Raw genomic sequence first — 57,671 nt, 5'->3', positions numbered from 1 at the left:
AAGATCTGGCAGGAGTAGTCATGAGTAAAGACGAAGACCGCAACGAGCAAATAGATGAGTTGAATGAAGCTGCGGCCGCGGCCGGGGAAGAAGAGCAGGAGGCACCTCAGGAAGAGGTTTCCGAGCTTGAATCCCTGAATGAACAGCTGCAGGACTCCCAGGAGCAGATGCTGCGCCTGCAGGCAGAGATGCAGAACGTGCGTCGCCGGGCCGAAATCGATGTGGAAAAGGCCCACAAGTTTGCGCTGGAAAAGTTTGTTAAAGAGCTGCTGCCTGTGGCAGACAGTCTCGAAAAAGCGGTTGAAAGCACCCAGGGGCATGGGGACAGCAGTGAGCTGGTAACCTCTATTGGCCAGGGTGTGGAAATGACACTGAGTCTGTTCTTGTCCAGCCTGAAAAAATTCAATGTTGAGCCGGTTAACCCGGTTGGCGAGCCGTTCGATCCCCAGGTGCATGAGGCCATGTCCATGGTTTCGGCACCTGACGCTGAGCCGAACAGCGTCGTTGCTGTGGTGCAGAAAGGCTATCTGCTCAATGAGCGTGTAATTCGCCCCGCCATGGTTATGGTTGCAAAGGCTGAAGATGCGCCAAAAGTTGATGAGCAGGCTTGAAAAGTCAGCGAAAGCGCCAATATAAACGTTAAACAGAGATCGCCGGAGCGGGTGTTTCCGGACAACTAATCAGTACAGCTTTCAGAACAACTGGAGTGATTCAATGAGCAAGATTATTGGTATCGACCTCGGAACAACCAACTCATGTGTTGCCATCATGGATGGCGACAAGGTTCGGGTTATCGAGAACGCAGAGGGTGATCGCACCACCCCGTCCATTATCGGCTATACCGACGATAATGAAACCCTGGTAGGTCAGTCGGCCAAGCGTCAGGCAGTGACCAACCCGGATAACACCATCTATGCCATCAAGCGTCTAATTGGTCGTCGCTTTAAAGACGACGTTGTGCAGAAAGACATCAAGATGGTTCCCTACAAGATTTCCGAAGCCGATAACGGCGATGCGTGGGTAGAGGTTAAAGGCGAAAAGATGGCGCCGCCGCAGGTGTCTGCAGAAATTCTGAACAAGATGAAGAAGACTGCAGAAGACTACCTGGGCGAGACAGTGACCGAAGCGGTCATCACCGTACCGGCGTATTTCAACGACAGCCAGCGTCAGGCTACCAAAGACGCAGGCCGGATTGCTGGTCTGGAAGTGAAGCGTATTATCAACGAGCCGACCGCAGCCGCGCTGGCTTATGGTATGGACAAGAAGAGCGGTGATCGCACTGTAGCCGTTTACGACCTGGGTGGCGGTACTTTCGACCTGTCCATCATCGAAATTGCCGATGTGGACGGCGAGCACCAGTTCGAAGTGTTGGCTACCAACGGCGATACCTTCCTGGGCGGTGAAGACTTCGATATGAAAATCATCGAATTCCTGGCCGACCAGTTCAAGAAAGACAGTGGCATTGATCTGCGGGGTGACTCCCTGGCCATGCAGCGTCTGAAAGAGGCCGGTGAAAAAGCCAAGATTGAGCTTTCCAGCAGCCAGCAGACCGACGTCAACCTGCCGTACATAACTGCAGATGCCAGCGGCCCCAAGCACATGAACGTGAAACTGACGCGCGCCAAGCTGGAATCACTGGTAGAAGATCTGGTTCAGCGCAGCCTGGAGCCCTGTAAGGTGGCTCTGAAAGATGCAGGCATGGGCGCTGGCGAAGTCGACGAGGTTATCCTGGTGGGTGGTCAGACACGCATGCCGCTGGTTCAGGAAAAAGTTAAAGAGTTCTTCGGCAAAGAAGCCCGCAAGGAAGTGAACCCGGATGAGGCTGTGGCCATGGGCGCAGCAATCCAGGCGGCGGTTCTTTCTGGCGACGTGAAAGACGTCTTGCTGCTGGACGTGACTCCGCTGACCCTGGGTATTGAAACCATGGGTGGTGTTGCCACACCGGTGATTGAGAAGAACACGACGATCCCGACCAAGAAGTCGCAGACCTTCTCTACAGCGGAAGACAACCAGACAGCGGTGACCATTCACGTTGTTCAGGGTGAGCGTAAACAGGCTACACAGAACAAGTCCCTGGGCCGCTTTGACCTGGCAGACATTCCGCCGGCGGCGCGTGGTGTACCGCAGATCGAAGTCACGTTTGATATCGACGCCAACGGTATTCTGAACGTGTCTGCGAAAGACAAGGCGACGGGCAAAGAACAGTCCATTGTGATCAAGGCTTCCTCCGGCCTGAATGAAGATGAAATTGAACAGATGGTTCAGGATGCTGAGGCGAACGCCGAGGAAGATCGCAAGTTTGAAGAGCTGGTTCAGGCACGTAACCAGGGCGATGCCATGGTTCACGCCGTACGCAAGACACTGAGCGAGGCCGGAGACAAGGTCAGCGATAGTGAGAAAGAGTCTATCGAAGCCTCGATCAAAGAGCTTGAAGACGCGCTTGCCGGCTCTGATAAGGATGACATTGAAGCTAAGACCCAGAAGCTCACTGAAGTTTCTGGTGAGCTGGCCCAGAAGATGTACGCAGAACAGGAAGGACAGGCGGAGCAGGCAGAAGGGCAGAGCGATGCCCAGTCTGCTGATGATGCAGTAGACGCCGAGTTCGAAGAAGTCAAAGACGACGACAAGAAGTAATTCTGACGTATATCAGGTAGTTGGAAAACGCGGATTGAGTCCGCGTTTTCCGCGTTTAATAAACAGGGTTTTAGAGCATGGCCAAGCGCGATTATTATGACATTCTCGGGATTTCCCGGGATGCGGATGAGAAAGACATCAAGCGAGCTTATCGAAAGCTGGCGATGAAGTATCACCCAGACCGTAACCCGGAAGACAAGGATGCTGAGAACAAGTTCAAGGAGGCCAGCGAAGCCTATGAAGTGTTGGCAGACCAGTCCAAGCGTGCGGCCTACGACCAGTTCGGCCACGCCGGTGTAGACGGACAAGCCGGTGGCGGTTTCGGAGGTGGGGGCGGCAGCTTCTCCGATATATTCGGGGATGTGTTTGGCGACATCTTCGGTGGCGGTGGTGGCCGCAACACCCGTGGATCGGATTTACGGTACACCCTGGATCTGGATCTTGAAGAAGCGGTTAAGGGTAAAACAGTAGAAATTACCATTCCCGGTCATCGGGAGTGTGAGACCTGTGATGGCAGTGGTGCTGCTAAAGGTTCCCGTCCGGAAACCTGCGGAACCTGTCAGGGTATGGGGCAGGTACGTATGCAGCAGGGTTTCTTTGCTGTGCAGCAAGCCTGTCCGACATGCCGTGGGTCTGGCCAGATTATCAAGGACCCCTGCAAGTCTTGTCAGGGGCAGGGCAGAGTCCGGGAAGAGAAAACCTTGTCTGTTAAGGTTCCGCCCGGCGTTGATACCGGCGACCGTATCCGTCTCACCGGCGAAGGTGAGATGGGCGTAGACGGCGGGCCTCCCGGCGATCTCTATGTACAGATGGCGGTCCGGGAGCACTCAATATTTACCCGCGAAGGGCGTCACCTTTATTGCGAAGTGCCGATCAGCATTATCGACGCTGCGCTTGGTGGCGAGCTGGAAGTACCAACTCTGGACGGTCGCGTTAAGCTGAAGATTCCGGCAGAGACCCAGACAGGCAAGCTTTTCCGGTTGCGTAACAAGGGCGTTAACCCGGTGCGCGGTGGCCCGGCAGGTGATCTGCTGTGCCGTGTAATTGTGGAAACACCGGTTAACCTGACCAAGCGCCAGAAAGAGTTGCTGGCAGAGTTCCAGGAAACGCTTGATGATGGCGGTGGCACCAATCATGCGCCAAAGAAAACCTCGTGGTTCGAGGGTGTTAAGAACTTCTTTGACGAAATGAAATTCTGATCAGCTTTGCATAAGGAAAAGGTCATGAGGGTAGCAGTCATCGGCGCCGCCGGGCGCATGGGCAAAGTGCTCATTGAAGCAATAGATGGCACGGAAGGTGTGCAGCTGGGCGCCGCTGTTGTCGAACCAGACAGCAGCCTCGTCGGGGCCGATGCAGGTGAAATGAGCGGCATCGGTAAAACCGGCGTCAGAATGGCGGGTAGCCTGAACGAGGTGAAAGATGACTTCGACGTGCTTATTGATTTCACTTTTCCGGACCTGACGCTTGAAAACGCGGAATTCTGTAAGGCTAACGGCAAGATGCTGATAGTTGGCACAACTGGCATGACCGAGGCTGAGAAGCAGCAGCTTGCCCTGGCGGCAGAATCCACCCCGGTGGTGTTTGCGCCCAACATGAGTGTCGGTGTTAACGTAGTTCTCAACCTTCTGCACAGCGCAGCCGCAACGCTGGGCGATGATTACGATGTTGAAATCATCGAAGCCCATCACCGCCACAAGAAGGATGCACCGTCTGGCACCGCTCTGCGTATGGGAGAGGTGGTTGCCGATGCCCTCGGGCGTGATCTCAAAGAATGCGCAGTCTACGGCCGCGAAGGCTTCACCGGCGAACGCACCCGCAAAGAAATCGGCTTCGAAACCATCCGGGCCGGTGATGTGGTGGGCGATCATACCGTACTCTTCGCCACCGAAGGCGAACGCATCGAAATTACCCACAAGGCGAGTAGCCGGATGACCTTCGCGAAGGGTGCCATGCGGGCTGCTCTATGGCTGAAAGACAAGCCTGCAGGGTTGTATGATATGCAGGATGTTTTGAGCCTGAAGTGAGCCTCTACGGCCAGAAGCTATTGAGCTCAAGCACGGAGGCAGGGGCCTGGTATCTCCGCTCCGGGAATGTCTGTGGCCGGGGATGGTCACAGCCAAGCGCATATGGATGTGCTCGTAGCGGTTCCCGGAGCGGAGATGCCAGGTACCTGCCAGTGTTCCGGACATACTTCACTGCAAGGCGATTTTACATGGACACAAAACCGCAGATTTCATACAATAAGGCGGTTTAACTGCACCAAGCGTAGGCTCTGAAGGGCCCAGGGAGCCGAAAGTGCTTCCGGATAACAAAAGCGGGACGGGGTTATACTCCCTCTCGCTTTTTTACGACCTGAATTTGCGCTTGCGTTCCTGCACGTGACGAACCATACGCCACTCGATGAGGATACAAGCCTTGAGCACACCCGCAATCCTTGCACTCGCAGACGGAAGCCTGTTTTACGGAACCGCTATTGGCGCTGACGGAGAGACCAGCGGCGAAGTGGTGTTCAACACCGCAATGACCGGCTACCAGGAAATACTCACTGATCCGTCCTACGCACGCCAACTCGTAACCCTGACCTACCCGCATATTGGCAACACCGGTATAAATGAAGAAGACGTAGAGTCTGACCGCATCCAGGCCGCCGGGCTGATTATTCGTGATTTACCTCTTGTTGCCAGTAACTGGCGCAGTACCGGTACACTTGATGCATACCTGCGTAACAACAATGTTGTAGGCATAGCCGATATCGATACCCGCCGCCTTACCCGCCATATTCGCGAAAAAGGTGCCCAGGGCAGTGCCATTGTAGCCGGCGCTGGCGCCAGCGCCGAGCGTGCACTGGAATTGGCCGGTGCTTTCCCGGGGCTTCAGGGCATGGATCTGGCCAAAGAAGTCACCTGCGACAAACCCTATAAGTGGACCCAGGGTGAGTGGACGCTCGGTGAAGGCTACGCAGAAACCAGCGAACCGAAGTTCAATGTTGTTGCCTGGGACTATGGCGTCAAGTTCAACATTTTGCGCATGCTTGCCGCCCGCGGTTGCGAGGTTACCGTTGTGCCCGCCCAGACGCCGGCTGCAGAGGTGCTGGCGATGAATCCTGATGGCATATTTCTGTCAAACGGCCCGGGCGATCCCGAGCCCTGCACCTACGCCGTCAAAGCAATTCAGGAAGTGCTTGAAACCGACATACCTTTGTTTGGCATCTGTCTTGGACATCAGCTTCTGGCGCTGGCCAGTGGCGGGAAAAGCATGAAAATGATGCATGGCCATCATGGTGCCAATCATCCGGTTCAGCGCCTTGAGGGTGGCACAGTGATGATTACAAGCCAGAACCATGGGTTTGCGGTGGACGAATCATCATTGCCTGACGCGCTCGAAGTTACTCATAAATCCCTGTTCGATGGCACTGTGCAAGGCGTTCGCCGCACAGATAAGCCGGCTTTCAGTTTTCAGGGACACCCCGAAGCGAGCCCGGGCCCCTGTGATGTGGCGCCGTTGTTTGACGAGTTTCTCCGGCTGATGGAAGCACGGAAGGCGTAACGCCAGCCCCGTGGGGTTATCCCGACACGCGCCGCGTTAATGCGCTGCAAGAATTCAAATGTTGCTGAACAGGTTTACCAAGACATGCCAAAACGGACCGACATTAAAAACATCCTGATACTGGGCGCAGGCCCGATTGTTATCGGACAGGCGTGCGAATTTGACTACTCCGGCGCCCAGGCCTGTAAAGCCCTGAGAGAGGAAGGTTACCGGGTAATACTGGTTAACTCGAACCCGGCAACCATAATGACCGATCCGGTGATGGCGGATGCGACCTACATTGAACCCATTACCTGGCAGACGGTTGCCAAGATTATTGAAAAGGAAAAGCCCGACGCAGTACTGCCGACCATGGGCGGTCAGACAGCACTGAACTGTGCGCTGGAACTGGAGAAATACGGCGTTCTGGCCGAGCACGGTGTGGAAATGATCGGAGCCAATGCCGACACCATCGATAAAGCCGAGGATCGCAGTCGTTTTGACAAGGCCATGAAAGCCATCGGGCTTGAATGCCCCCGCTCTGCCATTGCCACAAGCATGGCGGAGGCCTGGGAGGTTGCCGCCGACATCGGGTTTCCTTGTATCATCCGCCCGTCTTTCACCATGGGTGGCTCCGGTGGGGGTATTGCGTACAACCGGGACGAGTTTGAAGAAATCTGCACCCGCGGGCTTGACCTGTCCCCGACCAACGAATTGCTGATTGATGAATCCCTGATTGGCTGGAAAGAGTACGAAATGGAGGTTGTCCGTGATAAGGCAGACAACTGCATTATTGTATGCTCCATCGAGAACTTCGACGCCATGGGTGTGCATACCGGGGACTCCATCACGGTCGCGCCGGCTCAGACCCTGACCGATAAAGAATATCAGATCATGCGCGATGCCTCTCTCGCCGTGTTGCGGGAGATTGGTGTAGAGACTGGTGGCTCAAACGTTCAGTTCGGTATTCACCCCGACACCGGGCGCATGGTGGTTATTGAAATGAACCCCCGGGTTTCCCGGTCCTCAGCTCTGGCCTCCAAGGCAACCGGCTTTCCGATTGCCAAGGTAGCGGCCAAGCTGGCGGTGGGTTATACACTGGATGAATTACGCAATGAGATTACCGGCGGTGTTACGCCGGCGTCATTTGAGCCCAGCATCGATTATGTGGTCACCAAGATACCCAGGTTCACCTTTGAGAAATTCCCCCAGGCCGATGCTCGCCTGACGACCCAGATGAAGTCTGTGGGTGAAGTGATGGCCATCGGCCGGACCTTCCAGGAATCCCTGCAGAAAGCATTGCGTGGGCTGGAGGTTGGTTCTGAAGGCTTTGATGAGAAGCTTGAAGAATACAGCTCTGAGAGTGCCCGGGAAACGCTGACGCGGGAGCTCAGCGTTCCCGGCGCCGACCGCATCTGGTATATCGGTGACGCGTTCCGCGCCGGAATGAGTGTTGACGAAGTGTTCGGGTACACCAAAGTAGATCCCTGGTACCTGGTGCAGCTTGAAGACCTCATTCTGGAAGAGCAGGCTCTGAAGTCTGCTGGAAAGGCTGATATCGACCAGGCAACCATGTTCCGCCTGAAGCGCAAGGGTTTCTCGGACGCCCGCCTGGCGAATCTTCTGGGAATCACCGAAGCAAGCCTGCGCAAGCTGCGCCATGAGCTGGAAATTCGCCCGGTCTACAAGCGGGTTGATACCTGCGCAGGGGAGTTCGCGTCCGATACTGCCTATATGTACTCAACCTACGAGGAAGAGTGCGAAGCCGAGCCCAGTGATCGCGAAAAAATTGTCGTTATCGGCGGTGGCCCCAACCGGATTGGTCAGGGCATCGAGTTTGACTACTGCTGCGTGCATGCGGCACTTGCGATGCGTGAGGATGGTTATGAGACCATCATGATCAACTGTAACCCGGAAACCGTCTCTACGGATTACGACACCTCCGACCGGCTGTACTTCGAGCCTATAACCCTCGAAGACGTTCTGGAGATCGTGTACATCGAAAAGCCGAAGGGTGTGATTATCCAGTACGGTGGCCAGACACCCCTGAAGCTGGCCCGGGGTCTGGAGGCAGCCGGTGTGCCTATAATCGGCACCAGCCCGGATGCTATCGACCGCGCCGAAGATCGTGAACGTTTCCAGCAGATGCTCAACCGCCTGGGTATCAAGCAACCTGAAAACGCCACAGTACGCAGCCATGAAGAGGGCATCCTGGCGGCCCGGGAAATCGGTTATCCGTTGGTGGTGCGTCCGTCTTACGTGCTGGGTGGCCGGGCCATGGAAATTGTTTATGGGGAGGAAGAGCTGGTTCGCTACATGCGCAGCGCTGTGCTGGTCTCCAACGACAGCCCGGTCCTGCTGGATCACTTCCTGAACGCCGCCATTGAAGTGGATATAGATGCGATCAGCGACGGAAAAGACGTCGTCATTGGCGGCATAATGCAGCACATTGAGCAGGCCGGCATTCACTCCGGCGACTCCGCATGCTCGCTGCCGCCCTATACACTGCCGTCGGATGTTCAGGATGCCATGCGCGAAGCGGTCCGAAAGATGGCCATCGAGCTGGAAGTTGTCGGCCTGATGAACGTTCAGCTGGCGTGGCAGAATGATGAGATCTACGTAATTGAGGTAAACCCCCGGGCGTCAAGGACCGTGCCGTTTGTGTCCAAAGCTATTGGCGCATCCCTGGCCCAGATAGCCGCACGGGTTATGGCCGGCACCTCTCTGGCAGAGCAGGGCTTCACTGAGGAAGTGGTGCCCAGCTATTATGCCGTAAAAGAATCGGTGTTCCCGTTCAATAAATTCCCGTCAGTTGACCCGATACTGGGGCCGGAAATGAAGTCTACCGGTGAGGTGATGGGGCTGGGTGACAGCTTTGACGAGGCGTTTGCCAAAGCATCTCTTGCGATCGGGGAGAAGCTGCCCGCAAGCGGTACGGTGTTCATGTCGGTTCGTGATGTGGATAAAGACGGCGCTGTAAAGCTTGCGCAGGAACTGATAACAGCCGGGTTCACCCTGGTGGCGACTACCGGTACCGCCAGGGTTCTGCGAGAGGCAGGCATAGACGTTGAGCGGGTCAATAAAGTGGGCGAAGGGCGCCCGCATATTGTGGATGCCATTAAAAACGGCCAGGTTCAGCTTATAATCAACACCACAGAGGGTCGCAAGGCTGTTTCTGACTCGGCCGAGATCCGGCAGTCAGCGTTGCAGACCAAAGTGGCTTATGCAACAACATTGGCAGGCGGTGAAGCGTTTTGCCGGGCTATCAGGTTTGGCCCGGAGCGAACAGTGCGCCGTCTGCAGGATCTTCACGCAGGAAAGTAATATTATGAGCGAAAGAGTACCTATGACAAAGGCGGGCGAGGCCAGCCTACGTGAGGAGCTCAAGCGGCTTAAGTCCGAGGATCGTCCCCGGGTAATTGCTGCAATTTCCGATGCTCGTGAGCACGGCGACCTCAAAGAGAACGCCGAGTATCACGCAGCCCGGGAGCAGCAAAGCTTTATTGAGGGTCGTATTCAGGAAATTGAAGGCAAGCTGGCTGCAGCCCAGGTTATTGATGTAACGGCCATGGAGAACAGCGGCAGAGTGATCTTCGGCACAACCGTGCATCTGTTGAATGTTGATACAGACGAGCAGGTGGTCTACAAGATCGTTGGCGAAGACGAAGCAGATATCAAGGAAGGCAAGATCTCGGTTTCCTCGCCCATTGCCCGGGCCCTGGTCGGGAAAAGTGAAGATGATGTAGTGGCTGTCCGTGTACCTTCCGGCACTGTAGAGTACGAAATCGAACAGGTGGAGTACGTCTGAACAAAGTGCTTCCCTGTTTAACCAAAAAACCGGCTGCCTGATGGGTAGCCGGTTTTTTGTTTGGGGCAATTGCCGGCGTCAGTTCTTTTGGCGCAGCAGGTTCGAAAGCTTAGGGTTGGGTTTTTTGGCCCGGCGCATGATGACGGCAATCTTGCCAATGCTCTGAACTACCTCAGCACCTGTCGCCGCACACAGCGCAGTTACCGCCTCCTGGCGGGTTTCCCGATCCGGGCTTGCCACTTTGATCTTGATCAGCTCATGGTCGTTGAGAGCCCGCTCGAGCTCTTCCTGCAAGTTGTCAGTGAAACCCTTGTCACCAACAATGATGACGGGCTTCAGGTTATGGGCAATAGCCCGGTACTCCCGGCGCTGTTCCGGTGAAAGGCTCATGATGCAATCTCTTTATCGGTACAATTAATAAAAGGTCAGCGGCATATTCGCTGGCAACGTCGTATAATTAGCGAATTGTAACAGACAACCTTGCGTACAGATTACCTTGCAGGCGTTGTAATTTCCGAGATAATGCCCACATACAGTAAGGAAGGGGTTTATCCGGCGTGCAGAGCGCTCTGAGGTTGATCCGCAGCCGCGTTATCCATAGCCGTTACGGAAGGACCGTTTCTGGTGGACAGACGTATAATTAGTGTAAGGTGTCAGTAAAGATCGGTTCGTTTGTCGGTCCGCTCTTCAATTCACAGGTGATGATCCTTGAACGATATGGCAAAAAATCTGGTTCTCTGGCTGGTAATAGCCGCAGTACTGTTAATGGTGTTTCAGAACTTCTCTCCCACCACTGACAGTCAGCAAGTCAATTATTCCCAATTCGTTGAGATGGTTCAGCAGGGCCAGATCAACACAGTCACCATCGACGGCCTGGAAATTCAGGGTACCCGTGGCGATGGTTCCCAGTTTCAGACGATCCGGCCACAGGTGGCGGACAACAAGCTGATGGACGACCTGCTTGCAAACAATGTGGAAGTTATCGGCAAGGAGCCTGATCGCCAGAGTCTGTGGACCCAGTTGCTGGTGGCGGCATTCCCGATACTCATTATTGTTGCCCTGTTCGTCTTCTTCATGCGCCAGATGCAGGGCGGCGGGGGTGGCAAAGGCCCCATGTCGTTCGGCAAGAGTAAGGCGCGGCTGATGAGTGAGGATCAGATCAAGACAACGTTTTCCGACGTGGCCGGCGTGGATGAGGCCAAGGAAGATGTCAAAGAGCTGGTCGATTTTCTGCGGGATCCGAGCAAGTTCCAACGCCTTGGCGGCAGCATACCCAAGGGCGTTCTCATGGTGGGGCAGCCGGGTACAGGTAAAACCCTGCTGGCAAAAGCCATTGCCGGTGAAGCCAAGGTTCCGTTTTTCTCCATTTCGGGTTCCGACTTTGTTGAGATGTTCGTGGGTGTCGGTGCATCACGTGTGCGCGACATGTTCGAACAGGCCAAGAAGCAGAGCCCCTGTATTATCTTTATCGATGAGATAGATGCAGTCGGTCGCCATCGTGGCGCTGGTATGGGCGGTGGTCACGATGAGCGTGAACAGACCCTGAACCAGCTGCTGGTTGAGATGGATGGTTTTGAAGGTAACGAAGGCGTTATCGTCATTGCTGCCACCAACCGCCCGGACGTTCTTGACCCGGCACTTCTGCGCCCCGGTCGTTTTGACCGGCAGGTTGTGGTTGGCTTGCCTGATATCATTGGCCGCGAGCAGATCCTGAAAGTGCACATGAAGAAAGTGCCAATCGATGAAAGCGTTGAGCCTGTGCTGATTGCGCGGGGCACGCCCGGATTTTCAGGTGCCGATCTGGCCAACCTGGTGAACGAGGCAGCCCTGTTTGCAGCCCGCAGAAACCAGCGCCTGGTGTCCATGGAAGAGTTCGAGCTCGCCAAAGACAAGATCATGATGGGCGCAGAGCGTAAGTCCATGGTGATGAGCGAGAAGGAAAAGCTGAACACGGCTTACCATGAGTCGGGGCATGCGATTGTCGGCCGGCTTATGCCGGAGCATGATCCGGTTTACAAGGTGAGTATCATTCCCCGTGGTCGTGCGCTGGGTGTGACTATGTTCCTTCCTGAAGAGGACAAGTACAGCCACAGCAAGCGCTTCCTGATCAGCTCTATTGCCAGCTTGTTCGGCGGGCGTATTGCTGAAGAGTTAACGCTGGGCTTCGATGGCGTCACCACAGGTGCCTCCAACGATATCGAGCGTGCAACCAGCCTTGCCCGCAATATGGTGACCCGCTGGGGGCTTTCCGAAAAGCTTGGGCCGCTGCAGTACGATACCGACAGTGAGGAGCCGTTTATCGGCCGCTCGGCCGGGCAGTCGCAAACGGTTTATTCGCCGGAAACCGCCCAGCGTATTGATGAAGAAGTGCGCAATATCATTGACAGCTGTTATGAGACAGCCAAGCAGATCCTGATTGATAACCGGGATAAGCTCGACATGATGGCTGATGCACTGATGAAGTATGAGACCATCGATCGTCACCAGATTGATGACATCATGGAAGGCCGTGAGCCACGGCCACCCAAGGGCTGGGATGACAGAGGGTCTGCGGGTGGCGCCAAAACCGGCGGCCCGGAGACGGCTCCTGAGTCCGGCTCCTCCGCTGGCAACCCCCGGCCCGATGTTGGCCGGCCTGCCGGAGAGCACTAAGGCTCCCGGTTCAGGCTCGCTGAGCTGATGCGCGCCGCCCTTCCGAGGGCGGCGTTTGCTTTGTCAGCTACTTTATAACCCCTGCTGATGTACCTGCCCCGAAAGGATGTTTTATGGAAATGACATTTGCCGGACGCACTCTGGACATGTCCAGATGCCATGTTATGGGCATTCTTAACGTAACGCCGGATTCCTTTTCCGACGGTGGGCGCTTCAACCAGCTGGATGCAGCGCTGCTGAGAGCCAGGCAGCTGGTCGCAGACGGAGCTGCGTTCATTGATGTGGGCGGGGAGTCTACCCGCCCCGGGGCGGCAAAAGTCTCTGTTCAGGAAGAGCTCGATCGGGTTTGCCCGGTGGTAGAGGCTGTCTCGCGGGAGCTGGATGTGGTTGTTTCTGTGGATACGAGCACGCCCGAGGTAATGACCCAGTCCGCTGCGCTGGGTGCCGGGTTGATTAACGATGTGCGGGCACTGCAAAGAGACGGCGCACTGGATGCTGTCGCCAGTTCGGGCATTCCGGTGTGTATCATGCATATCCAGGGTGAGCCGCAAACCATGCAGGAGCGGCCGGAGTACCGCAACGTACTTCGTGAGGTAGGAGAGTTCCTCAGTGAGAGGGTCCGTGCCGCACAGGGTGCTGGCGTTGCAGCCGATAACATCATTCTCGACCCGGGGTTCGGGTTCGGGAAAAACCTGGAACACAACCTGCGTTTGCTGGCGTCGCTGGAACAGTTGCAGGCGCTGGGCCATCCCTTGCTGGTCGGTATGTCCAGAAAGTCGATGCTCGGTGAGATTGTTGGCCGGGATGTTAATGAAAGGTTGCCGGCAAGCCTTGCAGCCGCGACAATATCGGCCTTGAAGGGCGCAGGCATTGTGCGTGTGCATGATGTCCGGGAGACAGTGGATGCTGTCAGTGTTGCGATGGCTGTAAAGGAGGCAGGTTGATGGCCGGAAGAAAGTACTTTGGTACCGACGGAATTCGTGGAAGAGTGGGTGAGCACCCGATCACCCCGGAGTTTATGCTCCGTCTGGGCTGGGCTGTCGGCCAGACCTTTAAAAAGGCGGACGAGCGCGCCAGTGTTTTAATCGGTAAGGACACTCGGCTGTCTGGTTACATGTTTGAGTCTGCCCTGGAAGCTGGCCTTTCTGCTGCAGGGGTGGATGTGAAGCTTCTGGGACCAATGCCTACGCCGGCCATTGCCTACCTCACCCGCACGTTCAGGGCGTCGGCAGGGATTGTTATCAGTGCCTCCCATAACCCTCACCATGATAACGGCATCAAGTTCTTCTCCGCCGATGGTGTCAAACTGGATGATGCGCTGGAGGCGGAAATAGAGCGCTGGCTGGAGGCGCCGGTTGAGGTCTGTCAGCCGGGTGAGCTGGGGAAAGCTTCGCGCATAGAGGACGCCCCGGGGCGCTATGTAGAGTTTTGCAAAAGCACCGTGCCCAATGAACTGGCGCTGGATCACCTGCACATCGTGCTTGATTGTGCCCATGGGGCAACTTACCACGTAGCACCTAAGGTGTTCCGGGAGCTTGGTGCCAGGGTATCGGTTATCGGGGCTGAGCCGGACGGTCTGAACATCAACCTGAACGTAGGCTCAACTCACCTTGAGGCGCTCAAAGCAGCCGTTAAAGACAGGCAGGCCGATCTGGGTATTGCCTTTGATGGTGATGGCGACCGGGTATTAATGATAGATCGCGATGGCTCCGAGGTAGACGGTGATGAGTTGTTGTTTATCCTTGCCTCCCGGCGGTTTGCCGAAGGTACGCTCAAGGGCGGCGCTGTTGGAACACTCATGACTAACCTGGGGGTTGAGCTGGCTTTGGCCGGACTGGGTATTGATTTCGAAAGGGCTAAAGTGGGCGACCGCTATGTCATGGAGCGACTGGTTGCAAACAACTGGGTGCTGGGTGGCGAAGGTTCCGGGCATATGGTTATCCGTGATTGTACCAGTACCGGAGACGGTATTATCTCCGCGCTGCAGGTGCTTTTGCACATCGAGAGATCCGGTCAGACGCTTGCAGAGCTTCGTAAGGGGATGACTTTGCTGCCCCAGGTCATGATTAACGTGCGGGTAACCGAGCGCTTTGATCCTTTCAGTCGTGAGGATATAGCTGCGGCAGTTGCGAGCGCGGAATCCGAGCTGGGCGACTCCGGCAGAGTGCTCCTCCGGGCCTCCGGTACCGAACCTTTGATTCGGGTTATGACTGAAGGCCAGAATGAGGCCGACATACGTCGTGTTGCCGAGAAACTGGCGGGGATTGTCGAGAACTCCACGCCCTGATCCGCTTTTTTGAAGCGGTTGTCTGTTTTGAGGGACTGCTGTATAGTGCGCCCTCCCTTACATTCGGGAATTGTTATGCGTCGCAGGATTGTAGCCGGAAACTGGAAAATGAACGGGTCGAAAGACCTGGCAAAGGAACTGGTTGGCTATGTCCGGTCTGAGACCGGCTCTCTTGATAATGGCGTGGAGGTTGTTATTATCCCTCCCGCACTGTATGTCGGGGACGTGCTGAGCCAGGCCCGGGGCGACCTTGCAGTAGGCGTTCAGAACATTGCGCAATGGGAATCCGGCGCATATACCGGTGAGATTGCACCGGCAATGGCCAAAGATGCCGGATGTCGCTATGTGTTGGTCGGGCATTCCGAGCGGCGCCAGATCTTCGGGGAAACCGATGAAATGGTTGCCCGAAAAGTATCTCTGGCCGTCGCCAACGATTTAACGGCCATTGTTTGTGTTGGCGAATCGCTGGAAGAGCGTGAAGCCGGTCAGGCTGAGGCTGTTGTGGCCAGGCAGGTGCGCTCGGGGTTGATTTCGGTAACCCAGCATTCTGAGTGGCAAAACATTGTGGTTGCTTACGAGCCGGTATGGGCTATAGGTACCGGGAAAACTGCAACCGCAGAAGACGCCCAGGCGATGCACGCATCAATACGTGGCGTGCTGAAAGATATGGGTGCACCGGCCGATGAGGTTTCAGTACTTTACGGCGGCAGCGTAAAAGCGGATAATGCCTCCGCACTTTTTGCCGAGCCGGATATAGATGGCGGTCTGATTGGCGGGGCATCGCTGATCGCAGAGGATTTTGTTAGTATTTGCCGGTCGTTGCCGGCAAGTGCCTAAAGTTAAAGGGTCACGAGAGTCGATATGGATTGGGTAGAAACACTAATAGTCGTTGTGCACGTTGTGATCGCGGTGGCTCTGGTGGGTCTGGTGCTGATCCAACAAGGTAAAGGTGCGGATGCAGGTGCTGCCTTCGGGGGCGGCGCATCCCAGACGGTATTTGGCAGTCAGGGCAGTGGCAGTTTTCTGACCCGTGTTACCGCCTTGCTTGCAGTCGTCTTTTTCGTAACAAGTTTCTCGCTGGCAGTATTTGCCAAGCAGCGCGCTGAGGTTGCAGGTGAAGCCGGAATTCCGGTTGTTGAAGAATCCCGGCAGGCTCCTGCTCAGGGTGCCGCTGGTAACGAAGGCAGTGCTGAAAGCGAAGCCGGGAGCGGGGAGTCCGAACTTCCCGATCTCGAGTAAAAAATTGCCCGGGTGGTGAAATTGGTAGACACGCTATCTTGAGGGGGTAGTAGCGAAAGCTGTGCCGGTTCGAGTCCGGCCCCGGGCACCAATTTTTAAAAAACGGCTTGGTTTATCCAGGCCTTTTTTTGGTCAGTCCTTGACCAGTCCGTCAGGTGTCACTATACTCCGGCGGTTATCGAAGTCTGGCAGCGTTCCTGCCGGGCTTCCGGCAGGCCAGGTGTCTGTCAGCAGGAAGCGGTATACCGGTTTGTTTCCTGCAAGTTCTTGCAACAAAAAGCCCCGGTCTGTCGGGGCTTTTTGATTAAGGGGCCTGGCGTAACAGGCCCTGGTGCGTAAAAAGGGCTGATTAACAGCCCTTTTTTTGTTTTTGGGGCCGGGAAATTTAATAACGGAGACCGCCTAAGTTGTCAGGCAAGATTAAACAGCTGGAAAACATTCTTTGCCCGGTAGTAGAAGGGTTAGGGTTCGACTTCTGGGGTGTTGAGTACCGCACCCGGGGCCGTCAGTCCTTGCTGCGGGTATACATTGACGATGCTGAAAACGGCATAAGCGTAGACGATTGTGAAACCGTCAGTCGTCAGATCAGTGGGGTTATGGATGTAGAAGACCCCATAAAGACAGAATACACGCTTGAGGTGTCGTCTCCGGGGATGGACCGTCCGTTGTTTCGGCCGGAGCACTATCAGGCCTTTGTGGGGCATCAGGTAAATATCCGTCTGCGCATGGCCTTTGAAGGGCGGCGCAAGTTTCAGGGGTTGTTAAAAGGCATGGAAGACGGGGATGTGGTTGTGATTGTGGATAACCACGAGTACCTGCTGCCTTTTGATAGCATTGAACGAGCCCATATTATCCCGGTGTTCAAGTGATTTTTTATAACCCAGTAGTAGATGCACAGTTAATTTTCAGGGCAGGGCAATCCGATGAGTAAAGAGATCTTGCTGGTGGTAGAGGCCGTCTCGAACGAAAAAGGTGTCGAGAAGGACGTTATTTTCGAAGCGATAGAGCTCGCACTCGCCACTGCTGCGAAAAAACGCTATGAAGACGAAGAAGCCGATGTACGGGTGTCAATTGACCGTCGTACCGGTGAGTATGAAACATTCCGCCGCTGGCTGGTGGTTGATAACGATGCTGTGCCTGCGCTGGGTACCGAGCTGACGCTTCAGGAGGCGGAAGAGATTGACCCTTCGCTGAAGCCCGGAGATACCTACGAAGAGCAGGCTGAATCTGTTTCCTTCGGCCGGATCGGGGCTCAGGCTGCAAAGCAGATTATTTTCCAGAAGGTCCGCGAGGCTGAGCGTAGCAAGATTGTCGACAGCTACCGCGACCGCGTGGGTGAACTGGTCTCCGGGACCGTTAAGAAGGTTACCCGCGATAATGTTATCGTAGACTTGGGCGCCAACGCTGAAGCGTTATTGCCCAGAGAACACCTGATCCCGCGTGAAACCTTCCGTATGGGAGACAGAGTTCGCTCACTCTTGCTGGAAATCCGCACGGATCACCGCGGTCCGCAGCTGATCCTCAGCCGTACCGCTCCGCAAATGCTGATTGAGCTCTTCCGGATTGAAGTTCCGGAGATCGCAGAGGATCTGATCGAGGTTCGTGGTGCAGCCCGGGACCCGGGCTCACGGGCCAAAATCGCAGTGAAGACCAACGACCGACGTATCGATCCGGTGGGTGCCTGCGTAGGCATGCGAGGCTCGCGTGTACAGGCAGTGTCCAATGAGCTGGGTGGTGAGCGTGTTGATATTGTGCTGTGGGACGACAACCCGGCCCAGCTGGTTATAAACGCTATGGCACCAGCCGAAGTCGCCTCGATCGTAATCGATGAAGACCGGCATACCATGGAAGTTGCGGTCGCCGAAGACAACCTGGCACAGGCAATCGGACGCAACGGACAAAACGTTCGCCTGGCAACAGACCTGACCGGCTGGACATTGAACGTAATGACCGAAGACGAAGCCGATGAGCGTCAGGAGAAGGAGTTTAATACCCTGGTTGAACGCTTCACTACCCACCTTGATGTGGATGAAGAGTTTGCCGGAGCCCTGATTGAGGAAGGCTTCAGCTCTATTGAAGAAGTGGCCTATGTGCCGATGGAAGAAATGCTGGCCATAGAAGGCTTTGATGAAGACACAGTGACAGAATTGCGTCGCCGTGCCAAAGATGCCCTGCTGAGTCAGGCACTGGCAGGCGAAGAAACCCTCGATGAAGCTGAACCGGCCGAAGATCTTCTGGGTATGGAAGGCATGGACCGTGAACTGGCGTACAAGCTTGCCGGCATGGGTGTGCGGACTATGGAGGATCTGGCAGAGCAATCGGTTGATGACTTGCTTGAAATCGAAGGTGTGGACGAAGAGCGTGCCGGACAATTGATTATGGCAGCACGCGCCCCCTGGTTTGAAGACCAGGCTTAACTCGGGAGGAGACCAGTATGGCTGAATTAACGGTAAAACAACTGGCCGAAGATGTAGGCGCTCCCGTGGATCGTTTGCTGAAGCAGATCGTGGAAGCTGGCCTGAAGGCTCGCTCAGAAAACGACACTGTATCCAGTGATGAGAAGCAGCAATTGCTGACCTATCTGAGACAGACCCACGGTGAAGCAGGCGCCGAGCCCAGAAAGATTACGCTTAAGCGCAAAACCACGACCAAACTGAAGGCTGGAAAAGCCAAGACGGTTAATGTAGAAGTACGTAAACGCCGTACCTATGTGAAGCGTGCGGAACTGCAGCCAGAGCCAGAGGCTGAGGCCCCGGCAGCTGAAGAATTGCCGCAGACGCCGGCCGCAGAGCCGTCAGAGGCTGAGCAATTACAGGCTCAGGCAGAGCAGCCGCAACCAGAGCCGGAACAGGCCGAAGCCAAGGCTGCGGAGGAGCAGCCGGAGCCAGCGGCAGAAACACCAGCAGAAGCTCCAGCTGAAACGGCTAAGACCGCCGAGCCGGCGCCAGAAGAACAGGCGCCCGCCGCCGAGCCTGAAAAGGCCCCTGAGCCAGAACCGGCTGTTGCTCCGGAAGATATGCCGATGCCGCCGCCTGAAGGTGAAGGAAAGGATCGCAAGCCCAAGAAAAAGAAAGAAAAAGGTCGTGGTCGTGATGACGACAACGAGGACGGCAAGCCCAGGAAGAAACAGGCAGGCCATCGTGGCCCACGTAACCGCTCCGGAGACAAGACGCGTACTGGATCAGATGATGATGGCAGTACACTGCGCAAACCACTCCGGGCGAAAAAGAAACCCAAAGAGAAGCGTCATGGCTTCGAGAGGCCGACCAAACCAATGGTCAGAGAAGTAGAAATACCTGAAGTAATTACTGTTGGCGATCTTGCACAGCGGATGGCCGTAAAATCCGGGGATGTGATCAAAGTCCTGATGGGCATGGGTGTGATGGCCACCATCAACCAGCCGCTGGACCAGGAAACATCAATGTTGGTCGTTGAAGAGCTGGGACACCATGCCAAGCCCGTCAGTGACGACGCGTTTGAGGAAGAAGTACTCAGCGAATTCAAGGTTGAAGGCCAGGAAAAGGTCAAGCGCGCCCCTGTCGTCAGTGTGATGGGTCACGTTGACCACGGCAAAACCTCGCTGCTGGACTACATCCGCCGTACCAAGGTTGCGTCTGGCGAATCCGGTGGTATTACCCAGCATATTGGTGCTTACCATGTGGAAACCGATCACGGTATGGTTTCCTTCCTGGATACGCCGGGACACGCGGCATTTACTGCAATGCGCGCCCGTGGTGCCCAGTGCACTGATATCGTAATTCTGGTGGTTGCCTCCGACGACGGCGTGATGCCGCAGACCAAAGAGGCGGTTCAGCATGCCCGCTCTGCCGGCGTGCCGATTGTGGTAGCGATCACCAAGATGGACAAAGAGCAGGCCGACCCCGACCGGGTGAAAACCGAGTTGTCCGGAATTGAAGTTATACCCGAAGACTGGGGTGGCGACGTTCAGTTTGTGCCTATCTCTGCCCACACCGGCGATGGTATCGACGACCTCCTGGAAGCCGTACTGTTGCAGGCCGAAATCCTGGAACTGGAAGCTTCAACCGATGCGCCGGCAAACGGCATTGTGGTTGAGTCCAGCCTGGAACGTGGCCGTGGTTCTGTTGCCACGGTACTGGTACAGAACGGTACTCTGAACAAGGGCGACATGGTTGTTGCGGGCTCATACTTCGGTAAAGTCCGGGCCATGACCGATGAAGCAGGCAGGCAGGTGAAGGATGCCGGCCCCTCTATTCCGGTTGAGATTCTCGGCCTGAATGGTACGCCTAACGCCGGCGATGAGTTCTTTGCCGTATCCGATGAGCGCAAGGCCAAAGAGCTGGCCGAGTTCCGTCATGTACGTGAACGTGAACAGCGCCTGCAGCGCCAGCAGGCATCCAAGCTTGAGAACCTGTTTGAGAATATGGGCAAAGATGAGGTCAAGACCCTCAACATAGTCCTTAAAACAGACGTTCGTGGTTCCCTCGAAGCCATCACCAAGTCCTTGCAGGATCTGGGTAACGAGGAAGTACAGGTGAAGATTGTGTCTTCAGGTGTCGGCGGCATTGCGGAAACCGATGTCAGCCTGGCTGTGGCCACTAATGCTGTAATCTTTGGCTTTAACGTGCGTGCAGATGCCGCTTCCAGGCGTCTTGTTGAGCAAGAAGGTCTGGATCTGCGCTACTACAGCATCATCTACAACCTGCTGGATGATGTGAAAGCAGCGCTGACCGGCATGCTGGCACCGGAATACCGCGAGGATATCGTTGGTATTGCCGATGTGCGCGACGTGTTCCGCTCACCCAGGTTTGGTCAGGTGGCCGGCTGCATGGTGACTGAAGGCACTGTCTACCGTAACAAGCCAATCCGCGTACTCCGGGACAACGTGGTGATCTTTGAGGGCGAGCTGGAATCCCTGCGTCGCTTCAAGGATGACGTAGCCGAGGTCCGTAACGGCATGGAGTGTGGTATCGGCGTAAAAGGCTACGATGTGAAGGTCGGTGACCAGATCGAAGTCTTCGACCGTGTCAGAGTCGAGCGTAAGCTCGAATCAACGGGGGCCTGATGGCTAGAGAGTTCAGTCGTATTGATCGCATCGGCGATCAGATGCAGCGTGAGCTTGCACAGCTGATTCAGCGTGAGGTTAAAGACCCCCGCCTCGGCATGGTAACGGTGAATGCAGTCAAGGTCAGTCGTGACCTTGGCTATGCCGACATCTATGTGTCGCTGATGTCTACTGAAGAGCTCACGGCTGACTCCCCTGAAGTGAAAGAGTCTGTCTTTGTGCTGAACAAGGCCGCCGGGTTCCTTCGGGGCCAGGTGGGGCGGGCCATGAAGTTGCGGGTTGTTCCCCAGCTTCGGTTCCACTTTGACGAGCTTCAGGGCTACAGCCGTAAAATGGACAACCTGATTCGGAAAGCGGTGGGGGATAAGCCGGCCGTTGATCCGGAAGATGATAATCAGGACAGCCCGGAGTCAGATACTTGAGTCGCAGGCGCAAAGGTCGTGACGTTAACGGCATACTGGTAATCGATAAACCCCAGGGGGTTACCTCCAACGGTATCCTGCAACAGGTCAAGCGCCTATACGGAGCGGCAAAAGCCGGCCATACAGGCGCTCTTGATCCTCTTGCGACAGGGGTGCTGCCCCTGTGTTTCGGCGAGGCAACCAAGTTCTCGCAGATGATGCTCGACAGTGACAAAGCCTATATCGCAACCGCCCGTCTGGGTGAGCGTACGGAAACCGGTGACAGTGAAGGCGCAGTCGTTGCCACCAAGCCGGTACCCGAAGGGCTGACTCCGGAAACCCTCGAACCTGTGCTTGCACAGTTTCGCGGGGATATCGAGCAAGTTCCTTCCATGTATTCGGCACTCAAGCATAAGGGCCGTCCGCTGTATGAATATGCCCGTGAAGGCATTGAGGTAGAACGGCCTGCACGCCCGGTTACAATTTACGAGCTGCAGCTTCTGGATATCCGGGAAAATGAGATAGACATTGCGGTCAAGTGCACCAAAGGTACGTATATTCGCTCACTCGCTGAAGATATTGGCGAAGTGTTGGGTTGCGGTGCCCATGTGGTTGCGCTCAGGCGTACGCTGGCTGCAGGCTTTACCCTGGCAGATGTGCATGCAGTGCCGGATCTTGAGGCCATGCGGGAGCAGGGCGAAAGCCTGGACGGCCTTCTGGTTGCGCCGGATGCTGCGCTTTCCATGTTCCCGGAAGAGCGCTTGTCTGGCCAGCCCCTGGTGTCGATATTGAATGGGCAACCGGTTAGAATACCGGCCCGGTCTTATGAAGGCTTTGTGCGTATTTATGGCAATGAAGGATTCATAGGGCTGGCAGAAGCCAGACCGGAAGGCGAGGAAACCACTTTGGTCCCCCGCCGGCTGGTGAGTAACAGCGGTAAGCGTTAAGCCAGCCGCTGTATAGCCGGGCTGTAGAGATGCGCGGTTCGGCCGGATTCGATTGCATCGCAAACAATTGAGGTGAATTATGGCATTGTCTGCCAGCGAAAAAGCACAGATTGTTCAGGACTTTCAGCAAGCTGAAGGTGATACTGGTTCCCCGGAAGTGCAGGTTGCACTGCTGAGTGCCAACATCAACAAGCTGCAGGATCATTTCAAGGTCAACAAGCAGGATCACCATTCCCGCCGTGGCCTGATCCGGATGGTAAACCAGCGTCGTAAGCTGCTGGACTATCTTCGTAATAAAAATGGTGACCGCTACCTGGAGCTGATCAAGCGCCTGGGTCTGCGTCGCTAAAACAGGTCTCAGGGCCTGACGGCTGCACCGGTATTCCGGAGAGCAGCATGCAGCCGGCGGGCTCCCCAGGGGGCCTGCCGGTTGTGTATTTGAAGATCACAGTAACCGAATCAGTGAACCCGGGATTTCCTGTCGTACTGGAAAGCCGAAATTGATAGCAGGTTGTTGAAAGCCCGGGCGGTACGCTGTAAGAGCGTATCCGTTGCCAGGCCGGGGTTTTGCAACAGCCTGTTAGCTTTCAGACCGGACACCCTGAGGTCACTTATTAATTAATCTGAAAAGATAACGCAGGAGTTCTTTGTGGATCTGCAACCGCGAAAAAAATCATTTGAGCTGGGTGGCGAAACCGTCACTCTGGAAACGGGCCGCGTTGCCCGTCAGGCAACAGGCTCCGTGCTGGTCACAGTGGGTGACATCTCAGTTCTGGGTACTGTTGTTGGCGCCAAAGAAGCCAAGCCAGGGCAGCCGTTTTTCCCGCTGACCGTGAACTATTTCGAGAAAACCTACGCCGTGGGTAAAATCCCCGGTGGTTTCTTCAAGCGTGAAGGTCGCCCTTCCGAGAAAGAAACGCTTACTTCCCGTCTGATCGACCGTCCGATCCGTCCGCTCTTCCCGAACGGATACATGAATGAGACACAGGTGATCTGTACGGTCATGTCGTCCAGCAAGAACCAGGATCCGGACATTGCGGCCATGCTCGCAGCATCCGCGGCTCTGGCTATTTCCGGTATCCCGTTCGATGGCCCGATCGGTGCCAGCCGCGTGGGTTACACCAACGAGCGAGGGTACTTCCTGAACCCGAGCTTCGAAGAGCTGGAAACGTCTCTGCTGGACATGATTGTTGCCGGTACTGAAGACGCAGTTCTGATGGTTGAGTCGGAAGCCAAAGGCCTGACTGAAGACCAGATGCTGGGTGGCGTACTGTATGCCCACCAGGAAATGCAGAGTGCGGTTGCCGCCATTAAGGAATTTGCTGCAGAAAACGGCAAACCCCGCTGGGACTGGCAGCCGGCTGAAGAAAACACCGAGCTGCTGAACGCTATCCGGACTGAGTTTTCCGGAGCCATCGAGGAAGCCTATGGTATCCGTGACAAGATGGCCCGTTACGAGCGTCTGAGCGAATTGAAGGCGGCTGCTGTAGAAAAGCTGGCGGGTGAGGAAGAAGGCCAGCCGGCCGCAGACGAGGTGAAGAAGAACTTCGGCGCTATCGAAAAAGACGTTGTTCGCCAGCAAGTCATTGAAGGCAAGCCGCGGATTGACGGCCGTGACAACAAGACCGTTCGTCCGATTGAAATCGAAGTGGGCATTCTGCCCAGCGTTCACGGCTCGGCACTGTTTACCCGTGGCGAGACCCAGGCAATTGTAACCACCACTCTGGGTACTTCCCGTGATGTGCAGACCATCGATGCCCTGGAAGGTGAGCGTAAGGACCCGTTCCTGTTCCACTACAACTTCCCTCCGTATTCCGTAGGCGAAGCTGGCCGTGTTGGCGCGCCTGGTCGTCGTGAAATCGGCCACGGCCGTCTGGCCAAGCGTGGTGTTATGGCTGTTATGCCCACCATGGAAGAGTTCCCGTATGCCATCCGTGCGGTCTCCGAGATCACTGAATCCAACGGCTCCAGTTCCATGGCGTCGGTGTGTGGTTCCAGCCTTGCGCTGATGGATGCCGGTGTACCTCTGAAAGCACCTGTGGCCGGTATTGCCATGGGGTTGGTGAAGGAAGGTGATAAGTTCGCCATTCTGACCGACATTCTGGGTGATGAAGACCATCTGGGCGATATGGACTTCAAGGTTGCCGGTACCAAAGACGGTGTGACCGCGCTGCAGATGGACATCAAGATTCAGGGTATTACTGACGAGATCATGGAGCTTGCCCTGGAGCAGGCTTACACCGCACGTCAGCATATCCTTGGTGAGATGAACAAGGTGATCGCTGAATCACGCACAGAGCTGTCTCCACGTGCCCCAAGCATCACTGCGATCAAGATCAATCCGGAGAAGATCCGTGACGTTATTGGTAAGGGCGGATCTACCATCCGTGCGATCTGTGACGAAACCGGTGCGTCTATCGATCTGGATGACGATGGCAATGTGAAGATCTACGCAGACAACCAGGAAGCAGCCCAGGCGGCGGTTAACCGGGTTAAGGAAATCACTGCTGAGATTGAGGTGGGTGCTATCTATAAAGGGCGTGTTGAGCGCATTGTAGATTTTGGTGCCTTTGTGAACATCCTGCCTGGCAAGGATGGTCTGGTACATATTTCCCAGATCTCTGAGCGCCGGATCGAGAACGTGACTGACGAGCTGAGTGAAGGTCAGGAAGTTCTGGTGAAGGTTCTGGATGTGGACAACCGTGGGCGTGTGAAGCTGTCCATGAAGGAAGTCAAAGAAGGCGAGCAGCCGACTGACTTTACTGACTGATCGTTACTCGCATCTAGTAAAAAACCGCCTTTCCTTCTGGGATTGGCGGTTTTTTGTTTCTGGCTTCTGGCTTTGGTGCCGGCACTCATCGGGCAAGGCTTTTCAAAACACGCTACGAGCACATCCATGTGCGCTTGTTTCGGGCCATCCTTGGCCCTCTACAGTTTTGAAAAGCCTTGCCCGACGAGTGCTCCTGCATCTCAGTGGCTTGCAAGAATAAAGGCCAGGAATATTGCCGAAACGGACCAACGAGCTTTTCAACTCCCTTCGAAGAACTCCAGTACCGCATTCTTGTAAGCAGGGATGATGAACGTCGCAGCGTGGGGTGTGTCTGTCTGCAGGAATCGCTTTGGTTCTTCGGCGGCTTCGTAGAGGTCCTGGCCGTGGTGGAAGGGGATGATGCCGTCACGGACGCTGTGGATGACCATAACGGGCACGGGGCTGATGTTGGCGATGTGGTCTACGCCTTCGTATTCGTCGGGGATGGTCCAGCTCAGAGGGGCCTGCAGGGGCCAGGTGAGCCAGAAGTTGGAGAGTTTTTCCCGGGCGATGCCGCGAAAGCCGGAGAAGGTGCCGTCTAGGATGATGCCGGCAAGTTCCGGGGTTTCGTTTCTTTGTACCCATTCGCTGGCCAGGTTGAGCCCGAGGGCGCCGCCCAGGCTTTGGCCGAGCATGAAGATGGGGGTGTTTTCAGTGTCTGGCTGGTTTGCGAGCCAGCGCAGCCCGGTTTCCGAATCGTGCAGGGCGCCTTCTATATCGGGGGCGCCGGTGGATTGTCCATAGCCCCGGTAGTCGATGGTGAATACGTTATAGCCTTCTTCCGGCAGCCAGGCGACGTTAAGGAGGTGGCTGCTGATGTTCTGGGCGTTGCCGTGGAGGAAGTAGACAGTACCCAGTGCCTCACCGGAGGCGGGCAGCCACCAGCCGTGCAGGGTTTCACCATCGGCGGTATCCAGGTAGACGTTTTCAAAGGCCAGGTTCAGCCGGTCGGGCGTTATGTAGCTGGTTTTGTCCGGGTAAAAGAAAAGACTGCTGCAGCCGCTCTGCACAATGGCGGCGGCTGAAACAAACAATGCCATAAACACAGTTTTCAATCGGGTTGTCTTCAGAAGTATGCGTGCAGCCCTGCGTGCCATGTGCTCTGGTACCTGTCGTAGTGGTCTTCCCGGGTGAATTCCGTGAATACACTGAATTCACGGCCAATATGCCAGTTGGCTTTTGCGTATACCTGATCTTGCCGGTGCTGGCTGCTGACAATCCAGGCTTTGGTTTTGGCGCCGGCGGCCAGGCTGAACCGGTTGTTCTGGTGCAATAGTCCGATATCGGCCCCGGGTGCTGCATCATAGCCACGGCGCAGGTCGTCATCAATTTCCAGATCTGCTGTGGCCATGGCAAAGGCCTGGGTTTTCTGGCCAAGGCGCCAGCTGCCGCCGGCTCCACCTTCCAGGTAGGGCGTCAGAACCCGTTTTTCGCCAGTATCCGTGCGGCGGCCACCAAAGCCAACCTGCCAGGATAATGGCGTAAAAAACGCGTCTCTCGGGCTCAGCGAGCGGATTTCTACCCCGGTGAGCTGCTCCAGTTGCAGTTCATCGTTATCCGTATACAAGCGCGCATCCAGACGCAGAAACTGCAACTGGGCGCCGCTGCGGTAACCGGCGGGCGGGTCGAGAATGTCGTGATAGGCCGGCCGGAAGGTCAGCTGGGTGAACTCACGATGGGCCAGTTGCCCGGCGCCCAGGCTCAGGCGAAAGGTGTCATGGCCCTGGTCGTCACGAACCTCGGGTTCCGGTGGTGGTCCGATGGGGGCAACGTTATCGATTCTGCTGCGCTCACGCAGAAGGTTATGTGACAGAGGCGCGGCTATTTCCCGCGGCCAGCCGTCTTCTTCGGTTTTATAGCGCACATAATCGTAGGTGGCATCAAGCAGGTGGGCCCGCTCTTGCGGCGGCAGTGAACGCACTTCCTCGCTGTCGGGCTGCACATAACCATTGGCGATGGCTGCTGCCAGGGTTTGCTGATGTCTGGGGAGCGTGGACAGGCTGTGGGCGACCGATGTAGCCGCGGATGCGCGGTAATGCACATCCGCGACCAGGTCCTTGTCCACAATCCAGCGAACCGTGTCGGAGGGAATGGCGTGCGTAGTGATTTCACCCTGCAGATTTGTTCCCGGACGAGCAGAATCAATCAGTTCAAGCAGGCGCGACGAGCAGTTCTCATCAAAGAAATAATAGTCAAAATGACGGTCCTGCACTTCCCACGCGTGCGCCAGCATGACATCCACTTCCTGCTGATTCAGATTGAGCTTGTACTCCCAAAGGTCCCGGTGCTCAATGTCTGAGTAAAGCCGGATCTTTTCATAGTAAGGCTGCACACTTGTAATGCCGGGATAACCGCCAAAAATGCCCCGGTAGGCGAAGAGCAGTTCGTTGTCGTGAGCGGCTGCATCCGCAGCATAGGATATGGTGCTGGCCAGAAGAAGGTTGGTCTGTTCATCTTCCTGCGGAGGGTCCAGTCGCATGAATGTGTGCCCGAACATAGAGGACGGGCTGTTCAGGTACGACGCCGCAAACACCATCGTGACGCTTTCTGTATTCAGAGTGTTTTTCCACTCCTGATACGCCGGGCAGTCTGCGGGTTGTGCCGGCAGGTCCAGACGTTCACGAAGCCACATGTCACGTGCGGGGTACAGGCACCGTGCGTGTTCATCGCCACCGCCGGGTTTCTGTATCGCCGCCAGAGTGGCTTCCAGTTCCGCTTTCGGCGAGGTTTTACCTGTCTCGCTCAGAAAAAATGCCGGATCGTCTGCCTGACTGGTATAGCCGTTGCCAAACCAGTCGGGTTCATAGTGAAGTAGTGTGAGCCATGCCGGGTCCAGGTGCAGGGTTTTGTCTGTGAGTTGCACTTGCGCCTGCAGGGGCAGACTGAATACCAGCCAAAGCAGGGCTGGCCCAATACGAAGCGTGTGGCCCATGGGTAAGCGAATTCCGGTCGGAGTTGATAGGGTGGAAAGAGTGCGCCTTCCCTGGCGCACGGGCATCCCTGCAGATTTCAGCTATCAGGCCGCTACGTATTTGCTCAGCGACTCGTTCTGCTCCAGCAGTGCAACGATTGCATCTACTGCTTCACCAGAGGTGGTGTCAGAGGTTGGGAAAATGGTGGCGAAGTTGTTCTGCAGCACCTGGCGGAAATCACCACGGTCTGCTTCTTCAACGCCGAGAAGAACTGCGAGGGTTTCCAGGTTTTCACCGTTACCACGTGACATGTCACGGGCTACTTTATCGATGTTGCTGTCCATGTACATGGCCATTGACTGAACAGACTCGTTCGTCTGGCAGCCCAGTGTACCGGTGGTCATGCCGAAGGTCTGGTTACCGAATGTAGCGTTGGTGGTGGCAGCCAGTACGTGCGGGGCAATACCAGATTGGCCTTTCCAGATCATGGCGCCAACACCACAGCCTGGCTGGGCAAATGCCATGGAAGAGGCACCCAGAAGAATTGCACCTGCGATCAGTTTTTTCATTTTCCACTCCTTTGTATGCTTATAAAGTCGTCGCAAAATCCCGGGGCCAGTTCTGTAGCTGGCCGTGGGAACGGCCCGGGTATGGGCCTGTGGAAACAGACCTTCAGACCGTTGCACCAAGTATAGTGCAGATTTGCCGGTTACAAGTCTATACTTTTGCGACTATCGATAAAGGAGATCAGCCCCCCAGATACGCGCTCTGCACATCGGGGTTGTTCAGAAGGTTTCTGCCGGTATCGTGTAGCCGGATTTTGCCGGTTTCCAGAACATAGCCGCGATCTGCAAGATGAAGCGCCTGATGAGCATTTTGCTCTACCAAAAACACGGTAATGCCTTCGTCCCTGAGTTGTCCGATAATCTCGAAGATCTGTTTGATCACCAGAGGTGCCAACCCCAGAGAAGGCTCGTCCAGAATGATCATAGTGGGTCGGCTCATCAGCGCCCGGCCAATGGCCAGCATTTGTTGTTCACCGCCGGACATGGTGCCTGCGCGCTGGTTTTCCCGCTCTTTCAGGCGCGGGAAAAGCTCGTACACATGAGCCTGACTTTTGCGTATTTCGGTTTTGCTGTTGAAAAAGCCGCCCATATGGAGGTTCTCTTCTACCGTCAGCCCCGAAAACACCCGCCGGCCTTCCGGCACAATGGCAATGCCGGAACGCATAATCTGCGCTGTGGGGTCACGGGTAATCTCTTTACCCTGCAGAAAAATACGACCGGAACTGGCCTGTGGGTTTCCGCACACCGTCATCAGGAGTGTGGTTTTTCCGGCACCGTTAGCGCCGATCAGTGAAACAATTTCGCCCTTGTTCACCTCAACAGAGACTCCGTGCAGGGCCTCAATCTTGCCGTAATGGGTATGGACGTCTTCTACTGAAAGCATGCTCATAGTCAGGCCTCGCCCAGGTAGGCTTTGATCACGTCATCATTCTGGCGGATCTCTTCCGGTGTGCCGCTTGCCAGGGGGCAGCCCTGGCTGATGACATTGATACGGTCGGAAATGTCCATCACCAGGCTCATATCGTGCTCAATCAGCACCACAGAAACGTTATACGCTTCTTTCAGGCTCACAATAAGCTGGTTGAGTTCTTTGGTCTCTGCCGGATTAAGGCCGGCGGCCGGTTCATCGAGCATCAGCAGGCTGGGTTCGGTCACCATACAGCGCGCGATTTCAAGGCGCCGCTGCTGGCCATAGGCCAGGTTGCCGGCATCCCGGTTGGCCAGCTCCAGAAGCCCGACACGTTCCAGCCAGTAAGCGGCCCGGTCCAGAGCTCTCTGCTCCCGCTCCCTGTAATTACGGGTGCCGATAAGCCCGGCAAGCATGTTGGTATTCAGGTGGCGGTGCTGGGCCACCAGCAGGTTCTCTACAACGGATAAACGGGTGAACAGCCGCACGTGCTGAAAGGTACGAACCATACCCAGGCGGGAAATCTTGTAGTCAGGCCGCCCCTGTATTTCCTTACCTTTAAAAATGATTTTTCCGCCGGTGGGCTTATAGAAACCGCTCATACAGTTGAACACTGTGGTTTTTCCGGCACCATTGGGGCCGATAATGGATACGATTTCCTGTTCCTGAACATCCAGAGACACCTGATCTACGGCCAGCAGGCCACCGAAGCGCATAGACAGATTCTGTACTTCAAGCATGGTCTGTCACTCCTGCCGGTTCAGTTTTATGTGAGTGCGGCGCATGGGTAACAGACCCTGGGGGCGCCACACCATCATCAGCACCATGGCTGCACCAAAAATCAGCATGCGGTACTCGGAAAACTCCCTTGCCAGCTCCGGCAGAATGGTAACGGCAATCGCCGCCAGAATGACCCCCAGTTGCGAGCCCATGCCGCCAAGCACAACAATGGCCAGGATGATGGCAGACTCGAGAAAGACAAACGATTCCGGGCTGATGAAGCCTTGCTTGGAAGCGAAGACGGTGCCCGCAAAGCCGGCGAAAAAGGCGCCAATGGTAAAGGCAGACAGCTTTACGGCGGTTCGGCTCAGGCCCAGAGAGCGGGCGGCAATCTCGTCTTCCCGTAAGGCTTCCCAGGCGCGTCCCACCGGCATGCGCATAAAGCGGCGAATGATCAGGGCGGTGATAACCGCGAGCACCAGGGCAATCAGGTACAGAAAAATCACCTTATGCTCGCCGCTGTAGGCTATGCCAAAGGTTTCATGAAAGGAGGTGTTGCCTTCTACCTTTACACGCCGACCGAATTCCATGCCGAACAGGGTGGGGTCGGGTATACCACCAATGCCATTGGGGCCGCCGGTGAGACTGGTCCAGTTATTGAGCAGAATACGGATAATTTCCCCAAAACCCAGGGTAACAATGGCCAGGTAGTCACCCCGCAGCCGCAAGACAGGGAAGCCCAGAATCATCCCGGTGATGCCCGCCAGCAATGCGCCAATGGGCAGGGCCATCCAGAACGAGATGTTCATATACTCGGAGAGCAGGGCGAAGGTGTAGGCACCAACGGCGTAAAAGGCTACGTACCCGAGGTCCAGCAGGCCCGCCAGGCCAACAACCACGTTAAGCCCCAGTGCCAGCATGATGTAGATCAGCACCAGTGTGGCCAGATCCACAGAGCCCCGGGAGACGAAAAAGGGCCAGAACAGGGCAAATATAACAATGCCGGTGATAATCCAGGATTCCAGCTTCACCCGCCGGGAGCGCTCCATGGGCTGCTTTCTGCTTATCGGGTTAAGTTTCGGCGCTTTGCGCAGTAAGCCCATCAGCGAGTCGCGGAAAGTTTGAAATACAAATACTGTGGCTGCGGCGACCAGAATCGCCACATAGGTTGAGGTGCTGGCACCGGTGAGGGTGATATTTACGCCCCTGGCCTCCAGGTTCAGGCCCAGTATCGGAAACGAGATAATCACCGTGACAATAGCGCAGAAGGCGGCGTGTCCCAGGTTGTTTTTAACCATCAGATCTTCTCAACCTCCGGTTTGCCCAGCAGGCCGGTGGGTTTAAAAAGCAGAATGAGGATGAGCAGGCCAAACGACACCACATCTTTGTACTCGCCGCTCAGATAGCTTGATGTCATGCTTTCAGACACACCGAGAATCAGGCCACCCAGCATGGCCCCCGGGATACTGCCAATGCCGCCGAGCACCGCTGCCGTGAAGGCCTTGAGCCCTGCAATAAAGCCGAACAAAGGATCCACCGAGCCGTAATACATGCCCAGAAGCAGACCCGCCACGGCCGCCAGAGCGGCACCAATAACAAAGGTGACGGAGATGATGCGGTTGGTGTCGATACCCAGCAGGCTGGCCATACCCAGATCCTGAGAAACCGCCCGGCAGGCGCGGCCAGTGCGGGAGCGGGAAATAAACATGGAAAGCACCGTCATGCAGATCAGCGTGGTGATAAAAATGGTGATCTGCATGTAAGACAATGACATCTGGAAGGCCTCGCCGGACCCGAAGGTGAAGCCGCCCTCAATCAGCGCCGGGAAGCCGACGTTTCGGGAACCCTGAGCCAGATGCACATAGTTCTGCAGAAAGATAGACATGCCGATGGCGGAGATCAGCGGAATCAGGCGGTGCCGGCCCCGTACAGGACGATAGGCCACCCGTTCCACAGCCCAGCCCATGGAGCTGGAGACAATCATGGCGCATATCAGCGCAACAAGAAGGATCAGGGGGAGCCAGGCCAGGCCGAGGGCTGTCATGCCGGTAATGGCGATCAGTGCGGTATAGGCACCAATCATGTAGATCTCACCATGGGCAAAGTTGATCATGCCTATGATGCCGTAAACCATCGTGTAACCGATGGCGATCAGGGCATAGGCGCTCCCGATCGTGAGCCCGTTAATGAGCTGCTGAGAAAAATACAGGAGGTCTTGCATTATTGTTGTGCTCCGGAGGCCTGCTTTTCCGCTGTACACGCCGTTTACGGGGTTGCCGTAACCGGGTTGAGGCAGGGTTGGCAGGGGCCTGGAAAGCACCTGCCTCCCGGATCACAGGCGGAAGGTGCTTTCTTGATTGCCGTTTACTAACGATCTGTTTTATTTTGCCGGAGTTTTGCTGCCATCTGAGTGCCATTCGTACACAACAAACTCAAATGACTTCATGTCGCCAGCCTCGTCGTACTCTACCGTACCTATGGGCGTTTCAAAGGTACCGCTTCGCAACGCCTCGGCAACATCAAAGGGGTCTTTGGAGTCTGCAGCTTCAATGCCTTCAGCGATCAGCTGAACAGCCGCATAGGAGGTCAGAACAAAGGGCCCGGAAGGATCTTCGTTTTTGGCTTCAAAGGCTTTTACCAGTTCCTGGTTTTCTTCTTTTTCATCAAAGCTCGGAGGCAGGGTTACCAGCAGCCCTTCGGAGGCATCGCCGGCAATGGTGTTGATGTCATTATTGCCCACGCCTTCCGGCCCCATGAAGGTGGCATCAAGGTTTGCCTGGCGTGCCTGACGCAAGATCAGTCCCAGTTCCGGGTGGTAGCCGCCAAAATAGACATACTCCACATCGGCCTGCTTGAGCTTGGTAATCAGAGAAGAGAAATCTTTGTCGCCGGCGGTGACACCTTCAAACATGGCAATTTCAACGCCTTTGTCTTTCAGAGTGTCGCGCACCGCTGTGGCGATGCCTTCCCCGTACTGCTGTTTATCGTGCACAATCGCCACACGTTCAGGGTTCTGATCTGCAAGATAATTAGCGGCAACCGGTCCCTGCATGCTGTCGAGGCCAATGGTACGGAAAATCAGTTCGTAGCCACGGGCAGTGACTTCCGGGCTGGTTGAAGCCGGCGTAATCATCAGAATGCCTTCGTCTTCGTAAATATCCGACGCCGGCTGGGTGGAGCTGGAGCACAAGTGTCCGACAACATAGCGGACACCGTCGTTAACCAGCCGGTTGGCAACCGTGACCGCCTGCTTGGGGTCGCAGACGTCGTCGTATTCTACCGGTACCAGTTTTTCGCCCAGGACACCGCCCTGTTCGTTGATGCGGTCAATAGCCATCAGAGCGCCGGAAAACTGCATGTCGCCATACTGTGCCACCGGACCGGTTACCGGGCCGGCAATGCCGATCTGAATCTCTGCTGCTGCGTGGCCTGCGCCCATGAGGGCAACAGACGCGCCTATAGCGGTTACGAGCTTTTTAAGTGAAGTTGTCATTGCGCTTGTCCCTGTGTGCGTTCGCGTTATTGTTATGATCCCATCTGTAAACAAACACCACCCATGTAACCTTGTCAAGTTGGCGATTGGTTTACTGCGTTAGTGGTCATTTTGCGCCAAGCACGTAAAAACCGCTACTTGCATTTAATGGTACGAAGGCCTCTAATAATTAGTGGTGTAAACAACAGGCCGGCTGGCCTTATGGGAGCAGTAACGCAGTGGATAATTACGAACATGTTCTGGTAGCACTCCGGCGTGTTATCCGGGCTACAGACCTTCATTCCAAACGGCTCAGCAAGATTTCCGGGCTCACGGGGCCGCAGCTTCTTATCATGCGGACCATTCGCCATCTGGGTGAGGTGACCATTGGTACGATTGCCGACAGGGTAAGCCTCAGCCAGGCGACAGTAACAACCATTCTTGACCGCCTCGAGCATCGTCAGTTGGTCTACCGTGTACGCAGCACAAAAGACAAGCGTAAAGTGCATGCGCACCTGACCGACAGTGGCGCCGACATACTTGCACGCGCGCCCAACCCGCTCCAGGAAGACTTTATCAAAAAGTTCCAGAGCCTTCGGGAATGGGAGCAGACGATGATTCTGGCATCACTTCAGCGCGTGGCCAATATGATGGATGCCGATGATATCGATGCCTCTCCGGTTCTGGATGTGGGCCCGGTCCTGAAGGATGATGGCTGGAAGGAAAAGGCCTGAGCCTTTCCCTTCCAGAGGATCAGTGCACTGACGGTTTCGTTTTCGGCTTGTTACTGAAGCACACCTGAAACACATCATTGTAGTGCCGGGCAAAATTAACGGTCAGCCCTTCCTTCAGATAGTCCGGCAGTTCCTCGTAATCCCCCCGGTTGCCCTCTGGCAGAATCAGGTTGCTGATTTTCTGCCGGCGGGCTGCAATTACCTTCTCACGAATACCGCCCACCGGTAATACCTGTCCGGTGAGGGTCAGCTCGCCCGTCATTGCGGTATTCTGCTGCGGGGCTTCGCCTCGGGCAATAGACAGAAGAGCCGTTGCCATGGTTACACCGGCACTGGGGCCATCTTTGGGGGTCGCCCCCTCGGGCACATGCAGATGAATAAATGACTTGTCGAAAAAGGCCTGGTCACCCTTGAACCGCTTCAGGTTAGAGGAGACATAGCTGTGGGCAATGTCCGCCGACTCCTTCATCACATCCCCAAGCTGACCTGTCAGCTTGAAGCCGCGCTGACTGGAGTGGATGCGTGATGCCTCTATGCTCAGGGTAGCACCGCCCATGGAGGTCCAGGCCAGACCGGTCACTACGCCCACGCCCTTGAGGGAGCGTTCTTTGCGGAAGGTCGGCTGGCCCAGATACTCAGGCAAGTCGGGCACGCCCACTTTCACCGGCTCATCCGGGCTCTCCAGTAATTTCACAATGCCCTTGCGCATGACCTTATGCAGCATTTTTTCCAGATTCCGGACACCCGACTCACGGGCATAGCCTTCGATAATCTGGCGAATGGCTGCATCGGTGATGTTGAACTGCTTTTTAAGTAACCCTGCCCGCTTCAGCAGGCGTGGTAGCAGATGGTTCTTGGCAATGGCGAGCTTTTCCTCGGTGATATAGCCCGACAGGCGGATCACATCCATCCGGTCCAGAAGAGGCCTCGGGATCGTGTCCAGCTGGTTGGCGGTGCAGATGAACAGTGTCTTGGACAGATCCATGCGCACGTCCAGATAGTGATCCAGAAACTCCCGGTTCTGCTCCGGGTCCAGAGTTTCCAGAAGCGCGGAGGCAGGATCCCCCTGAAACGAGGCACCGATCTTGTCAATTTCATCCAGCATGATCACCGGGTTCGCCACCGCAGTATCTTTCAGCGCCTGCACAAACTTGCCGGGCATGGCGCCAATGTAGGTACGCCTGTGGCCTTTGATTTCTGCTTCATCGCGCATGCCGCCAACGCTGAAACGGTAAAACTCACGCCCCAGAGCATCCGCGACCGAGTGCCCTATGGAGGTTTTACCCACGCCGGGCGGGCCTACAAGCAACAGAATCGAGCCGCTGACTTCTCCCTTGAAGGTGCCTTCTGCCAGAAACTCAACAATCCGGTTTTTCACATCCTCAAGACCATCATGGTCGCGGTCCAGTATCTTACGCGCTTCTGCCAGATCGAACTTGTCCTCGGAATACTGTCCCCAGGGCACCTGTGTCAGCCAGTCCAGGTAGTTACGGGTAACGCCATACTCCGGCGACCCCTGCTCCAGAATCTGCAGCTTCTGCAGTTCTTCATCGAAGCGCTCCTGCACCGGCTCGGGCGGACTCAGTTCAGCCATACGGGCCTGGAAACGTTCTGCATCTGCGGTTTTGTCGTCTTTCGACATGCCCAGCTCGCGCTGGATAACCTTCAGCTGTTCCTTCAGGAAAAATTCACGCTGATGCTTCTGTACCTTTTCGTTGACCTCTTCACTGATTTCAGTCTGCAGGCGTGCAACCTCCAGCTCTTTGCGCATTAACAGGAGCACTTTCTCCATGCGCCGGAGCAGGGGCACAGTATCCAGAACATCCTGAAGCTCCGTACCGGCAGCGCTGGTCATGGACGCACCAAAATCCGTCAGCGGAGAGCTGTCTTCCGGGCCGAAGCGGGAAAGGTACTGTTTTACTTCCTCGCCATACAAAGGGTTGGTGCGCAGAAGCTCTTTAATGGCGCTGATAATTGCCAGGGTGTAGGCCTTGGTTTCATCCGCGTCTTCCTCCGCCTCCTGGGGATACTCCACCTCCACCAGGTAGGGAGGCTTGCGGCGCAGCCACTGGGCAATCCGGAAACGCTGCAGGCCCTGGGCAATAAACTGAACATTGCCATCTTTGCTTTGGGCGTGGTGCACTCGCACCGCACAGCCAACCGTTGCCAGTTCATCGCTCGCGGGTATGCTCTGTTCGGAGGGCTGGTCATCAACAAAACAGATACCCAGCATTTTGTGGTCGGTTTCGCCCACACGCTTGAGCGTTTCCTGCCAGGGGTTCTGGTTCACCATAACCGGCTGCACCTGGGCAGGGAAAAACGGACGGTTGGAAACCGGCAGAACGTACATCCGTTTGGGGAGCGACTGTTCAGGTAACGCCAGCTCCCGGCTATGTTCATTCTTGCCAATGTATTCGGTGAGATCTTCCTCGAATTCTTCCAGCGAGTCTCTGCTGTTATCGTTTTCCATGTTTTGTGACTTCCCGGTACGAATGAGTGTTACACAGATAGTTGTTGCCAATCGCGGGATTTTCAAGGTGGTTACCCGCTGCAGGCAGGGCTGAAGCCGCGGCAGCCGAGAGCGGGATTACCCTTATTGCCTGTTATTTAAAGACAGATATAATCTGCCGCCATTCAAAGTAGCATGCTAATTGAGGGTGGTAATGATCAGGGGTAGTTGGGCAACAGTAAGCATTTTTATCGGGCTGATACTGGCGGCATTGTTGCCGATTGCAACGGTATACCTCGACATTGTTGTGTTGGATAACGGCCTGCCGGAAGTGGGTGTAACCGAGACAGTACAGGCAGTGTTACTGCTTGCCAGTGCCGTGTTGTTTGCCCGGAAAGTAAAGCGCAACCCGAAGGCCCGCGGGTTTCTGGTTTTGGTGGCGGCATTCTTCCTGGTGATGTTCATCCGGGAGCTGGATTATTACCTGGATATGATCGTACACGGTTTCTGGGTGTACCCGGCGCTGCTGGTTACAGGGATGGCCATAGCGTATGCAGTTAAAAACAGTGGCACCACGCTGGCACCAATGACCGCCTTCGGCTACTCCCAGCAGGGCGCTATTATCTGTATTGGTCTGGTTATAGTGCTGGTGTTCAGCCGGCTTTTTGGTACCGGCTCGTTCTGGGAGCTTATCCTGCAAGAGGCGTATGTGTCGCTTTCCAAAACGATTGTGCAGGAAGGGCTGGAGCTTTTGGGGTACGGTATCATCCTGTTTGGCAGTGCGTACCGTCGCCCGGCACCCAGAAACCTGGCCGCTCTTGAATTTTAGCGCCGGGCACCCATCTTGTTGGTATCAACAAACAGTGAATAATCAGGTGCCTCAATGACTAGCTCTCCGTATATATTCGAAGCCACAATGGAAAACTTCCAGCAGGAAGTGATGGAAGCCTCGGCGTCTGTGCCTGTACTTGTGGATGTCTGGGCTGAATGGTGTGCACCCTGCAAGCAGCTTATGCCCTTGCTGGAAAAACTGGCCAATGAATACCAGGGCGCATTCCGGCTGGCTAAAGTAAATGCCGATGAACAGGAACAGCTCACATCCAGCCTGGGTGTGCGCAGCCTGCCCACGGTTATTCTGGTAAAAGACGGCCAGGCAGTTGATGGCTTTAACGGTGCCCTGCCTGAAAGCGAAATCCGCCAGGTGCTGGATAAGCATGTAGAGCTGCCCGAAGAAGACCCCTACGATAAAGCCCACCGCATCTGGGGCGAAGGCAATGTTGAGGGTGCCCTGGAAATACTCTCCGAAATGAACCGGAAAGACCCGGAAAACCTGAAGGTACTGATTGATCTGGCTCAGCTGAAAGCGGAGACAGGCGATCTTGACACGGCCGAGCAGGTACTGGAAAGCCTGCCGGCAGAAGAGAAAATGCAGCACCAGGCCAAACAGCTGGCGGCCAGAATCAAATTCCTCAAACAGTCCGCAGAACTGCCACCCGTGAAAGATCTGGAAATGGCCCTGGAGCAGGACCCGAAAGACCCGAACGCACTGCACCTGCTGGCCCTGCACCATGTGCTACAGGAAAATAATGCGGAAGCGATGGAATTGCTGATCCGGCTTATGCAGGTGGACAGCAAATACAAGGATGAAGTGGCTAAAACCACACTGGTGGAGCTATTTGAAAAGCTGGGGAATAACAATCCGGATGTGCGGACGTATCGGAGGAAGTTGTATACGTTGATGCATTGAGGTTGCATAGACCCCACAAAAAAGGCCAGATGACTACCATCATCTGGCCTTTTTCTTGGTTTAAGTCAGGCAACAGCCTCAACCATTCCCCTTCCTCATCTCGTCATACTCATCCTCAAAGAAGAACTTCTCTTCCCCAAGGGCCGGCTCCAGCTCGTGTAACCAGGTGGCTGTCTCACTGTACTTGGCAAAGAACGGGCGCTGCACCCAGTCCGGGTTGCGGCCCTGCAGGAAGCGCAGTACGAAGACTTTTTCGCCGTGAATTTCGGTCACACCCTGGATTTCTACCTTGCCCGGACCTGCGCTCATGCTGGGTCCGCGAGCGGTGCGGGCCAGGCCGCTGACTTTTTTCATGGCTTCGCGGTAAATGTTGAAGGCCTCGGCCAGGGGGACTTCAAAGTAGTTCTTGGCGCCTGTGTCCCGCTCCACAAACATGTAGTAGGGAATAATGCCCAGCTGTACTTCTTTCTTCCACAGCCTGGCCCAGGCGTCGGCGTCGTCGTTCACGTGTTTGATCAGGGGCCCCTGGGCGCGGATTTCAGCACCTGTGGCGCGGATGCGGCGAATTGCTTCTTCCGCGATGTCGGTGGTGATTTCCTGCCAGTGGTTGTAGTGAGCCATGATGGCAACGTGCTTGCCGGCATCCACCAGCCTGGCGAACAGATCAATCAGCTCATCTGCATCTTTATCCGTAACAAAACGGTAAGGCCAGAAGGTCAGGGCTTTGGTGCCTATGCGGATGGTCTGAAGGTGGTCAAACTCCGGCTCCAGCAATGGCTCCAGGTACTGAACCAGGCTCTTGGTTTTCATGACCATGGGGTCGCCACCGGTCACCAGCAAGTCGGTGACTTCGGTATGTTCCTTCAGGTAGCCGTGCAGTTTTTCAGCCTCGGTGCTCGACATCTTCAGGTCTTTGTCACCTACAAACTGCGCCCAGCGGAAGCAGAAGGTGCAGTAAGAGTGGCAGGTCTGCCCCTGGGCCGGGAAAAACAGTACGGTCTCGCGGTACTTATGCTGCACACCGTCCAGTACTTCGCCTTCCAGTTCCGGCATGTTCATTTCCATCTGGCCGGCCGGGTGCGGGTTCAGCTCGTTGCGGATTTCTTTGGCAACCGCCTGAATTTCTTTTTTCTCAGCGCCTTCCCGGTGCATTTTCGCCATGCGCTCAAAATGCTCTTCTTTGAGCATGCCTTTCTGCGGGAAAACCAGCTGGTAGATCGGATCATTGGGCACTTTGTCCCAGTTGATCAGCTCGTTGATCACGTACTCGTTCACCCGGAAGGGCAGTACACTGGCAACAACCTTCATTTCAAACAGAGTCTCTTCAGGGAGATTCTGGATAACTTCAATCTTGTCCAGCTGGCGATCGGTATAAACCTTGAAGCGCCGCTCTTCGAATTCAACGGTGGGAATCCGGTTAGGAAAGGTGACGATAGAATTCATAGTTCGCCCTCTGTTAATGAAAACTGAAATAGCGGGAGAGCGTAATTAACGCAGCTCCGGTGGTTAAAAAATGGGCAGGCGAGTATACATAAATTACCCGTTAGTTTCAGGACTAATTAAAAAAGTGACGGTTAAAAGTGAAGTTTTTTGTCGTTATTTTTTTATGTTATTGAAACTTAGGGTAATTGTTTAGGTCTGTATCGGGAGGGCGAGGGCGTTAATGTTTAGCTTATTGATGGAAAATCAGGCTGCAATCTGTGTACGACGTTGGTCGGGGGCAGGTTGTCCGCAGTGTCTAAAAAAGGCACTATTACGTAAATAACCGTAATTCTGACAATGCTTTTTTGGTATAAACTGCAAAACGATTAAGAAAAAGCTAGTTTTGGTAGTAAAAAAACTACACGGCATGTGTTGAGCAGACGGCAGAGCAGTAAAGTCTTAAAACCTGTTCTATGCTTGGTAGACAGCCGATGCGGCACCTGCTGAACTTTTTAGACATAGAAGGGGGAGGTTTGATGCACCAGGATGATGATCCCATTGAAACCCGTGAGTGGCTTGATGCGCTTGAGTCACTGATGGAGAACGAGGGTATAGACCGGGTTAAGTATATTCTGGAGCGCCTCTCTGAGCGCGCGAGCCGGGATGGTACCGAGTTGCCTTACTCCATAACCACACCGTTCCGGAATACCATTCCGGCTACGCAGGAAGCCCGGATGCCAGGTGACCTGTTTATGGAGCGCCGGATTCGGTCGTTGATCCGCTGGAATGCCATGGCAATGGTTGTGCGGGCAAACAAGCGCCCGGGTGACCTTGGCGGCCATATTTCAACATTCTCCTCGGCGGCCACTTTGTACGATGTGGGGCATAACTACTTTTTCCACGGGGGCGATGAAACCCGCGAATCCGACCTGATTTATTTCCAGGGACATGCGTCGCCGGGTAACTATGCACGCTCGTTCCTTGAGGGACGGCTTACCGAGGAGCAGCTTGATAAGTACCGTGAAGAAGTGGATGGCGACGGCCTTCCTTCTTACCCGCACCCGTGGCTGATGCCGGACTACTGGCAGTTCCCGACGGTTTCCATGGGGCTGGGGCCAATTCAGGCCATTTATCAGGCCCATATAATGAAGTATCTGGACAGCCGCGAGCTTGTTGAGATGGGCGACCGTAAGGTCTGGTGCTTTGTGGGGGACGGCGAAACCGATGAGCCGGAAACCCTGGGCTGTATCTCCAAGGCGGGGCGCGAGAATCTCGATAACCTGATCTTTGTGGTGAACTGTAACCTGCAGCGCCTGGACGGACCGGTGCGCGGCAACGGTAAAATCATCCAGGAGCTGGAGGGAACCTTCCGTGGTGCCGGCTGGAACGTCATCAAGGTGGTCTGGGGCAGGGTGTGGGACACTCTGTTCGAGCAGGATGACGAGGGTGTGATGCAGCGCGCCATGGATGAGATATGCGATGGCGACCTGCAGACCTTTACCCATAACGGACCGGCGCACACCCGCAAGCACTTTTTTGGCAGATACCCGGAACTGGCCAAGCTGGTGGAAAACTGGTCCGACGAAGATCTCAATAAGCTGAACCGTGGTGGCCACGACCCGTATAAGGTCTACGCGGCCTACAAAAAGGCAGCAACAGAGGCCAATGGCCGGCCAACAGTCATCCTCGCCCATACCATTAAAGGTTATGGCTTTGGTGCAGCGGGCGAATCCCAGAATACAGCGCACTCTTTGAAAGCGCTGGATATGGAAACACTGAAGGCGTTCCGTGATCGTTTTGCCATTCCCCTCAAAGACGAGGAGCTGGAAGAGGTGCCCTATTATCGCCCGGCACCCGACAGCCCGGAACTCACCTATATGAACAAGCGCCGCAAGGAGCTGGGTGGGGTGTACCCGCGGCGTCGTAAAGACTCACAGCCGCTCAAGATTCCTGATCTGGATATCTTTAAACAGGTTCTGGAAGGCTCCAACGGCCGCGAAGTCTCGACCACCATGGTGTTCGTGCGCATTCTGAATGCGCTGGTGAAGGACAAGCGGGTTGGCAAGCGCGTGGTGCCTATCGTGCCGGACGAGGCCCGCACCTTCGGTATGGAGGGCATGTTCCGGCAGTTGGGGATTTACACTTCCGAAGGGCAGAAGTATGTCCCCCACGATCGTGACCAGATCATGTATTACCGTGAAGACAAAAAAGGGCAGATCCTTCAGGAAGGCATCAACGAGGGTGGTTCGATGGCTGCGTGGATGGCGGCTGCCACTTCATACAGCAACAACAACTTCCCGCTGATTCCGTTCTATGCATTTTACTCCATGTTCGGCTTTCAGCGTGTAGGCGATCTGGCCTGGGCATCCGGTGATATTCAGGCCCGGGGCTTTCTGATTGGGGGTACTGCCGGTCGTACAACCCTGAACGGCGAAGGGCTGCAGCACCAGGATGGCCACAGCCATGTGCTCGCAAATACCATTCCCAACTGTAAAGCTTATGATCCGGCCTTTGGGTATGAAATGGCTGTGATTATCCATCATGGTATGAAAGAGATGTATGAAGAAAACAAAAACGTTTTCTACTACCTCACCATGATGAACGAAAACTATGAGCAGCCGGCCATGCCCAAAGGCAGTGAAGACGGCATTATTAAGGGGATGTACAAGTTTGAGTCGGTAGAGGTAAAAGGCGGCAAGAAGAAGCCACGAGTGCAGCTGCTGGGTGCCGGGACGATTCTGAACGAAGTTCGCGCAGCGGCGCAGTTGCTGAAAGACGACTGGGGTGTAGCCTCGGATATATGGAGTGTAACCAGCTTTAACGAACTGGCCCGGGATGGCCTGCACGTTGAGCGCTGGAACCGGTTGCACCCGGATGATAAGGCTCGTAAATCCTATGTGACCCGGTGCCTGGAGAAGCAGTCTGGCCCGGTTGTGTCCTCAACCGACTACATCAAGCTGCATTCTGAACAGTTGCGGGCTTTTATCCCGAAAACCTTCCTGACACTGGGAACCGATGGGTTTGGTCGCAGTGACACCCGGGAGAAACTGCGCAGCTTCTTTGAGGTGGACCGCTATTACGTAACGGTGACTGCTCTGTCGGCACTGGCCAAAGACGGCGAGGTGAAAAACGAGCAGGTTCTTGAAGCCATGCGCAAGTACGGAATCGATCGTAACAAAACGAACCCGGCGCACTGCTAAGGAGACCGTAATGAGCGAACAGGAAATCAAGGTTCCCGATCTCGGCGGGGCAGAAGATGTAGAGGTAATTGAGCTTCTGGTAAGCGTTGGCGATACGGTTGAAGCAGAAGATCCGATTCTGACCATTGAAACCGACAAGGCGTCTGTGGAGCTGCCCTCTCCGGGAGCAGGCAAGATCAGTAGCCTCTCTGTGGAGGTGGGTGACAAGCTGAACGATGGCGACGTCGTGGGCATGCTGGAAGCCAGTGACGGGGCAGACTCCGATGACTCTGGTGATTCCGATGCAGAGACGGAAGAGTCGGAGAAGCCGGAAGAGAAAGAAGCAGAACAGGAAGCCAGCTCTGAGAGTGAATCAGAGACAGAGGAAAGCAAGCCGGCCGCCCGTAAGAAGTCGGCGGGTAGCCGTAAGGAAACCGTGCTGGTTCCGCCTCTGGATGGTATGGAAAATGTGCCGGTTATCGAAATCAACGTGTCCGAAGGCGACACCCTTGAGGTGGACTCGCCCCTGGTCACGGTTGAGTCCGACAAAGCAAGCATGGAGATACCATCACCCTATGCCGGTAAGGTTGATAAGGTCCTGGTGGCCGAAGGCGATGAACTGTCGGAAGGTGACAAAATCCTGGAGATGACCGTTGCCGAGGAAGAGGGCGACGACGAGGATGACGAGCAGGAAGAGAGCTCTGCAGAGTCCGGGCAGGAGAGTCAGCCTGCTCCCGACGCTGAATCTCAGCAGGACAAGCCTGAAGAGTCTGCTCCGCAGCCCCAGGGTGCAACTTATGAGCCGCCCTCTCCGGGTACCAAGGTGCATGCCGGCCCGGCTGTGCGCAAACTGGCGCGGGAGCTGGGTGCAGACCTGACCCGTATCAAAGGGTCGGGACCAAAGAGCCGGATTCTGAAAGACGATGTTCAGTCCTACATCAAGAGCCAGTTGCAGCAATCTCAGCAGGGAGGCTCTGTAGGTACAGGCTCGGGCATTCCAGGTGTTAAGCTTCCGGACTTCAGTCAGTTCGGTGAGGTTAGACGCGAGCCCATGTCGCGGATGATGTCGGTGACTGCAGTGAACATGCAGCGCAGCTGGCTGAACGTGCCTCATGTAACCCAGTTTGAAGATGCAGACATCACTGACATGGAGGCGTTCCGTCAGTCCCAGAAGGCGGCCGGAGAGAAGAAGGGCGTGAAGATAACGCCTCTGCCATTCATTCTCAAAGCCTGCGCAGCGGCACTGGCCGAACTCCCTCAGTTTAATGTGTCTCTGGACATGGAGCGCAAGGAAGTTGTTCGCAAGCAATACATTCACATCGGGATTGCCGTGGACACGCACAACGGGCTGATGGTTCCGGTGATTCGGGATGTGGACCAGAAAGGTCTGTGGGAGCTGGCGGAAGAAAGTGCCGAGCTGGCCCAGAAAGCCCGCGACCGGCAGTTGAAGCCCGCAGAGATGCAAGGCGCCTGCTTTACCATTACCAGCCTGGGTGGCATAGGCGGCACGGCGTTTACGCCCATTGTGAACACGCCGGAGGTGGCGATTCTGGGTGTTTCCAAAGCGTCCATGCAGCCGGTGTGGGATGGCAGTGAGTTCCAGCCACGGCTGATGCTGCCGTTGTCGTTATCCTACGACCATCGGGCAGTGAACGGTGCCGATGCGGCGCGATTCACGGCACTGCTGGGGCAGCTGCTCGGAGATATCCGGACGCTGTTGCTGTAGGCGGTGGTGCGGGTTTTCTGATCTGGGGCAATCAGGCCAGCCTAAAAACCGCTACAATCCATGTCAGAAGTATAATAGGGGCCCAGAGCAATCTGCGCCCCTTTTTATTATGTAACCTTTTCTGGTGAGACATGTATGAACGCTAAGCTGAACCTGGCAGCCATTATCTACGACAACGACGAACAGCCCGTTGACGGGATGCTGCATTCACTGGCGGCAAGAATGAACCGGCGTGGTGACAGAGTAGCGGGTCTGGCGATGGCCTTGAATGAACAGGGCCTGCGGCGAGAGCCTATGGCCTTGCAGGACCTGGAAACAGGGCAGGAGTATTCCATTGCCCAGAACCTGGGGAAGGCCTCCCAGTCCTGCTGCCTGGACCCTCACGGGCTGGCAGACGCCACCAGTGTGCTGAGAGCGCTGCTGAAACAGCCGCCACGGCTGGCGGTTGTAAACCGTTTCGGTCAGCAGGAGATAGACGGCAAAGGCTGCCGGGCCGAGTTTCTGCAGTTGCTAGATGCGGGAATCCCTGTACTCACAGTAGTGAAGCGAAAGTTCCTGGCACAGTGGCATGAGTTTGGTGGCGGCGCGGCCGTGGATCTGCCTTTTTCTGAAGCGGCCGTGCAGCAATGGTGTGACAAGGTGTTGCAGAGGTGAGAAGGGCAGAAACAAATACGCCCCGGAGGTCCGGGGCGTATCAGTGTTTGCACTTCAGTACGATTTAGAAGCTGTACTGAGCTGCGAACAGCAGACGGTTTGCGTCTGAGGAGTCACCAGCAACGGTTTCCTGATCAAAGTAACCGTACTCAACGCCCATCATGACGTTCTGAACCGGAGTCCACATGTAGTTAAGCATGACGTTCTGGTTTTGTTCAGCAGCGCTATCAGTCATTGTGCTGTTCGCAACTGCATCATCCAGGTCCAGCTTGGTCATGCCGTAGCCCAGGTTGACGCTGCGGCCACCGCCCAAGTCCATGCTTACGCCAATTGAACCACCATAGCCTTCAATCCTTTCAATGCTGTTCCCATCCATGTAGGCACTGGCACCTGTGTAGTTGTCCCCTGAGCGCCACAGGTAGCCATTGGCACCGTCGGTGTAGTTGAGTGCCCCCTGAACAGAGAACAGGTTGGTCAACTGCAGGCTCATGGCACCAAATACGGCGTAGCCAACAGTACTCTCATCTGTTGAACCGTCGTCGTATGTAACCTGGCTTGCCAGAGCGGCAGCGGAGTATGAAAGTGCGTCTACAGAGTCTTCTATCCTGGCAGAGATGGCGGGCGCAGAAGTGCGTTCGTTACCGCCTTCTACAGATTGTCCGATTGGGTCTTCAATAGCAAAGGACAGGGCACCGGTGGTATAACGGATCTGCTCGGTACGATCCTGGCTGCCCGCCGTACCTGCCAGGCTGTCAAAGTCGAGAGTCGGGGTATTGCCTACAAAACTGGTGAAGTTGGACCAGTTACGACCGGCCATGAAGCCTTTGTATTCACCGTAGGCATGGCGCATGCGGAGGCTGCCAGCGCTATTGCCTGAACCTCGGAAATCGCCTTCAACAGTTAGTGCCACACCAGAGCTGTGATTCACCTTGACGCCTAAACGGCTCTGCTGTACGTCTGCGCCGAAGTGGCCTTCAATGTCGTCATCTCCGCCATTGAATGAACCGGCGCGGGTGCTGACAGCACGGTCGGCATTAAAGTCGTAGCTCATGTTTAAGCGGGCAAAACCGTAAAGCTCCGCATCAACGTCATCATTAACATTGAGGCTCAAAGCGTTTGCCTGGGCGGCTAAGCCTACCGCAGCCACGGCCGCTGTCGCACGGATGGCCATTCTCAATTTATTGGTTTGCATTGTAGTTGTCTCCACACATAGGACAATTGTTTTTTTGGGACACGCTGACAACATAGTAATCATCGTGTAATTATTCAAATCTATTTGTCGATTAATTATACGAAGGTCTATGGCGTTTTTTTATTCTATACAGCTGCCTGCGCGACACTCCCAGTATTAGGGTAAGCTATTAACACCCCTTAATACCAGCCACCAATGGGGATGTTTGTATATGCGCAGTGGCGTATTATAAGTTATTGATATTTTTTCCTGTTTACCTGCCTGTCCGGGTATTGTTGTTTTTCGGTTTTATACACTGCGTCTCTGAGAGGAATTTATGAATAAAGAACCCGTAGATCGCGAGCTTTTTGATGATGTTATGGTACCTAATTACGCTCCCGGGGCGATCATTCCGGTACGCGGTGAGGGTTCACGGGTGTGGGATCAGGACGGTCGCGAGTTTATCGATCTTCAGGGTGGTATTGCGGTGAGTTGTCTCGGGCACTCACACCCCGGGTTGGTTGGGGCTTTACAGGATCAGTCGGAAAAAATCTGGCACTTGTCCAACGTGATGACTAATGAGCCGGCGCTGCGTCTGGCGAAAACTCTGTGTGATCTGACCTTTGCAGAGCGGGTGTTTTTTGCGAACTCCGGTGGTGAGGCGAATGAGGCAGCTTTCAAGCTGGCCCGCCGTTATAGCTGGGAACACTATGGCCCGGAGAAGCACGAAATTATTTCCTTCAAAAATGCGTTCCACGGCCGGACTCTGTTTACGGTCAGTGTTGGCGGTCAGCCTAAATATCTGGAGGGGTTTGAGCCGGCGCCTGGTGGTATTCATCATGCCGACTTCAATGATCTGGATTCAGTGAAGCAGCTGATCTCGAAAGAGAAAACCTGTGCTGTGGTGATTGAGCCGATTCAGGGCGAGAGCGGCGTTGTACCCGCCGATCCGGAGTTTCTGAAAGGGTTGCGTCAACTGTGTGATGACAACAACGCGTTGCTGATTTTTGATGAGGTTCAGTCGGGCATGGGCCGTACCGGTCATCTTTTTGCTTATCAGATGTATGGCGTGGTACCGGATATTCTCACCAGTGCCAAAGGCCTGGGGGGGGGGTTCCCGGTATCTGCCATGTTGACGACCGCAAGCGTGGCCGCCAGTCTGGGTGTTGGTACCCATGGCAGCACCTACGGTGGCAACGCCCTGGCCTGTGCAGTTGCGCAGAAAGTTGTTGATACCGTAAGCCAGCCGGACATTCTCAAGGGTATAAACAAACGCTCCGGGCATCTGCGTAAAGGAATGATGGATATTGGTGAGCGATACGGTGTATTCAGCGAAGTGCGCGGTGCCGGTCTGTTACTGGGCTGTGTGCTGACTGAAAAATGGCAGGGTAAAGCCAAGGAGTTTTTGAGTGCCGGTCTGGATGAGGGCGTAATGGTGCTGGTTGCGGGTGCCGATGTGGTCCGGCTGGCGCCCTCACTGATTATTCCGGATGCAGATATTGATGAGGCTCTGGAGCGTTTTGAGGCCGCAGTGAAAAAACTGGTGGCCTGAGTCATCCGCCGGCAGGTCCGGCGGCCAGAAGAGAGGCGAGGGGAGCCCTATGTTAGTCATCCGCCCACTTCAGGAAACGGATCTTGAAGATCTTTACGCCATGGCGAAGAAGGCTGGCAAAGGCCTGACGACTCTGCCGGCAGACCGGGATCTGTTACATAAAAAGATCCACCAGGCCCGTGAAACCTTCAGTCAGACCTGTGAGCCCGAGGCCGGCCTGTATCTGTTTGCTCTGGAGGATACGCAGGCGGGGAAAGCTGTAGGAATCAGTGGTATTCAGGCCCGGGTGGGGCTGGACGAAGTGTTTTATAACTACCGCCTCAGCCTGACAGTGAACGCCTCCAAAGAGCTGGGCGTGCATGTGCGCACGCCCACTCTGCACCTGTCCAACGATATGACAGACACCAGTGAAATATGTTCGCTGCTGCTTGCCAATGAATACCATGGGGGCGGTAATGGCCTGCTTTTGTCCCGCTGCCGGTTTATGTACCTGGATGAGTTCAGTGACTGTTTTTCGGACAAGGTGTTTGCAGAAATGCGTGGCGTATCCGATGAGCAGGGCCAGAGCCCTTTGTGGGATGCCCTGGGCAGCAAGTTCTTCGATATGGAGTTTGCCCGGGCCGACCGGTTGTCCGCGCTCGGCAACAAGTCATTTATCGCGGAGCTGATGCCCAAGTATCCGATTTATCTGTCCCTGCTGCCGGACTCTGCACGTGCGGTGATCAGCGAGGTTCACAATAACACCATTCCGGCATTAAGAATGCTGCAGGCGGAAGGGTTCAACTTTAACGGCATGGTGGATATTTTCGACGGTGGTCCTGTGGTTGAAGCCTTTGTGCATACCATCCGGACGGTGCGTGACAGTATTAATCGCTATGCCGTGGCGTCGGCCAGGAGCGTTAACCTTGAGGTGCCGGCCGGGGAAAGAGTTATGGTCTCAAACCGGTCGTTCAACAATTTTCGGGTAACCACGGTACCGGTGACCTGCGTAGATGCAGAAACAGTGAGTTTGCCACCAGAGGTAATGGCAGCCTTGCAGGTTGAACCCGGCGACCCGGTGCGGCTGGCACCATTGAAAGACAACGCAAGGCCGGTACAGACAGCAAACTGAAATTCCTGCAATTCCGGTAATGAAGGTGTAAATATATGGCAAACCTGACAGGCGATCTATTTATTGGCGGCTTGTGGCTTACCGGCCATGGAGACGAGTTCGAGTCGGTTCAGCCCGTCACCGGCGACACAGTCTGGGAAGGTGTAGATGCCAACCTTGCGGACGTGGATGCTGCGATGCGTGAAGCCCGTGGGGCGTTTCTGAAGTGGCGCCGCAAGAGCTTTGCGGAACGCCAGGCGGTGGTTGAGGCATTTGCTGAGTTGCTGGAGTCTGAGAAGGAAGAACTGGCGCACCAGATTGGCCTTGAAACCGGGAAGCCCCTATGGGAGTCCCGCACCGAGGTTGCGGCCATGATCGGCAAGATAGGCATCTCTGTGAAGGCTTATAAAGACCGCACGGGGTATTCCGAGCATGATGTGGCTGGCGGCCAGGCAGTCCTTCGTCACCGGCCTCACGGTGTGGTGGCTGTTTTTGGACCTTACAATTTCCCGGGGCATCTGCCCAATGGCCACATTGTTCCGGCGCTGCTGGCAGGTAACGCCGTAGTTTTCAAACCCAGCGAGCAGGCCCCGGGTGTGGCAGAGTTCACCGTGAGGCTGTGGGAGAAAGCCGGTCTTCCGGATGGCGTGATGAATCTGGTTCAGGGAGGTACAAACACCGGCAAGTCCCTGGCCGGGCATCCGATGGTTGACGGGCTGTTCTTTACAGGCAGTTCCGCGGTCGGGCATCAGCTGCATGAGCAGCTTGGCGGTCAGCCGGAGAAAATCCTGGCTCTGGAAATGGGCGGCAACAACCCGTTGATTGTCCAGGACACAGCGGATATCGATGGTGCTGTGCACCACGCCTTGCAATCGGCTTTTCTGTCAGCAGGGCAACGTTGTACCTGTGCTCGCAGGCTTCTGGTTCCGAAAGGCAAAAAGGGTGATGAATTTCTTAACCGGCTGGTGGCAGTGTCATCCCGGGCTCAGGTGGGAGAATTCGATGCCAGCCCGCAACCATTTATGGGTTCGGTTATTTCCGCACAGGCGGCAGAAAAGTTGCTGGCTGCGCAGAAGGATATGCTGGCACAAGGTGCTCGGCCGCTGCTTGAAATGAAACAGATCAGGCCGGATACCGGTCTGCTGTCACCTGGTATAGTGGATGTCACGGGGCTGGAGTTACCCGATGACGAGTTGTTCGGGCCGTTACTGAAAGTGTATCGCTACAAAAGCTTTGATGATGCACTGGAGCTGGCCAACGATACCCGGTTCGGGCTTTCGGCGGGGCTTCTTTCCGACGACCGCAGGCTCTACGAGCGTTTTCTGGAAGAGACACGGGCAGGCATTGTGAACTGGAACCGGCCTCTGACCGGCGCCAGCAGTGCGGCTCCCTTTGGCGGTGTAGGAGCCAGTGGGAACCATCGTGCCAGTGCTTATTATGCGGCGGATTATTGCGCCTGGCCCATGGCTTCGCTGGAAGCAAATAAGAGCGAGTTGCCCGGGGAACTGGCGCCGGGGCTGAGCTTTAAAGAATAAGCCGTACTTACTGAAACCCGACAGGCGGAGTGCGTCGCTATGGTAAAGCATGCGGTTGAGGTGAATTTTGATGGCCTGGTAGGCCCCACCCACAATTACGCGGGCCTGTCGTGGGGCAATGTCGCCTCCGGGGCGAATGTCAATGCGGTGTCCAACCCCCGGGAGGCGGCACTTCAGGGCTTGGCGAAAATGAAGCGCCTGGCGGACCGTGGCTATACGCAGTGTATTTTGCCACCCCATGCGCGTCCCCACATTCCATCACTGCAGGCGTTGGGTTTCAGTGGTACCGAAGCGCAGATACTGGAGCGGGCGGCCAGGTCTGCTCCGTCGATTCTGGCGGCTGTGGCCTCGGCGTCACCCATGTGGACAGCCAATGCTGCCACTGTGTCGCCCAGTGCCGATACCGCAGATCATCGGGTTCACTTCACGCCGGCCAACCTCAGCGCCAAGTTTCACCGCTCTATTGAGCATGCGGTAACCGGCCGTGTGCTCAAGTCCATCTTTGCCGATGAAACGTATTTTACCCACCACCCGGCATTGCCCTCAGTCAGCCATTTCGGTGATGAAGGGGCAGCGAACCATACCCGCCTGTGCAGCCAGTATGGCGAGCCCGGGGTGGAGTTGTTCGTATATGGTCAGGTTGCCTTCAATGAGCAGGCAATGGCGCCCCGAACCTACCCGGCCAGACAGACCCTGGAAGCATCGCAGGCCATTGCCCGCTTGCACGGTCTTAAAGACAGGAACCGGGTATTTGCGCAGCAGAACCCTCTGGCAATTGATGCCGGCGTGTTCCATAACGACGTGATTGCGGTAGGCAACGGCAACACCCTGTTTTATCACGATATGGCGTTTTTAAACGAAGCGCAGATGCTGGAAGAAGTTCGTGAGCGCCTGACTGGAGCAGAACTTGAAACAGTGCGCGTAAGCAGTACGGACGTACCTCTTGAGGATGCGGTTGCCTCCTACCTGTTTAACAGTCAGCTTCTGAACACCCCTGATGGAATGTTGCTGGCGGTTCCGGGGGAGTGCAGGGAAGTTGTCTCTGTGAGCCGCTACCTGGATACATTGCTGGCCAGTGACGGCCCCATCACGGCTGTGGAAGTGTTTGATGTGAAGCAGTCCATGCGTAACGGCGGCGGCCCTGCCTGCCTGCGCCTGCGAGTCGTTCTTAACGATGATGAACTGCACGCCATGCACCAGGGCGTGATTCTTACGGATGCATTGTACGAGCGCCTGACCACCTGGGTGGAAACCCATTACCGCAATGAGCTGACCCGTGCAGACCTGGCGGATCCCATGCTGCTGGAAGAAGTACGCAAAGCACTGGATGAGCTGACCGGCATTCTTGGGCTGGGCGCAGTTTACGATTTTCAGAGAGCGGTCTGACAAAGCGCAGACAAAGGCTGAGAAGTAGTCGGGGGCATTCTGCTTAAAGCAGCTGTATAATCGCCCGGCCGCCCGGACCTGCGCCGATAGCAAACCTTAGCCTGAATAAGACCACTCTATGACACCATTCCGTACCCTCGCGACTCTTTTTTTTCTTGTTGTTCCCGGGTTATTTCTTGTCGGCTGCAAAACCGGGGATGCGCAAGATACTCCGGCTGAGCCCGTGGTGTCTGTACGTGCATCCGAAGTAACCGGTGGCCAGGCCCGGGACATTCCCCTGCGTTTTTCCGGCATTGTACGTTCCACCCAAAGAGCCACGCTGACGTTTCAGGTAAGTGGTACGCTCAGGGAACGGGCTGTGGAGCTGGGCCAGACAGTGGCAGCCGGCGATGTACTTGCCCGGGTTTATAACCCGGCACTGGAGCCGGCTCAGGACTCCGCCCGGGCGAGACTGGAAGAGTTGAACACTCAGTATGACCAGGCCAGCCGCGAATGGGAACGATCCAGCCGCTTGCATGAGCGGGGTGTGGTGTCCGAGCAGAACCTGGAACAAATCGCCGCCCGCCGTGATTCCCTGAAAGCCAGTGTGGCCACCGCCCGGGCATCGCTGGCCGAAGCCACCCAACTACTTCAGGAAAGCACACTGAAAGCGCCATTTCCCGGTCGCGTTGAAGCCCTGTTGGTAGAAAACGATGAGTTTGTTGCCGCCGGCCAGCCGGTCATGCGCCTGTCCTCACCGGAAGGGCAGGAAGTAGAGGTGCGTGTTCCGGCTTACCTGCTGGGCCATGTTTCGCTGGCGCAGTCATTACCTGTCTGGCCCACACGTAATCGCAACGCAACGCCGGTGACCGGGACGGTTGTTGAAATTGCTCAGGCAGGCGCCATCCGTGGAGAGCTTCACCCGGTGCTGGTCAGTCTGCCAGCCGATACACTTGAGACCGGCGAGCCGGTTGAAGTCGGCATCACACCCTTACAGCCGTCCGCCATGACGGTTCCGCTTTTGTCAGTGATCCGCAGTGCCGAAGGTATGATGGTCTTCCGGGTAAAGGACGGTATCGCCAGACGTGTGCCAATAGAGGTTGAGCGGGTCGTGGGTGAGCGCGTGGTTGTTCGCACCGGAGAGCTGCAGCCAGGGGACCAGGTGGTATATGCCGGAACCACACGCCTGGTTGACGGTGATGCCGTGGAGGTGCGTTGATGACGCGCCGGCTGCTTAACTACCAGCGATTGCTGGGGATGGTGGTAACCATGCTTTGCCTGCTGGGAATTGCGGCTTATAGCACTATGCCTCGTCAGGAAGACCCGTCTTTCCCGTACCGGGCGGGAATGATCACAGTGAACTACGCTGGCGCCAGCGCCGATGCTGTGGAGCGTTTAGTGCTCCGGCCTTTGGTGGATGAGTTGCGCCAGGTAGAAGAAGTGGATGTTTCCGAGGGCACGGCCCGCACGGGTGTTGCGCTGGTCAAAGTGCGCCTGAACGACACTATTTATGATACCGACCCGGCCTGGGATCGGGTGCGCCAGGCCATGGAGCGGGCCCGGCTGGATTTCCCCGATGATGTTGGCCAGATGGTGCTGGATGACCGGTTGATTGACAATCCCGCGATTGTTCTGGCCGTGGGCGGTTCCTACTCGGTAAGTGAGCTTTCAGGCGTTGCCGAGCGGCTTAAGCAGAACTTATCGGATGTGCCCGGCGTCTCCCGTATAGAGCTGCAGGGGGACGCCGATGAGCAGATTACCCTGGCTCTGGATGATGCAGCCTTGTACCGGCTGGGCGTCTCCCCGGCGCGCATTCTGGAGACACTGGCACAGCGTAACCAGACAACACCCGGTGGGTTTGTGGTGGTGGACGGCCGCCGACTCTCGGTATTGCCCAACACAGAATTTACCGACATTGATGCCATTCGTGCCACTCCGATTGAACTTCCGGATGGCAGCCAGATGCCGTTGGCGGCCGTTGCCGATGTGTGGCGTGGCCCGGCGGAACCGCGCCAGCCGGAAACCTGGTTCGATGGTGAGCGGGTGGTGTTGTTGTCCCTGATTATGGAAGAGGGCAGCACCGACGCCATTCGCTTTGGTGAGCGGGTGCGGGAGCGGGTTTCCCGGATTCGCTCAGATTTTGAGCCCTATGACATCCGTGAAATGTTCTTTCAGCCGGACAAGGTTTCCGAGCGCCTGGATAATCTTGCCTGGAGTCTGGTGCTCTCGGTTCTGATCATAGTGGCCGTAGTGTTCACCGGTATGGGGATCCGCATGGGGCTGCTGGTGGCCTCCATTCTGCCCCTGGTGGCGTTGATCAGTGTCGGGCTATACGATCTTGGGGGCGGTGTACTGCACCAGATTGCCGTGATTGGCATGGTGATTTCTCTGGGTATTCTCATTGATAACGCCATCGTGATTGTTGAGAACATTCAGGGGCATCTGGACCAGGGCGTGCGCCGCCTGGATGCCTTGCAAAAAGCAGTGAGTGAGCTTGCGGGCCCGCTGGGCGCCTCAACCGGCACAACACTCGCAGCCTTCACACCGCTTTTGCTGGCCAAAGGGGGCGCGGCAGACTTCACTCGCGGGGTGCCAGTGATGATTATGCTCACTCTGTCTGTAAGCTACCTGCTGGCAATTTCTGTTGTGCCTTTACTGGCGGCCCGTTTTCTTCAGCCGAGGCGTAATGCCGGGGCAGACAAGCTGCTCGGCCTGGCACGTTTTCTCGGGAGCCTGGTCTACCGTCACCCGAGGCGGTTGATTGCTGCGGGCGCATTACTGGTTACGATCAGCCTGGCTATGACGGCGTTTATGGCTCAGCAGTTTTTCCCGAATGCCGACAGGCCGCGGGTTATAGTTGAGCTGTATATGCCAGAAGGGACCGACCAGTCCCGCACCGCCGAGGCTGCGGCCCGTCTGGAACAGGCGATAAGCACGCAACCAGAGGCTTTGAGTATTCACCGCTTTGTCGGCTTTACCGGCCCTGCCTTCTACTATAACTTGCAGCGTGCACCCCAGGCGCCAAACCGGGGCAGGCTCGTGGTGACCACGCCGGCTCTGGGAGACACCACGGAGATGATTCGCTGGATCCGCACCTATGTAAACGCGCAAATGCCGGAGCTGGACGTGGGCGTCGGCGTGCTCGGACAGGGTCCGCCAAGCGCCGCTCCTGTAGAAGTGCGTGTGTATCACGGGGATGAGCAGACACGCCTGCGTGCTACAGAACACTTGTACAGCGCTCTGCGTAACGTGGAAGGTACTGTAGATGTTCGCCATGATCTGGATATTGGCGTGCCCAGCATTGCCATTAACGTAGATGACGCCACCGCCGCCCGTTACGGACTCAGCCGTGCTGATGTCGCGCAAAGTCTATACGGCCAGAGCTTTGGTGTTGTGGCTGAGCGGTACCGGCAGGAGAAAGATCCGATTCCACTGGTATTGCGCTCCCGGGAGGGCACGTCTTTGTCACTGGAGCGTCTGCTGTCTGTGAATATCTATAATGACAGCGGGCAAGCCGTACCTTTGTCTGCCGTGGCCAGTGTGAAAACCACCTGGGAGCCCGCCGCCCGAAATCTGCGTAACGGCACCCGGCTGAACACTGTCACCGCAAATCTGTTGACCGGCTACAGCTTCAGCCAGGCACTGGATGGCCTGGAGCGTTCGCTGGAAGAAGATCCGTTGCCCGAAGGGACCCGACTGGAAATGGGAGGCGATGCCGAAGGCTCGGATGATGCCAACGGCGCCCTGTTAACAGCGGCCCCAATGGGTATGCTCTTGCTGCTTTTCTTTTTGTTGTTGCAGTTCAATTCGTTCCGGCGGGTTGGCATTATTTTGCTGACCGTACCGCTGGCGACCGTGGGCATATTTCCGGGCCTGGTTATTTCGGGCTCACCTTTCGGTTTTCAGTCGTTGCTGGGGGTAATTGCACTGGTGGGGATTGTGGTAAACAACGCCATTGTCCTGCTTGATGTTATGGATAGGGAGCTGGAGAAGGGCGAGAATATCCACGAAGCCATGCGTGCCGCCGTTATCCAGAGAACCCGGCCAATTCTGCTGACCACCGCCACCACTGTAGCCGGGTTGTTACCGCTGGCGTTTTCCAGCTCCACCCTCTGGCCTCCCATGGCCTGGGCCATTATCTCGGGGCTGCTGGCTTCAACTGTGCTGACACTTCTGGTGATTCCGGCGGTGTGCACACAGCTGATCCGGGTAAAGGTGGCAGAACCTATAAACGCACCGGCCTGATCATCAGGCCGACCCGCTGACCAACAGGCACATCCGGGTTGGGAAACACAATGGCCTGCGGCGTTTGTTCTACCCGGTAACAGGTGTCGTCATCCTCCCAGATGACGGTGCCTGGCGGGTACTCGGTAAAGTTGGCAACAGTGTCCGGAATATAAAACCGGAAGTTTTTCCCTGTGTTCAGTATTTCATGCACCACCTCAAACGTCGTGAGACGGTTGGCTGAAGATGGCTTCTCCGGTGCTGGTGCACCGCAAAATCTTCGCCGCAGTGCCGTTTTAATGCCTTCAAAACGCTGCAGTTCATTCATCCCGAACGGGCGAACCTTGCCCAGTTCCACGGTAAAACTTTCTGCCCCCAGAAAGGACGCCGAAAACGAGCAGAACGTTGTAGCCGCCTCATGCTGAAGCAGCAGAGTGCCTACCTCTGCCTCCAGCAGGAAATCACACTGCGCCTTAGGAACCTGCCGTCCCGGCACAAAGGGATAGAGTGCAAACTTTTCCCGCCTGGAGGGTCTGATGGCCGTATGCAAATCATAATGAGACAGAGCCTGCGGGTGTATTTTTGCAAACTCCCGGCAGGTCTCTTCCAGAAACTGCGCCCGAGCCGCTTCAGGCAGACCTTTATAGGTGAGCTTGTCATGTGCGCCGCTGAACAGTCGGTTCAGGTTGGTATCCATAAACCGCTCCCCGGCTACCATAGCCGGCGGATTCCCCAGAATCAGCAGAAGCGGGCAGGCCAGTGGCCACTCTCCGTTTAATAGCTCGCTGAGCAGTGCATTCAGAATTTCAATCGGGGCGGTCTCGTTGCCGTGGATTCCAGCGGAGACAATCAGGGCCTCATGGTTCGGATTTTCACGGTTGGGCGGCGGTGTGACGAGTA

Annotated in this window: 45 protein-coding genes and 1 tRNA gene (1 of these 46 cut by a window edge); 32 read left to right on the top strand and 14 right to left on the bottom strand. The window is 55.8% G+C overall.

What is annotated here, in order from left to right:
* Nucleotides 1-20 precede the first annotated feature (20 nt).
* The 7 genes from grpE to greA all read left to right on the top strand — a co-directional run bounded on the left by grpE (nucleotide 21) and on the right by greA (nucleotide 9,967).
* Nucleotides 21-611, top strand: coding sequence for a nucleotide exchange factor GrpE (gene grpE / locus FFI95_RS01010; RefSeq protein WP_144820490.1), 591 nt, complete (start codon nucleotides 21-23; stop codon nucleotides 609-611).
* Between the two features lie 103 nt (nucleotides 612-714).
* Nucleotides 715-2,634, top strand: a complete 1,920-nt coding sequence (gene dnaK / locus FFI95_RS01005; protein ID WP_144820489.1) for a molecular chaperone DnaK — start codon at nucleotides 715-717, stop codon at nucleotides 2,632-2,634.
* 77 nt (nucleotides 2,635-2,711) lie between these two features.
* Complete coding sequence (dnaJ, locus tag FFI95_RS01000) at nucleotides 2,712-3,833, top strand: molecular chaperone DnaJ (RefSeq protein ID WP_144820488.1); 1,122 nt, start codon at nucleotides 2,712-2,714, stop codon at nucleotides 3,831-3,833.
* Between the two features lie 24 nt (nucleotides 3,834-3,857).
* On the top strand, nucleotides 3,858-4,658 hold the full coding sequence (gene dapB, locus FFI95_RS00995) for a 4-hydroxy-tetrahydrodipicolinate reductase (RefSeq protein WP_144820487.1): 801 nt from the start codon (nucleotides 3,858-3,860) through the stop codon (nucleotides 4,656-4,658).
* Between the two features lie 391 nt (nucleotides 4,659-5,049).
* On the top strand, nucleotides 5,050-6,180 hold the full coding sequence (carA, locus tag FFI95_RS00990) for a glutamine-hydrolyzing carbamoyl-phosphate synthase small subunit (RefSeq protein ID WP_186311946.1): 1,131 nt from the start codon (nucleotides 5,050-5,052) through the stop codon (nucleotides 6,178-6,180).
* An 84-nt stretch (nucleotides 6,181-6,264) separates the two neighbouring features.
* Nucleotides 6,265-9,483 (top strand): carbamoyl-phosphate synthase large subunit, encoded by a 3,219-nt coding sequence (gene carB / locus FFI95_RS00985; RefSeq protein ID WP_144820485.1) that lies wholly within the window; start codon nucleotides 6,265-6,267, stop codon nucleotides 9,481-9,483.
* 4 nt (nucleotides 9,484-9,487) lie between these two features.
* The gene (gene greA, locus FFI95_RS00980; protein ID WP_144820484.1) at nucleotides 9,488-9,967 is read left to right on the top strand and encodes a transcription elongation factor GreA; all 480 of its coding nucleotides are present in this window, start codon (nucleotides 9,488-9,490) and stop codon (nucleotides 9,965-9,967) included.
* A gap of 78 nt (nucleotides 9,968-10,045) precedes the next feature.
* Here the strand turns inward: greA and yhbY are convergent, their stop codons facing one another.
* Entirely contained in the window at nucleotides 10,046-10,357 is a 312-nt protein-coding gene (gene yhbY, locus FFI95_RS00975; protein WP_144820483.1) for a ribosome assembly RNA-binding protein YhbY, read from the bottom strand.
* A 327-nt stretch (nucleotides 10,358-10,684) separates the two neighbouring features.
* Between yhbY and ftsH the strand changes: the two genes are divergently transcribed.
* The 6 genes from ftsH to FFI95_RS00945 all read left to right on the top strand — a co-directional run bounded on the left by ftsH (nucleotide 10,685) and on the right by FFI95_RS00945 (nucleotide 16,236).
* The gene (gene ftsH / locus FFI95_RS00970) at nucleotides 10,685-12,619 is read left to right on the top strand and encodes an ATP-dependent zinc metalloprotease FtsH (protein WP_144821408.1); all 1,935 of its coding nucleotides are present in this window, start codon (nucleotides 10,685-10,687) and stop codon (nucleotides 12,617-12,619) included.
* A gap of 113 nt (nucleotides 12,620-12,732) precedes the next feature.
* Nucleotides 12,733-13,563, top strand: a complete 831-nt coding sequence (gene folP, locus FFI95_RS00965; protein WP_144820482.1) for a dihydropteroate synthase — start codon at nucleotides 12,733-12,735, stop codon at nucleotides 13,561-13,563.
* A complete protein-coding gene (glmM, locus tag FFI95_RS00960) occupies nucleotides 13,563-14,906 on the top strand; it encodes a phosphoglucosamine mutase (protein WP_144820481.1) in 1,344 nt (447 codons plus the stop codon). Before folP ends, glmM begins: the two co-directional genes overlap by 1 nt.
* 75 nt (nucleotides 14,907-14,981) lie before the next feature.
* Complete coding sequence (gene tpiA / locus FFI95_RS00955; protein ID WP_144820480.1) at nucleotides 14,982-15,743, top strand: triose-phosphate isomerase; 762 nt, start codon at nucleotides 14,982-14,984, stop codon at nucleotides 15,741-15,743.
* 24 nt (nucleotides 15,744-15,767) lie between these two features.
* On the top strand, nucleotides 15,768-16,145 hold the full coding sequence (gene secG, locus FFI95_RS00950; protein WP_144820479.1) for a preprotein translocase subunit SecG: 378 nt from the start codon (nucleotides 15,768-15,770) through the stop codon (nucleotides 16,143-16,145).
* 6 nt (nucleotides 16,146-16,151) lie between these two features.
* A tRNA-Leu gene (locus tag FFI95_RS00945) sits at nucleotides 16,152-16,236 on the top strand.
* A gap of 41 nt (nucleotides 16,237-16,277) precedes the next feature.
* On the opposite strand, the gene FFI95_RS15335 is transcribed toward FFI95_RS00945, so the two are convergent.
* The gene (locus tag FFI95_RS15335; RefSeq protein ID WP_186311944.1) at nucleotides 16,278-16,418 is read right to left on the bottom strand and encodes a hypothetical protein; all 141 of its coding nucleotides are present in this window, start codon (nucleotides 16,416-16,418) and stop codon (nucleotides 16,278-16,280) included.
* Nucleotides 16,419-16,552: 134 nt separating this feature from the next.
* On the opposite strand from FFI95_RS15335, the gene rimP reads away from it, so the two are divergent.
* From rimP to pnp, 7 genes are all read left to right on the top strand, one after another.
* Nucleotides 16,553-17,014 (top strand): ribosome maturation factor RimP, encoded by a 462-nt coding sequence (gene rimP, locus FFI95_RS00940; RefSeq protein ID WP_144820478.1) that lies wholly within the window; start codon nucleotides 16,553-16,555, stop codon nucleotides 17,012-17,014.
* Nucleotides 17,015-17,068: 54 nt separating this feature from the next.
* On the top strand, nucleotides 17,069-18,562 hold the full coding sequence (nusA, locus tag FFI95_RS00935) for a transcription termination factor NusA (protein WP_144820477.1): 1,494 nt from the start codon (nucleotides 17,069-17,071) through the stop codon (nucleotides 18,560-18,562).
* Nucleotides 18,563-18,579: 17 nt separating this feature from the next.
* Entirely contained in the window at nucleotides 18,580-21,189 is a 2,610-nt protein-coding gene (gene infB / locus FFI95_RS00930; protein ID WP_144820476.1) for a translation initiation factor IF-2, read from the top strand.
* Nucleotides 21,189-21,611, top strand: a complete 423-nt coding sequence (rbfA, locus tag FFI95_RS00925; RefSeq protein ID WP_144820475.1) for a 30S ribosome-binding factor RbfA — start codon at nucleotides 21,189-21,191, stop codon at nucleotides 21,609-21,611. The genes infB and rbfA overlap by 1 nt, the downstream gene beginning before the upstream one ends.
* On the top strand, nucleotides 21,608-22,537 hold the full coding sequence (truB, locus tag FFI95_RS00920; protein WP_144820474.1) for a tRNA pseudouridine(55) synthase TruB: 930 nt from the start codon (nucleotides 21,608-21,610) through the stop codon (nucleotides 22,535-22,537). The genes rbfA and truB overlap by 4 nt, the downstream gene beginning before the upstream one ends.
* Nucleotides 22,538-22,616: 79 nt before the next feature.
* A complete protein-coding gene (rpsO, locus tag FFI95_RS00915; protein WP_144820473.1) occupies nucleotides 22,617-22,886 on the top strand; it encodes a 30S ribosomal protein S15 in 270 nt (89 codons plus the stop codon).
* A 306-nt stretch (nucleotides 22,887-23,192) separates the two neighbouring features.
* The gene (gene pnp, locus FFI95_RS00910) at nucleotides 23,193-25,307 is read left to right on the top strand and encodes a polyribonucleotide nucleotidyltransferase (RefSeq protein ID WP_180322982.1); all 2,115 of its coding nucleotides are present in this window, start codon (nucleotides 23,193-23,195) and stop codon (nucleotides 25,305-25,307) included.
* 257 nt (nucleotides 25,308-25,564) lie between these two features.
* Here the strand turns inward: pnp and FFI95_RS00905 are convergent, their stop codons facing one another.
* The 8 genes from FFI95_RS00905 to FFI95_RS00870 form a co-directional block, all read right to left on the bottom strand.
* Nucleotides 25,565-26,443, bottom strand: a complete 879-nt coding sequence (locus tag FFI95_RS00905; protein WP_144820471.1) for an alpha/beta hydrolase — start codon at nucleotides 26,441-26,443, stop codon at nucleotides 25,565-25,567.
* Entirely contained in the window at nucleotides 26,413-28,278 is a 1,866-nt protein-coding gene (locus FFI95_RS00900) for an Lnb N-terminal periplasmic domain-containing protein (RefSeq protein WP_144820470.1), read from the bottom strand. Before FFI95_RS00900 ends, FFI95_RS00905 begins: the two co-directional genes overlap by 31 nt.
* 84 nt (nucleotides 28,279-28,362) lie before the next feature.
* Complete coding sequence (locus tag FFI95_RS00895) at nucleotides 28,363-28,827, bottom strand: DUF3015 domain-containing protein (RefSeq protein WP_144820469.1); 465 nt, start codon at nucleotides 28,825-28,827, stop codon at nucleotides 28,363-28,365.
* A 178-nt stretch (nucleotides 28,828-29,005) separates the two neighbouring features.
* Nucleotides 29,006-29,707 carry an ABC transporter ATP-binding protein gene (locus tag FFI95_RS00890; protein ID WP_144821407.1) on the bottom strand — a complete coding sequence of 234 codons (702 nt, stop codon included), beginning with the start codon at nucleotides 29,705-29,707 and terminating at the stop codon, nucleotides 29,006-29,008.
* A gap of 8 nt (nucleotides 29,708-29,715) precedes the next feature.
* Entirely contained in the window at nucleotides 29,716-30,471 is a 756-nt protein-coding gene (livG, locus tag FFI95_RS00885; protein WP_144820468.1) for a high-affinity branched-chain amino acid ABC transporter ATP-binding protein LivG, read from the bottom strand.
* Nucleotides 30,472-30,477: 6 nt separating this feature from the next.
* Entirely contained in the window at nucleotides 30,478-31,749 is a 1,272-nt protein-coding gene (locus FFI95_RS00880) for a high-affinity branched-chain amino acid ABC transporter permease LivM (RefSeq protein WP_144820467.1), read from the bottom strand.
* Nucleotides 31,749-32,672, bottom strand: a complete 924-nt coding sequence (livH, locus tag FFI95_RS00875; RefSeq protein ID WP_144820466.1) for a high-affinity branched-chain amino acid ABC transporter permease LivH — start codon at nucleotides 32,670-32,672, stop codon at nucleotides 31,749-31,751. Before livH ends, FFI95_RS00880 begins: the two co-directional genes overlap by 1 nt.
* A gap of 159 nt (nucleotides 32,673-32,831) precedes the next feature.
* A complete protein-coding gene (locus FFI95_RS00870) occupies nucleotides 32,832-33,944 on the bottom strand; it encodes a branched-chain amino acid ABC transporter substrate-binding protein (protein WP_144820465.1) in 1,113 nt (370 codons plus the stop codon).
* Between the two features lie 218 nt (nucleotides 33,945-34,162).
* Here FFI95_RS00870 and FFI95_RS00865 point away from each other — a divergent pair, with 218 nt between their 5' ends.
* On the top strand, nucleotides 34,163-34,657 hold the full coding sequence (locus FFI95_RS00865) for a MarR family winged helix-turn-helix transcriptional regulator (RefSeq protein WP_144820464.1): 495 nt from the start codon (nucleotides 34,163-34,165) through the stop codon (nucleotides 34,655-34,657).
* A 19-nt stretch (nucleotides 34,658-34,676) separates the two neighbouring features.
* Here the strand turns inward: FFI95_RS00865 and lon are convergent, their stop codons facing one another.
* A complete protein-coding gene (gene lon / locus FFI95_RS00860) occupies nucleotides 34,677-37,127 on the bottom strand; it encodes an endopeptidase La (RefSeq protein ID WP_144820463.1) in 2,451 nt (816 codons plus the stop codon).
* A gap of 193 nt (nucleotides 37,128-37,320) precedes the next feature.
* Between lon and FFI95_RS00855 the strand changes: the two genes are divergently transcribed.
* Both FFI95_RS00855 and trxA read left to right on the top strand, forming a co-directional pair.
* Nucleotides 37,321-37,935 carry a hypothetical protein gene (locus FFI95_RS00855; protein WP_144820462.1) on the top strand — a complete coding sequence of 205 codons (615 nt, stop codon included), beginning with the start codon at nucleotides 37,321-37,323 and terminating at the stop codon, nucleotides 37,933-37,935.
* 54 nt (nucleotides 37,936-37,989) lie between these two features.
* Entirely contained in the window at nucleotides 37,990-38,853 is an 864-nt protein-coding gene (gene trxA, locus FFI95_RS00850; RefSeq protein ID WP_144820461.1) for a thioredoxin, read from the top strand.
* Nucleotides 38,854-38,931: 78 nt separating this feature from the next.
* Here trxA and FFI95_RS00845 read toward each other — a convergent pair whose 3' ends face one another.
* Nucleotides 38,932-40,296 carry a KamA family radical SAM protein gene (locus FFI95_RS00845; protein WP_144820460.1) on the bottom strand — a complete coding sequence of 455 codons (1,365 nt, stop codon included), beginning with the start codon at nucleotides 40,294-40,296 and terminating at the stop codon, nucleotides 38,932-38,934.
* Between the two features lie 515 nt (nucleotides 40,297-40,811).
* Here FFI95_RS00845 and aceE point away from each other — a divergent pair.
* The 3 genes from aceE (at nucleotide 40,812) to FFI95_RS00830 (ending at nucleotide 45,834) form a co-directional block, all read left to right on the top strand.
* Nucleotides 40,812-43,475, top strand: coding sequence for a pyruvate dehydrogenase (acetyl-transferring), homodimeric type (gene aceE / locus FFI95_RS00840; RefSeq protein WP_144820459.1), 2,664 nt, complete (start codon nucleotides 40,812-40,814; stop codon nucleotides 43,473-43,475).
* A 10-nt stretch (nucleotides 43,476-43,485) separates the two neighbouring features.
* Complete coding sequence (gene aceF / locus FFI95_RS00835; RefSeq protein ID WP_144820458.1) at nucleotides 43,486-45,180, top strand: dihydrolipoyllysine-residue acetyltransferase; 1,695 nt, start codon at nucleotides 43,486-43,488, stop codon at nucleotides 45,178-45,180.
* Between the two features lie 135 nt (nucleotides 45,181-45,315).
* A complete protein-coding gene (locus FFI95_RS00830) occupies nucleotides 45,316-45,834 on the top strand; it encodes a DUF2478 domain-containing protein (protein WP_144820457.1) in 519 nt (172 codons plus the stop codon).
* Nucleotides 45,835-45,898: 64 nt separating this feature from the next.
* Here FFI95_RS00830 and FFI95_RS00825 read toward each other — a convergent pair whose 3' ends face one another.
* The gene (locus tag FFI95_RS00825) at nucleotides 45,899-47,026 is read right to left on the bottom strand and encodes a DcaP family trimeric outer membrane transporter (RefSeq protein WP_144820456.1); all 1,128 of its coding nucleotides are present in this window, start codon (nucleotides 47,024-47,026) and stop codon (nucleotides 45,899-45,901) included.
* 316 nt (nucleotides 47,027-47,342) lie between these two features.
* Between FFI95_RS00825 and FFI95_RS00820 the strand changes: the two genes are divergently transcribed.
* From FFI95_RS00820 to FFI95_RS00795, 6 genes are all read left to right on the top strand, one after another.
* The gene (locus tag FFI95_RS00820; RefSeq protein WP_144820455.1) at nucleotides 47,343-48,557 is read left to right on the top strand and encodes an aspartate aminotransferase family protein; all 1,215 of its coding nucleotides are present in this window, start codon (nucleotides 47,343-47,345) and stop codon (nucleotides 48,555-48,557) included.
* Between the two features lie 49 nt (nucleotides 48,558-48,606).
* Entirely contained in the window at nucleotides 48,607-49,668 is a 1,062-nt protein-coding gene (astA, locus tag FFI95_RS00815) for an arginine N-succinyltransferase (RefSeq protein ID WP_144820454.1), read from the top strand.
* A gap of 35 nt (nucleotides 49,669-49,703) precedes the next feature.
* Complete coding sequence (astD, locus tag FFI95_RS00810) at nucleotides 49,704-51,182, top strand: succinylglutamate-semialdehyde dehydrogenase (RefSeq protein ID WP_144820453.1); 1,479 nt, start codon at nucleotides 49,704-49,706, stop codon at nucleotides 51,180-51,182.
* Nucleotides 51,183-51,221: 39 nt separating this feature from the next.
* Nucleotides 51,222-52,568 carry an N-succinylarginine dihydrolase gene (gene astB / locus FFI95_RS00805; RefSeq protein WP_144820452.1) on the top strand — a complete coding sequence of 449 codons (1,347 nt, stop codon included), beginning with the start codon at nucleotides 51,222-51,224 and terminating at the stop codon, nucleotides 52,566-52,568.
* Nucleotides 52,569-52,686: 118 nt separating this feature from the next.
* On the top strand, nucleotides 52,687-53,766 hold the full coding sequence (locus FFI95_RS00800) for an efflux RND transporter periplasmic adaptor subunit (RefSeq protein WP_144820451.1): 1,080 nt from the start codon (nucleotides 52,687-52,689) through the stop codon (nucleotides 53,764-53,766).
* Nucleotides 53,766-56,792 carry an efflux RND transporter permease subunit gene (locus FFI95_RS00795; RefSeq protein ID WP_144820450.1) on the top strand — a complete coding sequence of 1,009 codons (3,027 nt, stop codon included), beginning with the start codon at nucleotides 53,766-53,768 and terminating at the stop codon, nucleotides 56,790-56,792. Before FFI95_RS00800 ends, FFI95_RS00795 begins: the two co-directional genes overlap by 1 nt.
* On the opposite strand, the gene FFI95_RS00790 is transcribed toward FFI95_RS00795, so the two are convergent.
* Nucleotides 56,773-57,671 carry the 3' portion of a succinylglutamate desuccinylase gene (locus tag FFI95_RS00790; protein WP_144820449.1) on the bottom strand. Its footprint extends 139 nt past the window's final position, so 899 of the gene's 1,038 nt are visible here — the last part of the coding sequence; its start codon lies beyond the right edge, outside the window; its stop codon occupies nucleotides 56,773-56,775. The genes FFI95_RS00795 and FFI95_RS00790 overlap by 20 nt on opposite strands.

Origin of the sequence: Marinobacter piscis (genome assembly GCF_007671655.1) — a bacterium.
GTDB classification, from domain to species: Bacteria; Pseudomonadota; Gammaproteobacteria; order Pseudomonadales; family Oleiphilaceae; genus Marinobacter; species Marinobacter piscensis.
This window is presented reverse-complemented; position numbering and strand designations above follow the sequence as displayed.

Coding starts and splice junctions, on each gene's coding strand:
- grpE (WP_144820490.1), top strand. CDS start 21: ATGAGTAAAGACGAAGACCGCAACGAGCAAATAGATGAGTTGAATGAA.
- dnaK (WP_144820489.1), top strand. CDS start 715: ATGAGCAAGATTATTGGTATCGACCTCGGAACAACCAACTCATGTGTT.
- dnaJ (WP_144820488.1), top strand. CDS start 2,712: ATGGCCAAGCGCGATTATTATGACATTCTCGGGATTTCCCGGGATGCG.
- dapB (WP_144820487.1), top strand. CDS start 3,858: ATGAGGGTAGCAGTCATCGGCGCCGCCGGGCGCATGGGCAAAGTGCTC.
- carB (WP_144820485.1), top strand. CDS start 6,265: ATGCCAAAACGGACCGACATTAAAAACATCCTGATACTGGGCGCAGGC.
- greA (WP_144820484.1), top strand. CDS start 9,488: ATGAGCGAAAGAGTACCTATGACAAAGGCGGGCGAGGCCAGCCTACGT.
- yhbY (WP_144820483.1), bottom strand. CDS start 10,357: ATGAGCCTTTCACCGGAACAGCGCCGGGAGTACCGGGCTATTGCCCAT.
- ftsH (WP_144821408.1), top strand. CDS start 10,685: ATGGCAAAAAATCTGGTTCTCTGGCTGGTAATAGCCGCAGTACTGTTA.
- folP (WP_144820482.1), top strand. CDS start 12,733: ATGGAAATGACATTTGCCGGACGCACTCTGGACATGTCCAGATGCCAT.
- glmM (WP_144820481.1), top strand. CDS start 13,563: ATGGCCGGAAGAAAGTACTTTGGTACCGACGGAATTCGTGGAAGAGTG.
- tpiA (WP_144820480.1), top strand. CDS start 14,982: ATGCGTCGCAGGATTGTAGCCGGAAACTGGAAAATGAACGGGTCGAAA.
- secG (WP_144820479.1), top strand. CDS start 15,768: ATGGATTGGGTAGAAACACTAATAGTCGTTGTGCACGTTGTGATCGCG.
- nusA (WP_144820477.1), top strand. CDS start 17,069: ATGAGTAAAGAGATCTTGCTGGTGGTAGAGGCCGTCTCGAACGAAAAA.
- infB (WP_144820476.1), top strand. CDS start 18,580: ATGGCTGAATTAACGGTAAAACAACTGGCCGAAGATGTAGGCGCTCCC.
- rbfA (WP_144820475.1), top strand. CDS start 21,189: ATGGCTAGAGAGTTCAGTCGTATTGATCGCATCGGCGATCAGATGCAG.
- rpsO (WP_144820473.1), top strand. CDS start 22,617: ATGGCATTGTCTGCCAGCGAAAAAGCACAGATTGTTCAGGACTTTCAG.
- FFI95_RS00905 (WP_144820471.1), bottom strand. CDS start 26,443: ATGGCACGCAGGGCTGCACGCATACTTCTGAAGACAACCCGATTGAAA.
- FFI95_RS00900 (WP_144820470.1), bottom strand. CDS start 28,278: ATGGGCCACACGCTTCGTATTGGGCCAGCCCTGCTTTGGCTGGTATTC.
- FFI95_RS00895 (WP_144820469.1), bottom strand. CDS start 28,827: ATGAAAAAACTGATCGCAGGTGCAATTCTTCTGGGTGCCTCTTCCATG.
- FFI95_RS00890 (WP_144821407.1), bottom strand. CDS start 29,707: ATGCTTTCAGTAGAAGACGTCCATACCCATTACGGCAAGATTGAGGCC.
- livG (WP_144820468.1), bottom strand. CDS start 30,471: ATGCTTGAAGTACAGAATCTGTCTATGCGCTTCGGTGGCCTGCTGGCC.
- FFI95_RS00880 (WP_144820467.1), bottom strand. CDS start 31,749: ATGGTTAAAAACAACCTGGGACACGCCGCCTTCTGCGCTATTGTCACG.
- livH (WP_144820466.1), bottom strand. CDS start 32,672: ATGCAAGACCTCCTGTATTTTTCTCAGCAGCTCATTAACGGGCTCACG.
- FFI95_RS00870 (WP_144820465.1), bottom strand. CDS start 33,944: ATGACAACTTCACTTAAAAAGCTCGTAACCGCTATAGGCGCGTCTGTT.
- lon (WP_144820463.1), bottom strand. CDS start 37,127: ATGGAAAACGATAACAGCAGAGACTCGCTGGAAGAATTCGAGGAAGAT.
- FFI95_RS00855 (WP_144820462.1), top strand. CDS start 37,321: ATGATCAGGGGTAGTTGGGCAACAGTAAGCATTTTTATCGGGCTGATA.
- trxA (WP_144820461.1), top strand. CDS start 37,990: ATGACTAGCTCTCCGTATATATTCGAAGCCACAATGGAAAACTTCCAG.
- FFI95_RS00845 (WP_144820460.1), bottom strand. CDS start 40,296: ATGAATTCTATCGTCACCTTTCCTAACCGGATTCCCACCGTTGAATTC.
- aceE (WP_144820459.1), top strand. CDS start 40,812: ATGCACCAGGATGATGATCCCATTGAAACCCGTGAGTGGCTTGATGCG.
- aceF (WP_144820458.1), top strand. CDS start 43,486: ATGAGCGAACAGGAAATCAAGGTTCCCGATCTCGGCGGGGCAGAAGAT.
- FFI95_RS00830 (WP_144820457.1), top strand. CDS start 45,316: ATGAACGCTAAGCTGAACCTGGCAGCCATTATCTACGACAACGACGAA.
- FFI95_RS00825 (WP_144820456.1), bottom strand. CDS start 47,026: ATGCAAACCAATAAATTGAGAATGGCCATCCGTGCGACAGCGGCCGTG.
- FFI95_RS00820 (WP_144820455.1), top strand. CDS start 47,343: ATGAATAAAGAACCCGTAGATCGCGAGCTTTTTGATGATGTTATGGTA.
- astA (WP_144820454.1), top strand. CDS start 48,607: ATGTTAGTCATCCGCCCACTTCAGGAAACGGATCTTGAAGATCTTTAC.
- astD (WP_144820453.1), top strand. CDS start 49,704: ATGGCAAACCTGACAGGCGATCTATTTATTGGCGGCTTGTGGCTTACC.
- astB (WP_144820452.1), top strand. CDS start 51,222: ATGGTAAAGCATGCGGTTGAGGTGAATTTTGATGGCCTGGTAGGCCCC.
- FFI95_RS00800 (WP_144820451.1), top strand. CDS start 52,687: ATGACACCATTCCGTACCCTCGCGACTCTTTTTTTTCTTGTTGTTCCC.
- FFI95_RS00795 (WP_144820450.1), top strand. CDS start 53,766: ATGACGCGCCGGCTGCTTAACTACCAGCGATTGCTGGGGATGGTGGTA.